Raw genomic sequence first — 57,671 nt, 5'->3', positions numbered from 1 at the left:
CGTGCTCGATGCAGCGACGCACCGTTTCCTGGAGATTCTCCGCTGTGGTTTTCAGTGACCACGGTGCAAAACCGCTGTCTCTGACCGACCGGGGTACTGCTTGCGTGGGATCGATTTCTTCGAGCACCCGGTGTGCCACATCCATGATTTCCGACGGGGTTCGATAGTTCACGGTCAGCTGCGTGAGCTTCCACCGCTTTGCGACGTATGGTTCGAGGATTGTCTGCCATGACGACGTGCCGGCGGGATCACCCGTCTGCGCTGTGTCGCCCACCAACGTCATCCAGCGATTCGGTATGCGGCGCATCAACATTCGCCACGCCATGGCCGACAACTCCTGAGCCTCGTCGACGATTACGTGACCGTACGTCCAGGTTCGATCACCCGCGGCGCGCTCGGCAGTGGTCTGATGCTGGCCCAGGTCGTGACGCTGCGCGAGTTGACTGGCGTCGATCAGGTCGTAGGCCATCAGGATTTCGGGGTCCATCTCGTCTTCGAGATCCTGCGGCGCCGACCCTGTCAGAATATCGAGAGCGCCCTGTGCGTCGGCAATCTGAGCGCGCCATTGTCGTTGTGCCCGTTCGCGTTCCGCGGCGTCGTCAACGCCGAGAATCTCGGCCAGCTCGTCGAGTAGCGGTGCGTCGGCAGCACTGAATCCGGGGCCGACACTCTGCAACAATTCCGAGCGCTGGTTGTCGTCCAATTGTGGAGCGGCTTTTTCCAGTCGTCTCGGTGACGTCCAGAGTTCGGCGAGAATCTGTTGCGGCGACAACTCGGGCCATAGTGAGCCGATTGCGGACATGATGTCGGCGTCTTCGCGCATTTCGTCACGGATGTCGGCGATGTCGTCTCGACTCAGGAGCGAACCGCCGTCCACCAGATTTCCGCCGATGATCTCGGCCATCTGTAGAGCCAGCGCTTCGATGACCGCTGATACGAAGATCGGCCTGGCCAAGTTGTGCGGCCGGCGGGACGAGCGGGCACGGCCACGGGCCTTGGTGACTGTCTTTCGATCCAGTTTCAGGTCGTAAGTGTCGAATCGGAGAACAATCGGCGATGACGGTACTTCCTGGCGATCACGGACAGCGTTCTTGAGTACGTCGAGGATGTCGAGTGAACCCTTGATCTCACCGGCCGCAAGCGAATCGATTCGTGTTGCGCGCACTCCGGGATACAGGTCGCCGATGGTGGAGAGTAGAACGCCGGTTTCACCAAGTGACGGGAGTACCTGACTGATGTAGTCGAGGAATGTTGCGTTGGGGCCGATGATGAGTACTCCGGCCTTCGCCAATTGCTGGCGATAGGTGTAGAGCAGGAACGCCGCACGGTGGAGCGCCACAGCGGTTTTGCCGGTACCGGGGCCACCCTGAACCACGAGCACACTCTTGTGTTCGGATCGGATGATCGAATCCTGCTCGGTCTGGATGGTTTCGACGATGTCGTTCATCTGGCCGGTGCGGGCAGCGTTCAATGCGTCGAGTAGCGCGCTCTCGCCGGCTACGCCACCGGCTTCGGTGACAACGCCGGCAGCGCGAGCTGCGTCGAGGTCGAGGTATTCGTCGTTGATTCCGGTGACCGCGCGGCTACGGCTACGGATGTGGCGTCGACGCTTCACGCCCTCAGGCGCCGCTGGTGTCGCGAGGTAGAACGGGCGGGCCATCGGGGCGCGCCAGTCGAGGAGGAGCGTCTCGTAGTCGTTCTCGGTGTCGAGAATTCCCAGGCGGCCGACGTAGCGATGTTCGTCGTCGAAATCGATTCTGCCGAAGCACAGTCCATTTTCGGCTGCGTCGTACTTGGCTAGATCCTCGGTGTACATCGCGTTGAACGATTCGCGTTCACTGCGTGCCTGCGGGGTTCCACCGCTTTCCAGCAAGACGGTGCTCAGGCGCGATTTGGCATGCTTTCGGAGCTCGTCGAGACGGGAATACAGCATCGTCACGTACTGCTGCTCGAGCTGTTGCTCGGTGTGTGACGGGTCCGCGTCGGGCAAGGGTTCTCCTAGGCTTGGTGAAAGAAGTTCGAGCACCGCAAAAGTGCCAAGACAGTCTAGTTCGCTTAGGTGAATGGGGTGTATCCAACGAGGTCAGGCCACCCGAGGGTGGCCTGACCGGACGTGTGATTGTGTCAGTGCGTCAATTCGTCGCGCTTCTCGCGGGCCTTCGCCAGGGCGATTTCGGCGCGTTTACGAGCTCGCTTGCCGAAGACCTCGGACTGCTCGGATGCAGTCTCCGCCCATTCGTTGCTTTTCTCGAGCGCAAGTTCTGCAAACTCGGCGCTGCGCTTGCCGGCCAACTCCGCCAGTTCGGACCCACGCTCGCGGGCCGTTTCTGCCAGTTCCGCCCCGCGCTTCTGGGCAACCTCGAGAATCTCGGGGCCTCGTTCCTTGGCGATCTCGAGCAATTCGGCACCGTGAACCTTCGCAGCTTCGGCTAGCTCGGTCCCACGCTCCGAAGCAACGGCGAGTGCATGCTCGAGACGTTCGCCTGTGTGATCGTCGTGGTTCGCGGCTGCCAAGGGCAGCGTCGCCGCGATCGAGGCCTGCGCCTTCCTGGCGACGCGGCGACCGCGCCAGCCGAGTGACGGTTTGCCCTCGGTGTCGACGGCGGCGATCATCAGGCCGCCGAGCAGACTGACGTTCTTGATGAAGTTGGTGCGTTGCATCGCACGAAGCGTGGGGTCCGACTCGTTCCAGAAATCATGGCCTGCAACTGTGGTGGGGATCAGGCTTCCCGCCAGTGCCAACGACGCGATGCGTGGAGCCTTTCCGCTTGCCAGCAATGCCCCGCCGCCGATCTGGATTACCGCGTTGAGCTTGATCAGTGTCTCTGGATCTGCGGGCAATTTTTGTGTCACCGCGCCGGGGAGTGTTTCCACTGATTTGTCGATCAGCGGAGTTGCTTTTGCCGCACGTTGCGCAGGATTACGGAGCGCATCGATCCCCCCGGCAATGAAAATGGTGGAAAGAAGTGGACGAGCAATTCGACGTACCAGCATGTTCCAAGCCTCCCGATGTAGGTCCTTTCCACACTAGCGATCAGAACGAAACCTGGGACAGGTTACGTTTTGCCGGCCGCTGGGGGAAGACTGCAAAAGCCGCGTCCATCAGCGAAGAATTAACCGAAACTCGGCTGCGACACACCTTGGGACGACGGCGTGGGAGGTTTGACGATGGATCGCAACGTCGACGTAGTGGTGGTCGGTGGTGGCCCAGCAGGTATGACCGTGGCTGGTGATCTTGCGCGGCTGGGGCGCTCGGTGGCTGTAGTGGAGAAGTGGCCGACGATCAACCCGTCCAGTCGGGCGTTTGCAACGATGGCGCGAACACTGGAGTTGCTCGACGCGCGTGGACTCGCCGACCAGCTACTTGCGACGAGCACGACCACCCCGGGGATCAACCTTTTCAAGGGTGCAAAGCTGGACCTCACCCACCTGAGATCTCGCTACCGGTTCGCCATGATTACTCCGCAGACCAACGTCGACCAAGCCCTCGCGCTCTATGCCAAGGACCAGGGAGCAGACATTCACCGTGGTATCGCGCTTGTCGATCTCGTTCAGGACGACACCGGAGTCACCCTCACTGCTCGCCCCAAAGACGATGACAACTCTTCGTCCACGATGACGTGGCGCGCCAAATACGTCGTTGGGACGGACGGCGCACACAGTACGGTTCGCGGTCTGGTCGGGATGGATTTCCCCGGGAAATCCGTGCTGTCGTCAGTGGTGTTGGCTGACGTGAAACTGACCGCCGGACCGCACGACGGTGGCCTCACGCTGGGGGACACTCCACGTGAGTTCGGGTTCCTTGCGCCCTACGGGAAGGAGGACAGTAGCGGCGCTTGGTATCGCTCGATGACCTGGGATCGACAGCGTCAGGTTCCCGATAGCGATCCGGTGGGAGAGGCCGAGATCGTGGATTCATTGAACCGGGCCATGGGGCGCGATGTGGGCGTCGTCGAAGTTGGCTGGCATTCGCGTTTCCATTGCGACGAGCGTCAGGTTCGCGACTATCGCAGCGGCAGGGTGTTTTTGGTGGGGGACGCCGCGCATGTGCACTCGCCGATGGGCGCACAAGGAATGAACACCGGAATTCAAGATGGAGTGAACCTGGCCTGGAAACTCGCCGCCGTACTGGCAGGTGCCGACGATTCGGTCCTGGACACCTATCACCGCGAGCGGCACCCGGTCGGGAAGCAAGTGCTGCGGCGATCGGGGCTGATGATGCGCGCCGTCACCTTGCATCCGCGCCCAGTCAGGCTCATGCGCGATCGCCTTGCTGCGCATATTCTGTCGATCCCGAAGGTGCGTGACCTCGTCGCCGGCAGTTTTGCAGGCACTGAGCTACGTTATCCCCCGCCGGACGGACAGAGTGATCTGGTCGGGACTCGTGCGACGGAAGTGCCGCTACACGAAGGGCGACTCACGGAACTGCAGCGCCTGCCGGGTTTTGTGCTCATCCGCGAGCGCGCGAACACCTCGACGATGCAGAAACCGGGACCAGATCTTCTCGTCCAAGCGCAACGCGTGGACGACGGACCGTCGCTTCTGGTACGGCCTGACGGTTACGTAGCGTGGGCAGGGAGTTCTACTTCTCGAGAGGGAGAAGAGGGTTGGCCGGCAGCGCTGTCGCGGTGGACCGGAGCGCGATAGTTATCGCCGCGATCCCCAGCGATTGGGGTCGCTCTCCAACGAGGCTCTGTCCCAGCGCCCCGAATCGGCGGCAGCAGCGTAGGTGGTCTGTAGAAACGCAAGCAGTGTCGCGTCCGGGTCGGTGGCCGTCCGGACTGCTTCGTAAGGCAGAAGAAACTGACCGAAATCGTTGCTGTAGAACGCTGCCGACGGTTCGACTCGATAGTCCTCGAACGCCGCAGGTGCGGGGTACGAGTACGAGTAGAACGCGCCTTCCTCGCCGCCGCCGGGCCAGAAGCCGCAGCTGCTCAATTCGTGAGAGTAACCTTCCACCATCACCCAGTCGCCACAGTTGGGGGCTCCCCCTGGATGTGGTGGCGCAGTGCGTCCGGAGAATCGAGTGCAGGCGAGGTCCATTGCGCCCCAGAAGAAGTGGACCGGAGATACCTTTCCGATGAATCCCGCGCGGAACGACGCGATGACGCGGTTCGCCTGAACGAGTTGACGCCAGAACAAGTGGACGGCTTCGGCATGGTAGGAGCAGTGGACGTGATCGTCGGCAAACGGAAGCGCCGGCTCGACTTCATTCGGTGTTGGCTGAATTGCCACTGAAATGCCCAGGGCGCGTAGTGCTTCCATCGTGCGTGCATAGAACGTCGATACCGATTGAGGTTCGAGTGGAATCTCGTGTGACTCCCCAGAACTGGTGCGGATGCGTAGTTGGTGTTCGCAGAAATCGAACTCGATATCGAAAATGCGGTCGCCGTAGGGGATGGACGATGTGGTCAAACCTCGCGGAGTGACGTACAGCGTGACCTGCCACCAGTGGTTGACCAGTGGTGAACATGCGAGTCGGATCTTTCCCACGATCTGCACCCACATGTGCAGGGTGTCGCGCGTGTCGGTCCAGTCGTTCACACGCAGTGCTGGCCAATCCGCCGGCGTGTTGGATGTTGTCATTTGACGTCCTCCGCACTCGATCGGCAATCGGGCCTACTTCGGAGTCTGGCACGGGTGGGTTCGACATGCACGCAACCGATGACGTGACATAGCTCCGCTGAAATCTATTGGTACGTACCTATAGATGACGAATGTGGATCGCAAATTTGGCATTGAGCTGCATATTTCAATTCAGACCGAAAATTCTTTGGTACGCACCTTGACTTGTGAACTGGCTCACGCTTATATCTAAACCTGAACTTAGATTTATATCTGACGCGAAATGACTGCGTCCTGGCTGCCGGCTCGGATTGTCGGTGTGCCACAACCGCTTGCCCTGTTTCATCCCGTCCACCAACTGTCCTGGAGAACGAATGAAGAACAAGCTCAAGGTCCTCGGTCCGACGCTAGTGATCGCACTTGCCATCGCCGGCTGCTCCTCGAAGGCGACCGACAATGCCGACTCGGGAGAATCGGGCGGCGTGAAGGCAGGCGTCGGCGTGACGTCCGATGCCATCACCCTCGGTGCGCTGGTCCCTCTCAGTGGACCGATCGGCGGTCTTGGCCAGGACGGGGTTGCAGGCATCCAACTGTGGTTCGACAAGGTCAATGCCGGCGGTGGAGTCTGCGATCGTGAATTGCGGATCGAATCGCGTGACAACAAGTACAACTCGCAGGAGACGATGACGCAGTACACGTCGCTGCGGACGGATATCGCGGGAATTGTCAATCTGTCGCCGGGAACTGACGCGGTGACGCTCGGGCCCAAGCTCGCTCAGGACGGACTCGCCGTATTGGCAGGTTCGTACGATCCGGTGCTCCTGACCGTGCCGCAGGCCTTCATGCCGGGGGCGCCGTACGACGTCGAAGCTGTCAACGGTGTTGCCTACCTCGTGGAGAAAGGGATCCTCAAGGAGGGCGACACGATCGGTGTCATCGCGTATCCCAACGGCATCGGTGTAGCGGTGACAAACGGGGTGGCCGGTGCAGCGCAACAGTTCGGTCTGAAGGTGGAGAGCACAAAGATCGACAGCACGGCTACCGACGCGACCGCGCAGGTCAACACTTTGCGCCAGGCGGGTGCCAAGGCGATAGTCATGGGCACCGCGAGCGCACAAACCGTTTCGGCTGCTGCTGTCGCGAAGGCCGGCGGATACGACGTCGTGATTCAAGCCACCAACTTGCTGTCAAGTGGCGACCTGGCGGGGCCGGCCCGTGATGCGCTTGTCGATCACGTTGTCCTGACCTCGAACAGTGCACCGTTCAGTTCTGATGCGGCGCCGGTCCAGGAACTTCTCGCCGCCTGGGAGGCCAAGTACGGCGACCGCGCGGCAACCGCACCTGCTGCCGCCGGGTATCTGATGGCGCAACTGCTCGAAAAGGGCCTGAACCAGGCGTGTGAGGACAAGGATCTGACTCCGCAGGGCATCACCACAGCCATGAGCAAAGTGGGAGTAATCGACACCGACGGTCTCGCTGTCGACCTCGATTTCTCCAACCCAGGAACGGCGCCGTCGCTGGAGTCGTTCATTCTCGTGCCGGATCCGAATGCCAAGGGTGGAACCGTGATTGCGCAGACTCCCACCGCCAGCGCCGCTGCAGTGAAGTACGCCGCCGACAAGAGCTACACCAAGTGAGTGTAGGACGAGGAGGGCCACGATGATCGAAGTCGATTCCCTTGCAGTTAGTTACGGTTCTGCGAAGGTATTCCACGACGTGAACCTGCGCGTCGACGAGGGACAGATCGTTGCGCTGATCGGGAATAACGGTGCGGGTAAAACGACACTCCTGCGGGCACTCTCGGGAATTCTCGGTGCCCAAGGCGGACAGGTGGTCGCCGGGACGGTGCGCGGCGAGGGTCTGGACCTCGATCGGAGCAATGCAGACAAGATCGTTCGACACGGCATCGTTCAGGTGCCTGAGGGGCGTCGAATCTTCGCGCAGCTGACGGTCCAGGAGAACCTCATGGCCGGCGCGTTGTCGGTGCGTTCGCGGTCCCGCGTGGCGGCCAGCCTGCGCCGGGTCCGCGAACTGTTTCCGATCCTCGTAGAGAGGGCCGGCCAAACCGCCGGCCTGCTGTCCGGTGGAGAGCAGCAGATGCTCGCAATCGGACGGGCGCTGATGAGTGAGCCGAAGGTATTACTGATGGATGAGCCGTCGTTGGGTCTGGCTCCTCTCGTCGCTCGGCAGATCATGGACACGATTACACAGGTGAATGCGGACGGGACGAGTGTCCTACTGGTTGAACAGAATACGAGGCTTGCACTCTCCGTCGCGCACCATGCGTACGTCCTCAACGGCGGTACCATGGCCGCGCAGGGGCCGGCCGCAGACCTGATCGATTCCGACATGCTCCTCGAGCTCACACTGGGTAAGACCACCGCCCACGGTTCCGCCGTGCTGACCAAGGCAGGGGGCCGGGGTGATGAGTGAAGTAGACGGAAACCTTCTCACGGCCGAGGGACTCACGGTTCGGTTCGGCGGCGTTCTTGCACTCGATGATGTCTCGTTTGCCATCCGGCGGGGCACGATTCATTCGTTGATCGGGCCGAACGGGGCCGGGAAATCGACGTGTTTCAACGCACTCACTGCGCTGTATCCCCTGGCGTCGGGCATGGTTCGTTTCGGTGACGTGCGGCTAGATACAGTGCCACAGCACCAGATCATCACCCACGGAATTGCCCGTACGTTCCAGAATCTGGTGCTCCCGCCGCATCTGACAGTGGCGGACACACTTCGTGTCGGTCGCCACCACCGCACGCGCACTGGGATGTTCGCCGCTGCGCTTGCTCTCCCGTCAGCGCGTCGTGAGAGGACTGAGGACGACGAAGTCGTTCGCACGATGGCGGAGGCGCTGGGAATCGAGAAGTACCTCGACCAGTCCGTGGGTCCGTTGCCCTACGGCATCCGAAAGAAGGTGGAGATCGCCCGCGCTTTGTGTGCGCAGCCGTCGCTGCTGTTACTCGACGAGCCTGTTGCCGGAATGAACGATGCCGAATCGTGGGCCCTGGGTGAGCAGATACTGGAATGCCGCGATCGCTTCGATCTGACCGTGCTTCTCGTCGAGCACGACATGGACTTGGTTCTCGGTCTCTCCGACCACATCACCGTATTGCAGTCCGGCAGGGTAATTGCCGACGCCGCACCTGAAGTGGTGCAACGAGATCCCGCTGTCATCGCCGCATACCTCGGTAGTGAGGCGCCGTTCGAAGTCGAGAGGACTTCTCGTGGATAGTTTCTTGAATGCCTTGGCCGGTGGGGTCTCACTCGGCGCGCTGTATGCCGTGATGGCCCTAGGATTCGTGGTCATCTACCGAGCCACCGGGATCCTCAATTTCGCCCACGGCGGGTTCCTGCTCTCCGGCGTTTTCGTGGCGGCACTCGTCAGCGAATCGCATGGATATCTGGTCGGTGTCCTAGCCGGGTTGGCGGTGGGAGCGCTGGTCGCGATCGTCACCGACGTCGTTTTCATTCGTCAATCACGAACACAGGACCACGTAACTCTGACGATTCTTACTCTCGGCGTGAATTTGCTGATCGTCACCGAAGTCAGCCGTCGTCTCGGAGCGGAAACGTGGCCACTGAATGATCCGGTCGGGGATCGCATCGTCGAGTTCGGGATGATTACGATGCCTGCGTCCCGGCTCATTGCGCTCGGCGTTGCGGTAGCTGCGATCGCGGTGTTTCTGCTCTTGTTCCGCTTTACCAACTGGGGGCTGGCAATGCGGGTGAGCAACCAGGATGCGGAGGTTGCCAAGTTGATGGGCGTGCGTTTGTCGCGTGTCTCGTGGACGAGCTGGGCGATTGGTGGTGCACTGGCCGTTCTCGCAGGGTTGTTCCTTGCGTCCTTCCCGGCTGCAGGTGTTGCACCGTCCTTGGCGGACACAGCATTTCGCGCTTTCCCGGCTGCCGTTATCGGCGGTCTGGGATCGGTCACCGGCGCGCTGGTCGGCGGATTGATGCTCGGCCTGACGGAGGCGTTTGCGGCAACCTACGAGAGTTCTTTGGGCGGGTGGGCGCACAACCTTTCGGGTATCAGCGCCTGGATTCTTCTGCTGGTCGTCCTGCTGGTGCGTTCCGAGGGGCTGTTCAGCACAAAGCAGGTGGCCCGTGTCTAGAGGACGTTTCCTCGTGGTGGGTCTTGTGGTCGCACTGGTCATCGCGCCGTACTTCGTCGGCGAGTTCTGGTTGCAACTAGGCGGTTTGGCGATGGCGGCAGCGATCGCTGCGATGGGTTTGGCGATGCTCGTGGGCGTGGCGGGGCAGATTTCGTTGGCGCATGCGGTCTTCGTCGGTATCGGCGCCTACGGGTACGTCACATTGGCGAGCCCACCCGGTGACAATGTCTGGGGCTTGGGTTTGCCGCCTGCGGTCGCAGCCGTCGGGGCAGTGCTCACCGCGGGGATCGGGGGCCTGCTGCTCAGCCCGTTGTCGAGTCGGGTAACCGGACTCTATCTGGCGGTCGTCACCATCGGGCTTGTGTTCATCTGGGTTCACTTTCTCAACGAGGTCGAACAATTGAGCGGTGGCTACATCGGCAGAGCTGTCCCGGAATTCGAGATCCTCGGCGTGAATTTCGGTGACAGCGAACCGTGGAATGTGCTCGGTGTGCCCTTCGGCGCGGTGGAGAAACTGTGGTTGCTCGGAATCGCACTCGTAGCAGTTGCGTACATTGCGGCTCGCAGAATTGTTCAGGCCAGGCCCGGCCTGGCTCTGTCCATGGTGCGTGAGAGCGAAGTGGCGGCCTCGGCGATGGGTGTCAACGTAGGCCGGAACAAGGCTGCGGCATTCTTCGTCGCCTCCGTATACGCCGGTATTGCGGGTGTCCTTCTTGCAGTGACGATTCAGTTCATCACTCCACAGGCGTTCGGGTTCCTGCTGTCGACCGATTACCTGGTCATCATCATCATCGGTGGTCTCGGCAGCATGCGCGGCGCCATTGCCGGCGCGGTGTTCGTCACCGCACTGCCGCGGGTGCTCGGGCAGTTCGCCGGCAACATTCCCTTTCTCGTGCCAGTAGGACAAGGCGGCATCGACGCAAACGTCATGAGCGTTTTTGTCTACTGCGGTCTACTGATTCTCGTGATCATGTTTGCCCGCGGTGGGCTCGATCGAGTTCTCGGATGGCTGCTCGGACCGACGCACCGCGCGGGCTCCAGACCCGGGCCGAAGCAAGAACTCGCGCCGCCGCCTGAGCCTGACCCGACGCCCGAACCACACCAGGAGAAGGAGACCGTCTGATGTACACCTGGCTGCATGTCCTTGACTGGCGTGCCACATCCGATCCGGACGCGCTGGCCGTGAGCGACGATCGGGAGCAGTTGACCTACCGACAGTTTCGAGCCCGCGTCGAGCGCACTGCTGCGCAGTGGTGGGCACGCGGCATTCGGCCGGACGACGTTGTGGCGGTGATCGCACGCAACAGCGCCGAATTTCTGGTTCAGACATTGGGTCTCATGAGACTCGGAGCGCTGCCGTTGCTCGTGAACTGGCGAATGACTGCGCACGAAATCGATCGTTTGCTCGATACTGCCACGCCCGCAGGTATTTTCGTCGACCAGGCCTATCAGTCCGTCATGGAGAACCGAGACGATCTCGTCCGTGTGGTTTCAGGAGCGAAGAGTGAGGGCTGGACGGGAGCGGATTGCTGCGGCGAACCACCGGCGCCGTATCCACGGGATCGGTTGCGTGCCGATCAGGCGGCGTTCCTCATGCACAGTAGTGGAACCACCGGTCTGCCCAAGATCATCCCGCTCGATCACGGCGCCCTCATCCGGGGGCTCGCGGGGTTCGCGATCGACATCGGCGACCAGCAGCGAGGCAGTCGCCACCTGGTGATGATGCCGCTGTTCCACCTCGCAGGGTTCGCCCAGGCGATGCAGTGCTTCCTCACCGGAGGAACGCTCTTCATTCACGACGGTGTCGACATCGACCGCGTCATCGACGTGATCGGGCGCGAGCGGATCAACTTCTTCACCGCCGCCCCGACTATCGTCGAGATGCTCGTTGACACGATGGAGCGGACCACACAGGACGCAGATCTGTCGAGCCTGCTCGAAGTGCAGTACGGCGCTGCCCCGATCGAATCGGAGCTGCTCGAGAGGGCGCTTCGTGTGATCTGCCGACGGTTCCGACAAATCTACGGCAGCACCGAACTCCAGGGTTTCCTGTCGGTCCTGCGACCGGAGGATCATGTCCCGGGGAGCGCTCGGCTCGCTACCGCGGGCCAGATCTCGCAGGGATGGGAGGCGCGGATCGTCGATCCCGCCGGGAACGCGCAACCGACGGGCGCACCCGGCGAGTTGTGGGTTCGTAGCGAGAATGTCATCCGCGAGTACTGGCGAAATCCCGTCGAGACCGAAGCAGCCTTCACCAGTGACGGCTGGTACCGGACGGGCGACATGGCAGTGCTCGACGAGGACAACTTCCTCCGGATCGTCGGACGTTCGAAAGACATGATCATCAGCGGCGGCGAGAACGTGTACCCCGCCGAAATCGAGCGGGCACTGCTCGACCACCCGGCAGTTGTCGACGTCGCAGTCGTTGCACGGCCGCATCCGAAGTGGGGTGAGACCCCGGTGGCGTTCGTCGTGTGCGCAGCGGGTGTCGTCCCGGATGTCGGCGAACTGGACAGCCATTGCCGAGAACGGCTGGCGGGGTTCAAGTGTCCGTCCTCGATCGAACACATCACAGAGTTGCCGCGCAATGCTCTGGGCAAGGTGCGCAAAGTCGAACTGCGCGAGCGCCTGGTAGCCGGTTCCGCCTGAACGGCCCTTCAGCTGCGCGTACAAGAGGACGAGGAGAACATGGATCATCATTATTCAATCGGACGAATGCTCGAGTACTGGTCACAGGAAAGGCCCGATTCACCTGGTATTGCCGTCGAAGGTGTTGCCGCACATACCTTTGGCGAGTGGTATCGGCACAGCAGTCGGCTCGCCAACGGCTTCGCTGTTTTGGTGCCTGATAGTGCCACCATCCGTGGCGTCGGTTTTGCGGGTAAGAGTGCAGTGTCGTGGGGAGTGGTGCTTGCTGCAGCTTCCTTGGTGAAAGCCACTGCTACGCCACTTAATTGGCGGCTGAGCCGCCGGGAGATGCAAGAGATAGTCGCGGATGCGGACCTGGATGCGATCGTGGTCGAGGCAGAATTTATGCCGCAGTTCGGATATCCGGTACCGGAGGACGGCCGTACCCGCCTACTCGTCCCGGATGCACAGCCACAGGATTTCGAGAATTGGCTGGCGCAGTTTTCCGAGGAGCCTGTGACACCCGCCGCCGGCCCGGACGATATCGCGCTCATGGTTTACACGTCGGGAACATCCGGTCGGCCCAAGGGTGTGCAGCTGTCCAACCGGGCGATCGCTGCCAATCTTGCGTCCAACCCACCCTGGCAGATCCACCCGGGAGACGTTGTCATGGTTCCGGCGCCGAACTTCCATATTTCCGGCACCGGTTGGATCTTCTACTGTCTCGGGCTTGGCGCCGGTTCGCACCACGTTCTCGACGTCCGTCCGGAGTTGGTGCTGCCCGTCCTGGCCGGGGGCGCTGTCAACCACGCTTTGACAGTGCCCGCCGTGGTGCAGATGTTGGTCGAGCACGAGAGTGCGCGCCGCTCGACGTACCCGGAGTTGCGGACCCTGATCTATGGCGGTTCGCCGATGTCGCCCACCGTTGCCTCGGTTGCGCAGGACGTCTTCGGCTGTGACCTCATGCAAGCCTATGGAATGACCGAAACTTGCGGTCCGATAACGATTCTCGATGCAGAGGATCATCGCGGCGGCGGCCTGCTGCTCGCGTCGGCCGGTCGGCCCGTGCGCGGCGTCGAAATGGGTGTCTTCGACCCTGTCACGGGGGAACGGGTATCGGTGGGTGCGACCGGCGAGGTGTGGACACGCAGCGAGATGCTGTTGACGGGATACCACAACCAGCCGGATGAACTAGCCGCAGTGCTCAGTGGCGACGGTTGGTTCCGGACTGGAGACGCGGGCTACCTCGACGAAGACGGGTATCTGTTTCTCTGCGACCGGGTCAAGGACATGATTGTCTCCGGCGGGGAGAACGTGTATCCGGTGGAAGTGGAGAACGTGCTCATGGCGCATCCCGCTGTGCGCGACGCCGCCGTGATCGCAGTGCCGCACGAGCGTTGGGGTGAGACGGTGAAAGCCGTGATTGTGCCCACCCGCGAGGGCCTGGATGTGAGCGACGTGATCTCCTACTGCCGGCAGCATCTGGCGCACTACAAGTGCCCCACGTCGGTTGACATCGTGGCCGAACTACCGCGAAACCCCAGTGGCAAGCTTCTCAAACGTGAGCTGCGCAGGCCCTATTGGGCGCAACATGAGCGGGGGATCGCATGAATCCCCACGACCGGGAGGAAAAGATAAGTGGTAGCTCGGTATGAGGAGGTAGCGCGTTCACTCGCCCGACGGATCGAGGACGGGTCGTATCCGGTGGGCTCGAAGCTGCCGACGGAGATAAGCCTCGCCGACAGCTACGCAGTGTCCCGAGCCACGGTCCGTTCGGCGTTGGGTTCCCTGGAGAGCTTGGGCATGGTGTCGCGGCGACGCAAGATCGGGACAACGGTAGAATCCATCCAGCCCACCGGCGGATATTCGCGCACCGTCACGAACATGAACGATTTGCTGCAGTACTCGGTCGAGACTCGACGGCTGGTGCTGACTCGAGACGGCGTGGTTGCCGATCAGCTGTTGGCTGAGCAGATCGGCGGCCATGCCGGTGATCGGTGGGCGCGCATCCGGATGTTGCGCCTCGGTGATCTCGGTGAAGAGAGCCCGGTGTGCCACACGGACGTGTACCTCGATCCTGACGTCGCCGCTACCGTCGGAGACCGCCTCGAACGCCCGGACGGTCTCATCAACGAGATCGTCGAGCGGTGTACCGGGCGCCTGACCGATCGCGTCGAGCAGCGAATCCGTGCGTGCGCCTTGCCGAACGACCTTGCCGATCTATTGCGTGCCGAGGCGGGTTCGCCCTGCCTCGAAATCACCCGCAGATATGTAGAGAGCTCGGGGGCGGTAGCCCAGGTGACGGTGTCGATACACCCGGGCGATCGATTCGACTTCAACGTGTCGATGCAGCGGCGTCGTTGAGAACAGCTAGCTCAGAACAGCTATGGAGGAAAATTGAGGATCACCGAGATCCGCGAGCTTGATGTGCCGCTGGTCGGCGCCATCTCGAACGCGGTTGTCAGCTTCGATCGGCACAAGGTGTCCCTTGTCGCCGTTGTCACCGACATAATTCGGAACGGGCGTCCGTTGGTGGGTGTTGCCTTCAACTCGATCGGGAGGCACTCGCAGGGCGGTATTCTGCGCGAACGGATGATTCCGCGGGTCCTCGAGGCAGACCCGGACACTCTGCTGTCGCCGACCACCGGGTTGCTGGATCCTGCTCGGGTTCTGAAGGTCGCCCGCACAGACGAGAAGCCAGGAGGTCACGGAGACCGCGCGGCGGCGGCGAGTGCGATCGAACTGGCGGTGTGGGACGTGCTCGCCAAGTACCACGATGAACCGGTTTACCAGACGATCGCGCGAGCATACGGCCGGACGCCGCTGGCTTCGGGTGCGCCGGTCTACGCCGCCGGAGGTTACTACCAGGACATCGACGACCTGGGGAGATTGCGAGCTGAGATCGCCGGTTACCGGGCTGCCGGATACTCGGCCGTCAAGATCAAGATCGGTGGGGTCGAACTCGGCGAGGATCTGCGCCGGATCGATGCTGCCATCGAGGTCACCGGGAGCGGACGACATCTGGCGGTCGATGCAAACGGTCGTTTCGACCGTGACCAAGCCTTGAAATACGCCGAGGCGCTCGCCCCCTATGGTCTGCGCTGGTACGAGGAGGCGGTCGATCCGCTCGATTACGCCCTGTGCAGCGATCTGTGCGAGGTCTACGACGGCGTGATCGCGACTGGCGAGAACCTTTTTTCCACACAAGACGTCGGTAACCTCCTCCGATTCGGTGGTCTACGACCGGATCGCGACATCCTCCAGATGGATGCGGGACTGAGTTACGGCCTGACCGAGTACGCGGAAATGATTGCGCTGATGGAACACCGGGGCTTCGATCGAACGGCCGCAATGCCCCACGGTGGGCACCTGATGAATCTGCATATCGTCGTCGGGTTGGGTTTGGGCGGTTGCGAAGCGTATCCGGGTGTCTTCCAACCGTTCGGCGGTTACAGCGACGATTGTGTCCTGGCCGACGGACTGATTCGACCCGCGGACAACCCCGGGTTCGGGTTGGAGGCGAAGTCGGGTCTGGCCGAGAGAATCGTGGAGTTGGTGACATGAACCAATCTCTGAAGATTGCAGTAGTAGGTTGCGGCGCAATGGGTTCCGTGTACGCAGGCCGCTTGTCTGGGGCCGGCCACGACGTGCTGGTGGTGGACCGCTGGGGAGATCACGTTCAGGCCATCTCAACCTCGGGTCTGCGAATTTCAGGTCCGGACGGGGAACGTGTGGTGCCTGTGCGCGCTTTCCTGACGATCCCGAACGAGTCGGTTGATCTCGTCGTACTCGCTGTCAAGGCCGCCGACGTCGCCGGCGCCGCCGCCTCCCTCGGGATGTTGATCGGTGACGACACCGTGGTGCTCACGATTCAGAACGGATTGGGATCGGCGGACGAGGTCGCTCGGCACGTCGGCGCAGACCGACTGGCTGTGGGCATTGCAAGCGGTTTCGGCGCGTCGCTGATCGCTCCTGGCCGGGTGAATCACAACGCGATGAGGGCGATGCGATTCGGTGCTTACGAAGATCTCTCGTTCGAGGCCGTCGACAGGGTTGCCGGTGCGTGGCGGACAGCGGGATTCGACGCGCTGGCTGTGGCCGACATCGCAGCGATGCAGTGGGAGAAGCTGATCTGCAATGTCGCATACAGTGCGCCGTGTGCGCTCACCGGTCTCACCGTGGGCGATGTGCTCGATCACGAGCACATGGGTCCGGTCAGCCGGGCCGCCGCGACGGAGACCTGGGAGATAGCCAGGGCCCGCGATATCGCGATCGATGTGGCAGACCCGGTCGCTTTCGTACGGGATTTCGGTGCGGCGATGCCCGCAGCAAAACCGTCGGCGCTACTCGATCACGAAGCCGGGCGGGTCAGTGAGATCGGATCGATCAACGGCGCTGTTCCCCGAGAAGCCGCAAAGGTGGGGCGGCTTGCGCCGGTCAATGCGACGCTGACGGCACTGGTCCGAACCCGTGAAGCCGGATTCGGGGTTCGATAGGCAGACGGAGCCGAGTGTTGCGACCGGCTCGGTGGTTAAAACGGCCGGCTCAGTGGTCCCCAGGACCGCTGAGCCGGCCGCGCACTGCCGTCATCGCCGCTACTGCAGGCGATACCAGGTGAGTCCGCGCCCCAGGGCCTTGGCGACCCTCGAAATTCCGATTGGTCGTCGATGCCGAACGTTGTCCGGGACCAAGTGCATCCGGGTTCATGGCAGTGCACATCGAACACCCGGCGGAACGCCACGCAAATCCGGCCTGAGTGAAGATCCGGTCGAGGCCCTCAGCCTCGGCCGCCGCCGCAACGGCTCGTGAACCGGGAACGACGAGGGCCCGGACGCCGGGAGCAACGGTGCGGCCTGTGAGAACCTGGGCTGCCGCACGTAAGTCTTCGAGCCGACCGTTGGTACACGATCCGATGAAAACAGTGTCAATTGTTATGTCGCGCATAGGCGTTCCTGGATCGAGGGCCATGTAGGCAAGGGCGCGTGTCGCCGCTTCGCGCTCGGCGGGATCGCTGTAGTCGTCGGGGGATGGGACAAAGCCGTCCAGCGAGACCGAGTGACTGGGGATGGTGCCCCAGGTGACCGTGGGGGAGACGTCGGAGGCGGACAATTCGTGCGTGTAGTCGAAGAGGGCGCCGTCGTCCGTCTGCAAGGTTTGCCAGTAGGTGAGCGCCTGGTTCCACAAAGCGCCTGTCGGAGCGTGCTTGCGGCCGCGCAGATAAGCAAAGGTCACGTCGTCGGGGGCAACCAGGCCGCCGCGTGCGCCGCATTCGATAGTCATGTTGCACAAGGTCATTCGCTGTTCCATGCTGAGCGAACGAATCGCGCTTCCGTGGTATTCGATGACGCTTCCGGCGCCGCCGTTGGGACCTAGAGTGCGAACGACGTACAGGGCGAGGTCTTTTGCGCTCACGCTGGTGTCGAGATGGCCGTCGACGCATACCTGCATCGAATTCGGCTTCTCCATGCGGAGTGTTTGTGTCGCCATGACGTGCTCGACCTGACTCGTTCCGATCCCGAATGCAAGTGCGCCGAACGCTCCGTGGGTGGAGGTGTGCGAATCGCCGCACACGATTGTCAGGCCGGGCTGCGTCAAGCCCTGCTCGGGTCCGATGACGTGAACGATGCCGTTGCCGGCTGAGTCCATGGGGTTGTGTGGCACACCGAAGGCCGCGCAGTTGCGGCGAACCAACTCCAATTGCAGTCGGCTCATCGGATCCGAGATGGGAGACCCAGCTCCGGTGGTAGGTACGTTGTGGTCCTCCGTCGCCATGGTCAGATCCGGCCGACGGACTGGACGGCCCGCGGCCCGGAGTCCCTCGAAGGCTTGCGGAGACGTCATTTCGTGAAGCAAGTGCAGGTCGACGTAGAGCAGGTCGGGGCCGGTTTCGCCGCGAACCACAACGTGCTCGTCCCAGAGCTTGTCGAACAGGGTACGCGGCGCCACGGCCCGTCCTTCCGGTATTCAGTCAGTGCTGGCTCTAGTCGTTGACGGATACGGGCTTACGGCGGTCCGCTCCAGTTCGCGGAGTGTGTGAGACGTCGTGCGGACCGAAGGCACGCATCCAGCATGCGAACTCGAGGAGTATGCCGTCGGGGTCCTGGAAGTAGAACGAGCGGACGTACACGCCGTCGTGCATCTCGGTCGCGATCTGGGAAGGGCTGTCGTCGTGATTCACGAGAGGGCCTACCCGGACACCTGATTCCTTCAGCTTCTGGCGATAGTCCTGGAACTTCTCCGGTGGGACATCGAACGCGATGTGATTGAGCGAACTCACAGCGCTCGTCCATTCGCCGAAGCCGGGCTTCTCGACCGGCGCGGAAATGCCTGGCACGCCGTCGGGAGCGTCGGTGAACCAGAAGAACGCTAGTGAGTTCCCGTTGCCGACGTCGAAGAAGAAATGTTGTCCGATGCCGTCGGGAAGATCGACGGTCTTTACGAGCGGAAAGCCGAGGATGTTGGTGTAGAAGTCCACCGTCCTTTCCATATCCGAGCAGACGAGCGCGACATGGTTGAAGCCGCGGACTTCGAAACGGGGCGAGTTCATGGGCATCCCTTTCAGAGTGAAAATCTGACTCTAACATCAGATTCATATGCGGACAATGGTCGTGCAGTGAGCAGTGGGCGCAGCCTTAACGTGCTTCTGGTGTAGAAAGACGGCTGGAGATCCAAGGCTGCCGTGAAAGGGTGCGCACATGACTGGTCCTGAGAAGGCGCGACCGACAAAGCGTGGCCGCGAGACGTTGGAAGCGATCGATGCGGCTGCACGAAAGGTGATCGCGAAGAAAGGCTTCCTCAAGATGCGCGTGGCTGACATTCTCGCGGAAGCCGGAAGATCGCCGGCCTCGTTCTACAACTACTACGAATCCAAGGAGGCGTTGCTCGAGAGTTGGGCACGTCAGTTCCAGGTGGATGCGCGTGTGCGTGCGCAGGCCAATCGGAAGCTGGTCGGCCGCGAACCGAGGCAGCGTGTAGAGGCTTCAGCCAGGGCCCACTGGGAGACATACCGAGAGCGACTTGCGGAGATGGTGGGGGTCTTTCAGCTCGCCATGGTCAACGACGACTTCGCTCGGGTCTGGGACGAGCTCTGTGACGAAGCTATTTCCGGTATTGCCGAGGAAGTCGTCATCGCGCAGGAACGGGGATACTGCCCTGGCGTCGATCCACGTCTCACTGCCACGGCGATTGTGGGGATGTTGAACATGTTCAGTTACGAGAAGCTGGCTAACGGGGGCGCCGCAGGCGTAGATGACGAGGCATGCATCGCCACGTTGACCGAGATCTGGTTCCGTGCCGTGTATTGGCGCGAGTGAGAGGTATGGACTTATGGCTCGGCGCCGTGATACTAAATCTGAACCCAGATTTATAAACAAGGAGTCGTAGTGGCCATCGAACGCACCTTTGTCGGACTGCCGAGTCTTAACCTTCCCCGGATGGGCGCGGGTGGACACCCGTGTCAGGGTCTCTACCACCGGCGGGCCGGAACGCGCCCGAAGACGGCGGTCATCGCGACGCACTACCAGATCGACTTTTCCGAGCATTACATGGCGGATTATCTTGCGGAACGGGGGGTCGGCTTCCTCGGCTGGAATACCCGGTTCCGCGGCGACGAGGCGAGATTCATCCTGGATTACGCACTCAGTGATATCGGAGTTGGCGTTCGTTGGCTCCGCGAGGAAGCCGGTGTGGAGAACGTCATCCTGCTTGGCAACTCGGGCGGTGGTTCGCTCATGGCGGCTTACCAGTCTCAGGCGGTGGCACCGAGTATCACACCGTTACCCGGAATGTCCCTGGCAGCAGGTGTCGAAAACCTGCCGGCCGGCGACGCGTACATCTCTACCGCAGCTCACCTGGGTCGGCCTGACGTTCTCACTTCATGGATGGACGGTTCGGTCACTGATGAGAGCGATCCTCTGGCAACCGATTCATCCCTCGACTTGTTCGATCCGGCTAACGGGCCTGCTTACAGTGTCGAGTTCGTCGAGCGCTACCGGGCCGCGCAGGTTGCCAGAAACCATCGCATCACCCGATGGGTGAAGGAGGAATTCGAGCGACTCACGGCCGCGGGCTACCACGACCGGCCGTTTTCGGTGTTCCGGACCTGGGCTGATCCGCGGATGGTCGATCCGACCCTCGAACCCACCAATCGCAAGGCGAACCTCTGCTACGCCGGAGTGCCGGAGCGCGCCAACCGGTCGGTCTTCGGAATTGCCTCGGCCTGCACCTTGCGGACGTGGCTTTCGCTATGGAGTCTCGAGGACTCGCAGACGCGGGCGGTCGCGCATCTGCCCAACATCACCGTTCCCGCACTTGTGGTCAACGGGTTGCAGGATACGGGTGTGTTCCCCAGTGATGCTGACGCGATCCACGGGTTGATTGGCGCGCAGGACAAGGAGTTTCACGCGTTGGAGGCGGATCACTACTTCCTCACCCCCGGTGCCCGTGACGAGCTTGCCGATCTGACAGCAGCGTGGATCGAGAAGCGATTCGGAGTGTCGAGCTAGTCACAGTTTCTTCGAAATCGAATCTTCGACGACGCCCGCTCCGGTATTCGATACTGGAGCGGGCGCCCCCATCTCCAAGTCGCCAACCGCGTTCGCGCCACTCCTGCAAGTGCGGACGCTCGGCGCCGAGTGTCGTGTCCTTGCCGTGGCCGGGGTAGACGATGGCGGAGACGTCGTAGCGTCCGAAGAGCTTGGTCTCGACATCGCTGAGCAGTGAGGTGAATTTCTCAGGATCAGCGGTCTTACCCACTCCGCCTGGGAAGAGCGAGTCGCCGGTGAAAACGTGAACCTGGCCTGACAGTTCGGTGAGTTCGCAATGATCGCCGGCCCCGCAGAAGCGATCGAACTTATCATCGCGGATTCTCGGCTCGACGCGGCAATTCATGATCCCGAGGAAAATCCTCCTTTCTATCACTGAATATCGATTGTCTTCGGATCGGCGGCGAGTTCAAAGTGAAAGTTTGGAAAATCGACAAAATATTTTCAGTTCCGGAACGAACTGGAGGATTGATAACTAGCGCTTCCGGATTTCGTCGAAAAAAAGGGGGATCGGTAGGTTTAGTCACGAAACGGGGATGGTGCCGTAGCAGGGCGGAATCTGCGCCTGGATAGATGAAAAGCGTCGCGGCCGACATTGATCAGCGATTGGAGCGATCAATCGAGTCGCACTACTGCGAGCAGGTTGAGATCAGGTTCGCGCTGCCAGCGCGTCCAGCGCGGCGACCCCTCGGCCCCGCGCCGTTGCCGTGTGTTCCGCACACGACGACTGCATGGCGACCTCCAACGTCAGGGATGTCGAATATGTCGTGACGACTTCCATTGTTAATTCTCCGATCGACAGGTCGTGGAGCGGTTCGAGTCTCAGCGTCTGTCGAGGAGACGGCGTATCCCGTCGATTCGGTCGCTCAGCCTCGGTTGCGTACGTTCCGGATCCATCAGTGCATTTTCAGCGAGCACGTGGTCTTCGCTGTCGACTGTGTTTCGGTCGAATTCACGCAGACTGCGGGCGTCGGAGGACGCAAGTGTGCGAACCGTCGTCAACAGTGAGTGCTCGCGCAACGCGTCGTCGATCTCATTCTCGGTGACGTCGAGGTGCTCGCTGAGCAGTCGGCGCCGCAGTCCGACGATCGAGGCCCGCAACTCGACATCTGAATCGTCGTAGGATTCGACGGCGATGTCACATTCGGTGTCGAAGCCCATCGAACGGTTGTTGAGGTTCGACGACCCGATTCGCAGGAGTCGATCATCCATCACCAGGATCTTTGCGTGCACGTAAATTGGTGCACCAGAAGAGGTCACGGGATAGAACGCACCGAACCGGTCATGGACGTCGGCGGTCCACAACAGATGCAACAGGTCGTGGCGTGCCCCATCCATCGCCTTTTGTTCCAACCACCCGTCGGCATTGCGCGGAATGACCAGAACGATCTCCGGTCCGTCGGCCTCACGCAGGCGTGCGGCGATCGCCTCGGCCAGAGTGCGTGAGGCGAGGTACTGGCTTTCGATGTACAGCGTGTGTTCGGCACCGGCGATGGCCGCGAGATAAAGCGCCTCGATCTCGCGTACCTCAGTGCGTTCGTCGAGTTCCGGCAGAGTTCTGGCGATGGCTACGTCGACAACCCGCAACGTGGGCGCCAGATTGACGGGCCACGGTGTTGCCGTGCTCTGGATCGGTCTCAGATCCTCGCCGGTTGCGGATTTCCAGCGTGCTCGCGCCAATTCGCCGATGGCCGCGGCCGCATCGCCGTCGACCGCTGTGGTCGCGTCATGCCAAGGGCCGTAACGCCTTCCGCTCGGTGTGATCCGGTAGTCGTTGTGATCGGCGTGATCCGAGGTGTCCCAGCGGTCCACCGTCATGTCGATGCCGCCGCAGAACGCCAGAGCATCGTCGATGACGATGATTTTCTGATGGTGCGCGGCGCCCACTGGGTGGGCGCCGTCGATTTCGAATCGAAGGCGTTCGTCGGTCAACCAGTTCGACACGAAGACTGGAGTCATGCCGCGTCCGATTGCGGTGAAGGCCCCTACGTTCCATTTGAGTACGAGGATTTCGAGGTCGGGTTTCTCGCGGACAAGCCAGCGTAGGAACCTGCCCAGCCGATTGGGGCCGTCGAGCGTCTTCTCGCGCGGCTCGAGTTTGATGCGCGTGTCGAAGTCCCAGCCGATCAACATGATTCGTTTTTCAGCTTGCAGCATCGCGGACTTCGCATGATGAAAGTAGTCAGCGGCATCGATAATGCAGGCAAGATTATCTGCCGGCTCGATGCGCCAGCAGGTTTCGCCCGGAGCCAGAATTCTGCTCACACGTCGACCAAATCGGCGTGGGCAGTTTCCGGCACTGCTTCCTTGGATACTTCTCGCGCCACGACGTCGACATGTGTGGCGAGTAACTCCGAAAGCTCTTCCCCAGCAACGGCGCTGGCTACCGACCCGAAGATTGTGACCTCGGATGCTCCGTGGCGGCGGCGCACCGACTCCCGCTCAGTGCGCTTCGCGTTCGACACGGACCGCAATTGCCGACTGTGGAGCGGTGCGGTCATGTGGGCTCCTTGGAAGTGACGGTTCGCGATGATGATACCGCTCAGCTAAAGAAGTCGAGGAGCTGTCCTAGCTCCCCGTTCCAGCTATCGCGGCCGTGAGTGACGGACCCTGGGTAGGTGTTGCGGCCTAGTAGGCTGCGTGGCCGTGGAGCTGGTCCGATTGTCGACAACTTGGAGTCGAAGTCCATTCCGTCTGAGTCGGCTGCTGAGCGATTTCCCGGACTGATCACGTCCGTCGACGGGCGGTCATCCCCAACGCGCGCGGCGGGGCAGCGCTGGGGATGTGCGGTGCAAGGGTCACCAACCGCGTTCGCGCCACTCCTGCAAGTGCGGACGCTCGGCGCCGAGTGTCGTGTCCTTGCCGTGGCCGGGGTAGACGATGGCGGAGTCGTCGTAGCGTCCGAAGAGCTTTGTCTCGACATCGCTGAGCAGTGAGGTGAATTTCTCGGGATCAGCGGTCTTTCCGACTCCGCCTGGAAAGAGCGAGTCACCGGTGAAGATGTGAACCTGGCCGGACGGTTCGGTGAGCACGAGTGCGATGGAGCCGGGGGTGTGGCCGGACAGGTGGATGACATCCAAGCTCAGGTTGCCGACCGTGACGCTGTCGCCGTCCTCGAGCAGAACGTCCGGGGTCACGGGAAGTGCTTCGGCATCGAGGGGGTGCGCAGCGGTTGGCACGTTGGTGGCAGCGTGGACGTCTTTCAGTGCCAGCCAGTGGTCGCCGTGCTGGTGTGTGGTGACGATGGAGTCGAACACCGGAGCTTCCTGCTCGATCAGCGCAACGATTTTCTCGGCTTCGTTGGCCGCGTCGATCAGGAGTGATTTCCCGGTTGCGGAACAGACCACGAGGTAGGTGTTGTTGTCCATGGGGCCGACTGACATCTTCGTGATGGTTGCACTGTCGATGGTGCGTCGTTGAGGCGCAGAATCGGGGGAGAGCTGACCGGTATAGGAGTTGTCGATCACGATGGGCTGATTCGTCATGATTCGCAGGCTACCTTCGAATAGGGGCTGGTAGAACGCTGGGTTCGTGCTTGCAGTCAAAACTTGTCGGTGGCTCGGCCTACCATGGCGTCGTTCGAGGACTCGCTGCGTTTGAGTGCTCGAGATGTCGGTGATGTCGCTGGTGGACAGCCCAGATGAATGACGATGAAGGGAATTGGTGTGTCGGATCGCCTGATCGTGCGGGGTGCGCGAGAGCACAATCTGCGAGGAGTCGACCTGGATCTCCCGCGAGACAGCATGATCGTCTTCACGGGTTTGTCGGGTTCGGGTAAATCCAGCCTTGCGTTCGACACGATCTTCGCCGAAGGACAGCGTCGGTATGTCGAGTCACTCTCGGCGTACGCGCGTCAGTTCCTGGGCCAGATGGACAAACCAGATGTCGATTTCATCGAAGGCTTGTCGCCTGCGGTGTCGATCGATCAGAAGTCGACCAACCGGAACCCCCGGTCAACCGTCGGAACCATTACCGAGGTCTACGACTATCTTCGTCTTCTCTATGCCCGCGCAGGTTCCGCTCACTGCCCGGTGTGTGGGGAGAAGATCGCACGCCAGACCCCTCAACAGATTGTCGATCAGGTCCTCGACATGGAGGAGGGCATCAAGTTCCAGGTCCTCGCTCCGGTGGTGCGCACCCGCAAGGGTGAGTTCGTCGACCTTTTCGAACAGCTCAATACGCAGGGTTACTCACGTGTACGGGTTGATGGTGTCGTCTACCCCTTGACCGATCCGCCGAAGCTGAAGAAGCAGGAAAAGCACGACATCGAAGTTGTCGTCGATCGTCTTCAGGTGAAGGCAAGCTCCAAGCAGCGACTCACGGATTCGATCGAGACCGCTCTCCGCCTTGCCGAGGGCATTGTTGTTCTCGACTTTGTTGACCGTGAAGAAAACGCGCCTGACCGGGAGCGGCGATTCTCCGAAAAGCTGGCGTGCCCCAACGCCCATCCACTCGCGATCGACGATCTCGAGCCGCGTTCGTTCTCGTTCAATTCGCCGTACGGAGCCTGCCCGGAGTGCACGGGTCTGGGTATTCGCAAAGAGGTAGACCCCGAACTTGTTGTACCCGACGCGGAATTGAGCCTCGAGGACGGAGCAATCGCGCCGTGGTCGATGGGGCAGAGTTCCGAGTACTTCGGGCGCTTGTTGTCCGGCCTCGGCGACATCCTCGGCTTCGACATGAAGACGCCGTGGAACAAGCTTCCAGCCAAGGCGCGCAAGGCAATTCTCGAGGGCAGTGAGGAACAGGTCCACGTCCGGTACAAGAACCGGTACGGCCGTACCCGTTCTTACTACGCGGAGTTCGAGGGCGTCATGCCCTTCCTGCATCGCAGGCTCGAGCAGACCGAATCCGATCAGATGAAGGAACGCTACGACGGCTACATGCGCGACACCCCGTGTCCCGCGTGTGGCGGTGCGCGACTGCGTCCGGAAATCCTGTCGGTGACCATTGCCGCCGGAGATTTCGGCAGCAAGTCCATCGCGGAGGTGTGTGAACTCTCGATCTCCGACTGCGCAGATTTCCTGAACAGTCTCACGCTCGGTTCACGCGAAGAAGCCATCGCGGGACAGGTGCTCAAGGAAGTTCAGGCCCGCCTCGGATTCCTCCTCGACGTCGGCCTCGAGTATCTCTCGCTGTCGCGTGCCGCTGGCACCCTGTCCGGTGGTGAGGCCCAGCGAATCCGGCTGGCAACGCAGATCGGTTCGGGTCTTGTCGGTGTGCTCTACGTGCTGGACGAGCCGTCCATCGGTTTGCACCAGCGAGACAACCGTCGCCTGATCGAAACACTGACCAGGCTTCGCGATCTCGGCAATACCCTGATTGTGGTCGAGCACGACGAAGACACGATTCGTACCTCCGACTGGGTGGTCGACATCGGTCCGTATGCCGGAGAGCACGGCGGCCAGGTAGTCCATAGCGGACCCTACGAAGAGCTGCTCACCTGCGACGAGTCGATTACCGGCGCTTATCTGTCCGGGCGAAAGTTCATCGAGGTCCCGGAGATCCGTCGCCCGGTCGATCGTAAGCGTCAGGTCACCGTTGTCGGTGCGCGTGAGCACAACCTCGACGGCATCGATGTGAGCTTCCCATTGGGTGTTCTCACCGCGGTTACCGGTGTTTCCGGTTCGGGCAAGTCGACATTGGTGAACGACATCCTGGCCACCGTCATGGCCAACAAGCTCAACGGCGCGCGTCAGGTGCCTGGCCGCCACACCCGAATCAACGGACTCGACCAACTCGACAAGTTGGTTCAGGTTGATCAGTCGCCGATCGGCCGTACCCCGCGGTCCAACGCGGCTACCTACACCGGTGTGTTCGACAAGATTCGTACGCTGTTCGCTGCCACAACCGAAGCCAAAGTGCGCGGCTATCAGCCGGGGCGTTTCTCGTTCAACGTCAAGGGCGGTCGCTGCGAGGCATGCTCGGGTGACGGCACACTCAAGATCGAGATGAACTTCCTGCCCGACGTGTACGTACCCTGCGAGGTTTGCCACGGGGCTCGGTACAACCGCGAGACACTCGAGGTTCACTACAAGGGCAAGTCCATCGCCGAGGTACTGGACATGCCCATCGAGGAGGCAGCGGAGTTCTTCCAGCCGGTCACCTCGATTCACCGGTACCTGAAGACTCTGGTGGACGTCGGTCTCGGTTACGTGCGACTGGGACAGCCGGCACCGACGCTGTCCGGCGGCGAGGCGCAGCGCGTCAAGCTTGCCGCCGAGCTTCAGAAACGTTCCACCGGACGTACCGTCTACATCCTCGACGAGCCGACAACCGGCCTGCATTTCGAGGACATTCGCAAGTTGCTGATCGTCATCAACGGATTGGTCGACAAGGGCAACAGTGTCATCGTGATCGAGCACAACCTCGATGTCATCAAGACATCGGACTGGGTTGTCGACATGGGTCCCGAAGGTGGATCCGGCGGCGGAACCGTTGTGGCAGAAGGAACTCCGGAAGAAATTGCCGCAGTGCCCGAGAGCTACACCGGCAAGTTCCTCAGCGAGGTACTCAGTGCGCAACAGGCTCCCGTGAAGAAGAAGACTGTGGCGAAGAAGCGCGCCGCGAAGGCTACGGCCCCCAAGAAGGCTGCGCCGCGGAAGAAGTCCGCATCGGTGGCCTGAGAGGGTGAGATAGGCGCGATCGCGATGATGCCGGGACGGTTTGTCGTCCCGGCATCACTGCTGCGTCGCGACGCTATGCGTCTGCTGCGTCGAGAATGGTTTCGGCCAACTCCTTCGGGCGTGACCACATCGGCCAGTGTCCGGTCGGAAGATCGACGTACGTCACCGGCAACTTCGCGAGTTCGACGGCAATGGGAAATCCACCATCAGCCATCTGTTTGATGACGTCGGAGGGATAGCTGCTGCACACCACAGTGGTGGGAACCGAATAGCGTCTCGGATCGGTCAGGACGATCTGATCACGAGCTGCGCCCGCAGGTTCGGGGACAGCGCGGTCACGAAACGCCGTCAAGGCGTCGTCGTCGAGTCCCTCGATGCTGCTCCCGTCTGCTTCCAGTTCGGCCCAAGGCGGTAGTGGAACCTCGATCGCATCCTCGGCGAGATCGGGTCGAAGAGCGGTGCCATCCGGCATCGGACCGCTGTCGACGTAGACGATGCGCGCAATCTGGTCGGGTACGCGATCGGTCGCGGCGTACCCGGACGCTCCGGCGCCGCTGTGCACGACCAGGATCGTGCGTTCGTCCGACCTCGAGACGGCGTCGACGATTGCGCTGACGTGGGAATCGAGAGTCACGGTGTTCCGGGGCGAGTCCACCGACTCGAGTCCCGGAAGTGTTAGTGCGGTTACGTGGGTGTCAGGGCGTTGAAGGTGGGGGAGTACCGCGTCCCACGCCCATGCGCCGAGCCAGAATCCGGGAACCAGAACGATGTGAGTTTTCATGAGCCCATAGTGGCGGGCTATCGGTGACAACTGCGTGTCACCGATTTTGTCACCGTTTGGTATCGAAATTTGGGACAATCGGAAACGTGAATCGAGCGGCCAGATTGCACGCACTCCTCGAGGAGTTGCGTCGTCGTGGCGATCGCGGGTCAAATGCGGCGCAGTTGGCGGCGCAATTCGGTGTCACGCCGCGCACAGTCAAGCGTGACATCGAGACATTGACGGAGTCGGGATCCGCGATCGAAGGTCGCTGCGGACCTGGCGGCGGTTACCGTCTGATTGGGCGCGCGACGCTACCTCCGGTGAATTTCACTGTCCCGCAGGCAGTGTCGATCGCCTTGGCCTTGACTGCTGTCGGAGACGCTCCGTTCGCGGACGACGGACGGGCAGCCCTGGCCAAACTACTCGACGTCATGGACGCCGACAGTCGGGCCAGAGTTGAGGAACTCAGCGGGCGCGTCTGGGTTCGGCATGACGAAGAATCTGATGACGAATCAGGAGTGAACCGGCGCGCGATCGAGCAGGCTTTGGAACGTAAGTGTGTTGTGTCGTTGCGGTACATCGACGGAGACGGTGCCGAATCGACGCGTGCGGTCGAGCCACATCTGCTGGCTCACGCCCGAGATCGGTGGTTCGTGATCGGTTGGTGCCGAACGAGGGACGCGGTTCGGTGGTTCCGTCTCGATCGGATCCAGAAAGCGACGCTGACCAAGGAGCTTTTTGTTCCTCGAGAGACTGCGCTGTTCGGAGAGCCGCCGCCGACGGCTCGCTCGGCAGCTGACGCGAGTTGACGGCTCAGGAATTCATGTTCAGGGCCGCCGCAACGGATTCCGTGACAAGTTCTTCCAAGACTGAGCGATCGATGTCACTGAGCCGTTTGACATAGAGGCAGCCTTTGCCGATCTTGTGCTTGCCCAGGCGGCCGAGCGTCGCGGCGTGCTCGTCGAAGTTCAGTGACAAATAGAGGGTCAGTGCGGTCGCTCGAGGTGAGAACCCGATCAGTGCGGTGTCACCTTCGTGTCCGCTTGCATAGCGATAGTGGCGGGCACCGAATCCGATGATGCTGGTTCCCCACATCACCGGCGGTTCGCCGGTCGCAGCCGACAGTACGGAAATCAGTTCCGCACTGTCGGCGCGTTTGACCGGGTCGGCAATTCGATCGACAAAGGCACCGACGTCGTCTGGAGTCGGCTGCGTTTTGTTCGCGGTTGCCATGTGCGTGGTCGCCGTTCGTGACTCAGTAGACCGGTCCGGTGAACTTCTCGCCTGGGCCCTTGCCCGGCTCGTCGGGGTGCGACGACGCTTCGCGGAACGCACGCTGGAGGGCCTGCAGGCCTTCGCGAATGGGACCCGCGTGGGGGCCGAGGTATTCGACGGATGCGGTGACCAGTCCGGCGAGCGCGGTGATGACCCGGCGCGCTTCGTCCAGGTCCAGGTAGGGGCTGGCCGACGGGTCTGCGTCGGACAGTCCGAGCTTCTCTGCTGCGGAGCTCATCAGCATCACGGCGGCGCGGCTGATGACCTCGACTGCGGGAACCTCGGAGAGTTCGCGGACATCAGGGTTCGCGTCGGTGTTCTGATCTGCTTCGAAGTTCTCACTCATGTCTGCAAGGATTCCATCACGGTCCGGAGCAGTTCAATCTGCCCTTGTCTTGTGCAGGCACGATTAGATTCATCGCCGCCGGCCTGATACTCTTGTCCCAACGACCGCCTCCGACATGTTCGGGGGCAGCAAGTGGAGCCCGACTCCCACCTCTGCGCGGCAGGTGAAACTGCAGTTCAGTGGTTCCGGTCACCTGACGAAGAATCTATTCTTCATCAGGTTCCTCGTTTAGTCGAGGAGATTGTTCCTGGCGTGAGCTGGGTTTGATCTGATCGGTCGACATCGGGCCCCGCGGAGAAATATCACCGCGGGGTTTTTTGTTGGGGTTTGGGTAGAACTAGCTGCGTGCGGTCACAAGACCGCACCGTTCAACCTAGGAGGCCCCATCAGCACTGAGACCCGCATCAACGATCGAATCCGCGTTCCCGAGGTCCGTTTGGTCGGACCTGGCGGTGAACAGGTAGGCATCGTGCGTGTTGAAGATGCACTCCGCTTGGCTCTGGAAGCCGACCTCGACCTTGTCGAGGTAGCTCCTGATGCCCGTCCGCCGGTCTGCAAGATCATGGACTACGGCAAGTTCAAGTACGAAGCTGCACAGAAAGCCCGTGAGTCTCGCAAGAACCAGACTCTTACGGTCATCAAGGAGCAGAAGCTTCGCCCCAAGATCGACGCCCACGACTACGAGACCAAGAAGCGCAACGTTGTTCGCTTCCTCGAAGCTGGTTCCAAGGTCAAGGTCACGATCATGTTCCGCGGTCGTGAGCAGTCACGCCCCGAACTCGGCTACCGCCTTCTGCAGCGTCTGGGAGCAGACGTCGCAGACCTCGGTTTCGTCGAGACCTCGGCTAAGCAAGACGGTCGCAACATGACGATGGTTCTGGCGCCGCACAAGGGTGCCAAGACCCGCGTCAAGGCTCAGGAAAGCGCTCAGGCGCCCGTCGCTCAGGCGGCTCCGAAGCCGGCTCCCGAAGCTCCGGCGGCTCCGGCAGCCCCGGCAGCCGAAGAAGCGGCTCCCGAAGCTCCGACCAGCTAGTCGATTCCCCAAGCACCATCACGTAACAAAGAACTGAGGACTCCATGCCCAAGATGAAGACCCACAGCGGCGCCTCGAAGCGATTCAAGGTTTCCGGTTCCGGCAAGCTCCTGCGCCAGAAGGCCGGCCGTCGCCACCTTCTCGAGCACAAGGCCAGCAAGGTCACCCGTCGTCTCGACGGTGTCGCTGTCGTCAGCCCTGATGACGCACCGCGCATCAAGCGCATGCTCGGCATCTGAGTCGTCCCCCTTACTGACCACCCGGGGCCGAATCTCAGCCCCTAGATTGACAGGATTTTCACGTGGCACGCGTAAAGAGGGCGGTCAACGCCCAGAAGAAGCGTCGTTCAATTCTTGCTGCATCCAGCGGCTACCGTGGACAGCGTTCGCGTCTGTACACCAAGGCCAAGGAGCAGCAGCTCCACTCGATGGTTTACGCATACCGCGACCGTCGTGCACGCAAGGGTGAGTTCCGGAAGCTGTGGATCACGCGTATCAACGCTGCAGCTCGGGCCAACGACATCACGTACAACCGCCTGATCCAGGGCCTGCGCCTGGCTGAGGTCGACGTCGACCGCAAGATCCTCGCCGAGCTCGCCGTCTCCGATGCAGAGGCCTTTGCCGGCCTCGTTGCACTCGCGAAGGCCGCTCTGCCGGCTGACGTGAATGCGCCTGCCGGAGAAGCAGCCTGATCGACGCATCACAGCAACGGCCCGTGGATCCGCTCACCGAGCGGACTCCGCGGGTCGTTTCTGCTGTCAAGCTCCTGCGCACAGCAGAACGACGTAAAGCAGGACGATTCCTGGTCGAGGGCGAAAACTCCGTCACAGAAGTCTTGAAGGCCAACGGCTCAACCGCCACCGTGGTCCGTGATCTCTTCTACACAGAGGCCGCTGCCGATCGGTATCAACACGTCATCGATCTGGCGTTGAGCTCCGGAGTTCGCGCTGCTCTCGTCACCGACCGCGCAGCTAAGGCACTGAGCGACACCGTGACTCCGCCCGGCCTGGTTGCCGTGTGTGATCTCCTCGATGTTCCTCTGTCGGACGCGATCCGCCCGGATACCAAGCTCCTTGCCGTTCCGGTCGAGGTCAACGAACCGGGCAACGCGGGCACGGTAATTCGGATTGCCGACGCAGTTGGCGCTGATGCCGCGATCCTGGCCGGAGACAGCGTGGACCCGCACAACGGCAAAGTGGTTCGATCGTCGGCGGGCAGCCTGTTCCACCTACCGGTTGTTCGTGAACGCGATACCGATTCGGTGATCGAACAGATCCGCGCCGCCGGTATTCAGATCCTGGCGACTGCTGCCGACGGAGAGATCGACCTCGACAACGCGGACGAGTTGTTGAGCAAGCCGACGGCCTGGCTGTTCGGAAACGAAGCGCACGGTCTTGATCCGGCCATAGCGGCCCGTGCTGATTACCGTGTCCGTATTCCGATCCACGGGCGCGCCGAGAGCCTTAATCTGGCGACTGCAGCCGCTATCTGCCTCTATGCGAGTGCGCGGGTGCAAAATCGCGACACCGATCAGGGCTGACGAACAAGACGGAAGTGACCTCTCGGAATTCCATTTGCGGAAGCCTGAGAGAATGCAAGAGCGTAACAATGCTCGACACAATGCTCGACCGCAGTAGAGAAGCAAACCGAGAAGCGACAGGAGTGTCACAGCCGTGGCCAAAAATGAGGGCGCGACCCCGCCGGACGTCGATGCGAGTGCGCTCACCGAAGAGGCGCTGATCGCGGCCGCGGAGAACGCAGAGAAGGCGCTCGCGGAGGCAGCGGACCTGGATGCACTGGCTCAGGTCAAGGTTGAGCACATGGGGGACAAGTCCCCGATCGCCCTCGCTCGCCGTGGTCTCGGCAGCCTTCCCGGTAAGGAAAAGGCCGAAGCGGGCAAGCGTGTCAACATCTTCCGTACGCGCATCAGCTCTGCGTACGACGCGCGTCGCGAGGTTCTCCTTGCCGAACGAGACGCCGCGGTGCTGGTCGCCGAGGCAATCGACGTCACGCTGCCATCCGATCGTTATCCAGTGGGTGCCCGTCATCCCATCAGCTTGATCTCCGAGCAGGTCGCCGACGTGTTTGTCGCGATGGGCTGGGAGGTCGCCGAGGGACCGGAGGTCGAGACCGAGCACTTCAACTTCGACGCTCTGAACTTCCTGCCGGATCATCCCGCGCGGACCATGCAGGACACATTCCATCTGGCGCCGGAGAACTCGCGTCAGGTGCTGCGTACGCACACCTCGCCGGTGCAGGTGCGCACGATGCTCACGCGTGAGGTTCCGATCTACGTCGTCTGCCCCGGTCGCACCTTCCGTACCGACGAACTCGATGCGACGCACACGCCGGTGTTCTCGCAGGTCGAGGGTCTTGCTGTCGACAAGGGTCTGACGATGGCCAATCTTCGCGGAACTCTGGACGCATTCGCACGTGCATTGTTCGGTCCCGAGACTCGGACGCGTATGCGCCCCAACTACTTCCCGTTCACGGAACCGTCGGCTGAGGTCGACGTGTGGTTCGCGAACAAGAAGGGTGGCGCAGGGTGGGTCGAATGGGGCGGCTGCGGCATGGTCAACCCGAACGTGCTGCGTGCCAGTGGAATTGATCCGGACGAGTACTCGGGATTTGCGTTCGGTATGGGCCTCGAGCGGACTCTGCAGTTCCGCAACGGCATCCCGGACATGCGTGACATCGTCGAAGGCGACGTGCGTTTCACGCTGCCATTCGGCGTTGCCGGCTGACCGTCCGGTATCCGGACCTTTTCGACCAACAGACTTATCGAGAAAACGAGAGAGCTGAGCTGACGTGCGAGTAGCGCAATCCTGGCTGACCGAGATCCTGCAGCGGGCAACTCCGGAGTGGGAAGTCACTCCCGAAGAGTTGGACGCTGGGTTCGTCCGGGTAGGACTCGAAGTCGAGGAACTCGACACACTCGAGGCAATCGACGGCCCCCTGGTGGTCGGCAAGGTCCTCGAGATCACCGAACTCACCGAGTTCAAGAAGCCGATCCGTTTCTGCCAGGTCGAGGTCGGCGAAGCAGAGCCGCGCGGCATCGTCTGTGGTGCCCGCAATTTTGCCGAGGGTGACCTCGTCGTTGTTGCGTTGCCCGGCGCTGTCCTACCTGGCGGCTTTGCCATCGCGTCTCGTGAGACGTACGGCAAGATCTCCGACGGAATGATCTGCTCTGTCGCGGAACTCGGAATCGGCAAGGATCACTCGGGCATCCTCGTGCTCGAACCCGGCACTGCTGAGCCCGGCGCAGACGGCAACGAGTTGCTCGGGCTCGGTGACACGATCATCGAACTGAACATCACCCCTGACCGTGGCTACTGCTTCTCGGTACGCGGCCTTACTCGTGAACTCGCGTGCGGCTTCGATCTCGAATTTGCCGATCCTGCTTCGGTTCCCGCCCACCCCGCTGAGGGGCAGGCGTGGCCGGTACAGCTCGAACCGGAGTCCAAGGCGACGCGCTTCGTGATGCGTAAGGTCACCGGCATCGATCCCAAGGCGGTCAGCCCGTGGTGGATGCAGCGACGCTTGCTGCTCTCGGGTGTTCGCCCGATCTCTCCTGCTGTGGACGTCACCAACTACGTGATGCTCGAACTGGGTCAGCCGCTGCACGCATTCGATGCAAACGCAGTGAAGGGCGACCTGGTGATTCGCCGCGCGAAAGCCGGCGAGAAGCTCACCACACTCGACGAGGTCGAGCGCACCCTCGATCCCGAGGATGTGGTGATCGTCGACGATTCCGGCGTCATCTCGTTGGCTGCAGTCATGGGCGGCGCGACTACCGAGGTCGGGTCCGAGACCACGGACATCTTGCTCGAGGCAGCTACCTGGGATCCGCTTGCAGTCTTCAAGACTGCGCGTCGGCACAAGCTGTCCAGCGAGGCCAGCAAGCGTTTCGAGCGCGTTGTGGACCCGGCGATCCCGGTTGCCGCAGTTGACCGCGCGGCAGCACTGCTCGTCGAGATCGCCGGTGGCCGTATCGAACCCGTCCTCACCGATGTCGGTGCGGTTGCGCCGCGTGAAGCGATTCGGATGGACATCGACCTTCCCGATCGCGTTGCCGGCGTCAGCTACCCCAACGGCACGGCTGCGCGTCGTCTCACCCAGGTCGGTTGCACTGTCGAGGTCGGAGTCAGCGACGGAGGGCACGGCCAGTTGGTCGCAACCCCGCCGTCGTGGCGACCGGACCTGGTTCAGCCTGCTGATCTGGTCGAAGAGGTCTTGCGTCTCGAAGGACTCGAGCAGATTCCGTCGGTTCTCCCGGCTGCACCCGCCGGACGTGGATTGACGCCGAAGCAGCGTCGCAAGCGCACGGTGTCCAAGGCGATTGCACATGCCGGATTCGTCGAGGTTCTGCCGCCGGTGTTCCTGCCCACCAACATCTTCGATGTCTGGGGACTGGACAGCGACGATCCGCGTCGCAATACCAGCAAGGTGCTCAACCCGCTCGAGGCGGATCGCCCCGAACTTGCTACGACGCTCCTGCCCGGCTTGTTGGAGGTATTGGCTCGCAACACTTCTCGTGGCCAGCGGGATCTTGCGCTGTACGGCATTGCCCAGGTTGTGCTTCCGGGGCCCGACACCAAGCCTGTCGATGCATTGCCGGTCGACCGTCGTCCGACGGACGATCAGATCGCAAACCTGATTGCGTCACTGCCCGAGCAGCCGGTACACGTCGCCGCTGTGCTCAGTGGTTTGCGTGAGCTCAACGGCCCGTGGGGCCCCGGCCGTGCGGCAGAGGCATCGGACGCGTTTGCTGCAGTGCGCGTCATCGCAGCGGCAGCCGGCGTCGAGGTTGAACTGCGTGCGGCGCAGTATCTGCCGTGGCATCCGGGTCGTTGCGCCGAGGTTCTTGTCGACGGCAACGTTGTCGGGCATGCCGGCGAATTGCATCCGGCTGTTCTCGAGCGTGCTGGACTGCCCGCTCGCACCTGCGCACTGGAAATCGATCTGGACGCGCTGCCGTTGGTCGAGAACCTGCCCGCTCCGCGTGTGTCGCCGTTCCCGGCTGTTCTGCAGGACGTGGCCGTCGTTGTCGACCGCAACGTTCCGGCCGCCGAGGTTCAGGAAGCTCTACGCGTCGGCGGCGGCGAGCTTCTCGAAGACATTCGTCTGTTCGACGTGTTCGAGGGCGAGCAAGTTGGTGAGGGCCGCAAGTCGCTGGCGTTTGCACTTCGCTTCCGCGGCGTGGATCGCACCCTGACCGAGGACGAGGCCAGTGCCGCGCGTGACGCAGCAGTAGAGGCAGCGTCCAAGGCTGTAGGCGCGCAGATGCGCGGCTAGCAGCACGAGTTGTCAAGGGACCCGAGGCCACAGCGCCTCGGGTCCCTTTCTCGTTCAGTCGGATTCGAGAATGTTCAGGCTTCTCGGGGAAGCCAGACATCCGGCGCGATGGTGCCCGTCCGGCGACCCTGCTGGTCGAGTACGTGACCGAGCAGTTTGCGGAGGTAGAGGACGATCGAGCGTTCCCCGATATGCAATTCGGGGCACTCCCTGCGTATTCGGATCTCGAAGGCATCGAGTTCTGCGGGCGAATGCAGCCACAATTGCACCACCAGATTCTCGCTACCCACGACGGCAAAACAATTCCGCACCTCGGGTGCTCGGCTCAGGAGCCGACCAACCATGTCCAGATGCTCGGCGTCGACACGGCACCACAGGGTTGCGAGTATCGGTAGTCCCGCGACGGGCCGGGCGAATTCGCACCGCAATGCCACCAAACCCGATGAGGTCAGACGGTCGATTTGCCGTTTGCAGGCGGCGGGGCTGATTCCGATCGAATCGGCAAGTTCCCGCATCGGTGTCCGCCCGTCGTGAGCGAGCGTGGTCAGAAGTGTGCGGTCTTGTTCCGACACGGCGGCTACTCGCGAAGGTGACCGTCGCCCACGCGATTCGCCGGCAGCAAGGAAGCCGCGCTCGGATGGGGCAAGCGCGTTGAGTCGCCACCGGCCGCCCTCGGTGAACCAGCGCGTGATGATCGACGTTCGCAAGCCCTGCACGCCGTCGATCGTGGCGATCTGTTGGGAGATGAATTGCGACATCGAGGCCAGATCCGGTGTTCCGGCAGTGACCAGGAGATCGGCTCTGCCCGTAGAGATTTCGATGGTCACCGCGTGGGCCAACGTCGTCAGGCGATCGGCGACGGCGTCGAGTTGTGCCGGTGCGCAGTCGATTTCGACAGCAGCTGTCACGATGGCGTCGAGGACGCGAGGTCCAGGGGTAACTGTCACCCAGGCCAACGCGGAGTCGGAGAGCCGGTTCCACCGTCGGGCGATTGTCGCAGCATCCAGTTCGAGTGGCCCGGCCAGTGAGAGCCATGTGGAGCGCGGGGCGAGTTGCAGCGCATTGATTATCCTCAAGTCGATTTCATCGATATACAGACCTTTGTCGGCATAATCAGCACTCATTCCGTCATTATCCGGCATATCGGCGTTAATTTCGGACTATCTGCCACTCTCGAGCGACAGGAAGAATCTGCGTCGAGCAGGCCGGGTGGACGGAAACAACGGATGAGCACAGAGAACAAGTACGCGGTGATCGGTGCGGGACCGTCGGGTTTGGCCGGGGCTCGTAACCTTGATCGGGCCGGTATCGAGTTCGACGGTTTCGAGAGCCACGATGATGTCGGTGGTCTCTGGGACATCGACAACCCGCACAGCACCGTGTACGAATCGGCCCACCTCATCTCGTCGAAAAGCACTACTGCGTTCACGGAATTTCCGATGGCGGATTCGGTGGCCGACTATCCCAGCCATGTGGAACTCGCCGAGTATTTCCGCGACTATGCCGATGTCCACGACCTCCGAAAACACTTCAGCTTCGGAACCACCGTCGTCGAGGTCACGCCGACGGACTCGCTGTGGCAGGTGACTTCCCGCGGGCGAGACGGGGAGATCACGTCCGCGAAGTATCGGGGCGTGATCATCGCCAACGGAACGTTGTCCAAGCCGAATATGCCCACGTTTCGCGGGCAGTTCAGCGGAGAACTCCTGCATACGAGCGAATATCGGAGCGCAGAGATTTTCCGCGGCAAGAGGGTACTGATCATCGGGGCGGGAAACAGTGGGTGCGATATCGCCGTCGACGCGGTTCACTACGCAGATTCCGTGGATCTGAGTGTCCGGCGCGGATACTACTTTGTACCGAAGTACCTGTTCGGGCGTCCGTCGGACACGCTGAACCAGGGAAAGCCGTTGCCGCCGTGGATCAAACAACGACTCGACACGCTGGTACTCAAACAGTTCACCGGCGATCCGGTGCACTTCGGGTTTCCGGCGCCCGACTACAAGATCTACGAGTCTCATCCGGTGGTGAACTCGCTGATCTTGCATCACGTGGGACACGGCGACGTGCAGGTTCGCGCTGACATTGACGGGTTCGACGGGGACAGTGTCCATTTTGTCGATGGATCGGTGTCGGATTACGACCTCGTGATGTGTGCGACCGGCTACCACCTCGACTACCCGTTCATTGCCCGCAAGCATCTGGATTGGGCAGGGGCAGCACCGGATCTGTTTCTCAACGTCGCAAGCCGACGTCACGAGAATCTGTTTGTTCTCGGGATGGTCGAAGCATCGGGCCTGGGGTGGCAGGGCCGCTTCGAGCAGGCCGAGATGGTCGCGAAACTGATCAAAGCGCGAACCGACGCTCCCGCGGCAGCCCGAGAATTCGACGCGGCCGCAGCTGGTCCGCCGCCCGATTTGTCCGGGGGATATCGATATCTGACGTTGGGCCGGATGGCCTACTACGTGAACAAGGATGCCTACCGCGCGGCGATCAAGCGTCATATCGGTCTGCTCGACACAGCATTGACGGAAGGCGGGCAGTGATGCCGATCGACGAGGTGGTTCTCAACTTCAATCCTGGGTCCTTGATGATTCTCAACGTGGTTCTGGCCGCGATCATGCTCGGGATCGCACTCGACACGTCGGTCGACGACTTCCGTCGTGCGTTGACCAAACCCAAGGCGATGGCGGTGGGCATCGCGGCGCAATTCGTATTGCTACCCGCCGTGACATTTGTTCTGACACTGGTTCTTTCGCCGGCTCCGTCGGTTGCGCTCGGCATGATATTGGTGGCGTGCTGCCCACCAGGCAACATCTCGAACGTCCTGACCCACCGCGCCGGCGGCGACGTCGCACTGTCGGTGTCGATGACGGCTGTGTCGAACGTGCTCGCGATCTTCCTGATGCCGCTCAACTTTGCCTTCTGGGGGAGTAGGCGCCCGGAGACCGACGCGCTGCTGGCGTCGGTGAACCTGAACGCCCTCGAGATGGTCGTGCAGATCGCGCTGATCATCGGGGTGCCGTTTGTCATCGGAATCTGGGCTGCCCGGAAGTTTCCGGAACTGGCCGCGAAGGCCCAACCCTGGGTGAAGAACGGCGCACTGATTGCACTGCTGATTTTCATCGTGGCAGGAGTGGCGGGCAACGCGTCGTACTTCGTCGACTACATCGGTGTGGTGCTGATCGCGGTGTTCCTGCACGATGCTGTTGCGCTCGGCCTGGGATACGTGTGCGGTGTCGCGACCGGGTTGAACGAATACAGCCGTCGCGCAGTCTCGTTCGAAGTCGGTATCCGTAACGCAGGGCTCGGGCTTGGGTTGGTGTTCACCTTCTTCGACGGCCTCGGCGGCATGGCAATTGTTGCCGGCTGGTGGGGGATCTGGGACATCATCGCAGGATTGGCGCTCGCAACTTTGTGGTCGAAACGGCGAATCCGAACGGAGGTAGCAGCGTGACCACTGCACTGATTACAGGTGGAAACGGTTTCCTCGGTACTGCAGTCGTCGAGGCGTTGACGGCGCAAGGCGTCACAGTCGTCAGCGCGGATCTATCTGTGCCCGAGGTGGCCGCAGACCACGTGCGCCGAGTGCACGCGGACGTCCGCAAGGCTACGGAGTTGGCCGAAGTGTTTGCCGAGCACCGGCCGGACGTCGTGGTTCACCTTGCGTCCATCGTCAATCCGGGCAAGCACACCACCGCGGAACAGGAGTATCGCGTCGACGTCGACGGGACGCGGAATGTGCTTGCTGCCTGCGTCGAATTCGGCGTGCGACGAGTGGTTGTGTCGTCGTCCGGTGCGGCCTACGGCTATCACGCCGATAATCCTCCGTGGATCACCGAGGATGTCGCGGTCAGGGGCAACGACGAATTCACCTACAGCCGCCACAAGCGACTCGTCGAGGAAATGCTGGCCGAATACCGAATTGTGCACCCGGAACTCGAGCAGGTGATCTTCCGTATCGGCACGATCCTCGGGGAGACGGTGAACAACCAGATCACCGCACTGTTCGATCGCCCTCGGCTTCTCAAGGTCGCCGGTAGTGACAGCCCATTCGTATTTGTCTGGCACACCGATGTGGCGGGTGCCTTTGCCGAAGCGGTGACGGGCGATCAGGTCGGCATTTTCAACGTTGCCGGTGACGGAGCGTTGACGGTCGACGATCTGGCAGCACAGATGGGAAAGGGAACTCTGACACTGCCGGCGTGGTTGTTGCGCGGCGTTCTGCGCGTCGGACGGCGTCTCGGTGTGACGGAGCACGGTCCGGAACGGGTCGGTTTTCTCCAGTACCGGCCGGTTCTCGACAATCGGCGACTCAAGGAGCAGTTCGGTTACGTTCCCGCGTATTCGAGCCAGGAGGCGTTTACCGCGTATCTCGCGTCACGCTGACGCTCCTGGCGGCCGCCGTGGAAGGATCGAGGTTGTCCGTCGGCGTTTTCGAGAAGGGACTGACGATGACCGAGCACGGTGGTTCTGTACACGGTGGTTCTGTGCACGATGTGGTTGAAGCTGCGCACGCACTCGACGACAAGGATTTCCTGGCCGTTATTCGTGCGGTCGCGGAACGTCGCCCCAGTTTGTCGGTCCTCCTCTCCGTCGTTGATGCGGCTGCTGCGAGTATCGACCAGAGTCGAGCAGTAGCCGATTCAACGGCCGCCGACGCCGAGGTGGTGGAACTTCCCGACACCGTGGTGGAAGTTGACGAGATCATCGATGTCCCGGTGGTGGCCGTGAGCGGCGCAATAATCCCTGAAGCCGATTACATCCAGCCGGATTACACCGAAGCGGGAGTTCCCACCTTCGATCGTGTGCGGGAGAAGATCGAAGGACGATTCGGTACGTCGATCGGTTCGGCGGAGTTGGCGCACGAAAGTCCGGCGGGCAAGACCGTCGACGAGCAGTGGGACGAGCGTCAGAAGGCTGCGAAGGCCAAACTGGAGGAGATTCGGCGCTCGATGGGTAAATAACAACCGGGATAAGTAATTATGCATTCCCTTGCACGATGATGCATAATGATGTGTATGACTGAGGAGATACGCAAGCCGATCAGAGTCGCCGTCGCCGGTGCCAGTGGGTATGCCGGTGGTGAGGTTCTGCGTCTGCTTCTCGGACACCCCTCGTACGCCGACGGCAGCCTGGTGATCGGTTCGCTGACTGCCGGTGGAAACGCGGGTTCGACGCTCGGCGAGCATCACCCCCACCTTCTTCCGCTGTCGGCTCGGGTTCTGGAAGAGACCACGGTTGACATCCTGGCCGGGCATGACGTGGTGTTCCTGGGCCTTCCGCACGGAAACTCCGCGCAGTACGCCAAGGCGTTGCCCGAGTCGACGGTCATCATCGACTGCGGCGCGGACTTCCGGCTTCAGGACGGCGCTTTGTGGGAAAAGTTCTACAAGAGCCCCCATGCCGGAACGTGGCCGTACGGTCTTCCCGAATTGCCCGGCAACCGTGAGAAGTTGATGGGCGCAACGCGTATCGCCGTACCGGGTTGCTACCCGACGGCCGCAAGCCTTGCCTTGGCACCCGCAGTTGCGGCCGGAATTGTCGGCTCGCACGTCAATGTTGTTGCTGTGAGCGGCACTTCAGGTGCCGGCCGGGCTCCCAAGGCTGATTTGCTCGGCTCCGAGGTGATGGGTTCGGCCCGTGCATACGGTGTCGGCGGCGTACATCGCCACACTCCCGAGATCATCCAGAATCTGAAAGCCGCAGGCGGACAGGATATCAGCGTGTCGTTCACGCCCGTCCTTGCTCCCATGCCTCGCGGCATCCTCGCAACCTGCACTGCCGCCACCACGGCCAGCGAAGCGCAGGCGCGGGAAGTATACGAAAACGCCTACAAGGACGAGCCGTTCATCCATGTGCTGCCTGCCGGGGTCTTCCCGCAGACCGGCGCAGTGATCGGGTCCAACGCAGTACAGATCGGTATCGCCGTTGACAGCGACGCCGGTCAGCTCGTTGTGATTTCAGCAATCGACAATCTCACCAAGGGCACGGCCGGTGGCGCAGTGCAATCGATGAACCTTGCCCTTGGTCTACCCGAGACCGCAGGTCTCTCTACCGTGGGAGTAGCTCCGTGAGCACCGACAATCCGCAGCAGATCGACGACGCAACCGAATCCGACGTCAAGCACGTCGCCGGGGGCCGCCTGCTGCGCACTCAGGGTGTGACGGCACCTGCCGGATTCCGCGGCGCCGGAATTGCCGCCGGTATCAAGAAGAGTGGCAAGTCGGACCTCGCGCTGGTGCTGAACGAAGGACCTGATCTTGCGGCCGCGGGCGTGTTCACCCTCAACAAGGTGAAGGCTGCGCCGGTTTTGTGGTCGCAGCAGGTGCTCACGACGGGCAAGCTGCGCGCAGTTGTGCTCAACTCCGGCGGTGCCAATGCATGCACCGGTGCCGGTGGATTTCAGGATGCGCACAAGACCGCCGAGGAAGTGGCGTCGGCGCTGAGCAACTGGGGAACCGAGACGGGCGCGATCGAGGTTGCCGTGTGTTCCACCGGACTCATCGGTGACCGGTTGCCGATGGACAAACTGCTTCCCGGTGTCACCGAGGTAGTGCACGAACTTGCGGGCGGTATTTCCGGTGGTACGGACGCGGCGTACGCGATCATGACCACCGATACCGTGCCGAAGCAGGCGTCGCTGCACCACGCAAACAAGTGGAATGTCGGCGGCATGGCCAAGGGTGCAGGCATGCTCGCGCCCGCATTGGCGACGATGCTGTGTGTCGTCACGACCGATGCCGTTGCGACCGCTGAGCAGCTCGACACCGCGTTGCGCGCCGCAACCCACCTGAGTTTCGATCGCCTCGATGTCGACGGTGCCACGTCGACCAACGACACCGTGCTGTTGCTCGCGTCCGGTGCCAGTGGTGTTGCCCCCAGCCAGGACGAATTGAACGCTGCCGTGTTGGCAGTGTGCGACGACCTCGCCGATCAGATGATGGCCGACGCCGAGGGCGTCACCAAGCGTGTGAAGGTGACGGTTCGCGGTGCGGCCTCCGAGTCCGACGCGTTGATCGGTGCCCGGACCATCGCGCGTGACAGCCTGGTCAAGACCGCACTGTTCGGTTCCGATCCCAACTGGGGCCGCGTGCTTGCGGCCGTCGGTATCGCGCCCATCGAACTCGATCCCGATCGAATCAGCGTGTCCTTCAACGGAAGTCCCGTCTGCATTGACGGCGTCGGTGCACCGGGCGCGCGCGATGTCGATCTCAGTGGCATCGACATCGAACTCGATATCAACCTCGGGATCGGCGACGAGTCCGTGACGATTCGTACGACGGACCTGTCGCACGCGTACGTCGAAGAGAACTCGGCGTACTCGTCATGACCGATCTGTTGAGTTCGATCAGCGAACATCAGAAGGCACACGTCCTGGCCGGAGCGTTGCCGTGGCTACAGCGTTTCCGCGACAAGATCGTTGTCGTCAAATACGGCGGCAATGCGATGGTCGACGACGAGCTCAAGACCGCGTTTGCCGCGGACATGGCGTTTCTGCGTACCGTCGGCATTCACCCCGTTGTGGTTCACGGCGGTGGACCGCAAATCAATGCCATGCTGGCCCGCCTGGGCATGAAGGGCGAGTTTCGTGGTGGATTCCGGGTCACGACACCGGAAGTCATGGACGTCGTCCGGATGGTGCTCTTCGGTCAGGTTGGCCGTGAGCTCGTCGGACTGATCAACGCGCACGGACCGTACGCTGTCGGAATTTCCGGCGAAGACGCCCACCTGTTCACAGCGACGCGTCGAACCGTTGCAGTGGAAGGCGAGCAGACCGATATCGGCCTGGTTGGCGACGTCACCACGGTCAACCCCGACGCGGTGCTTGATCTCATTGCGGCAGGACGTATTCCGGTGGTGTCGACAATCGCTCCCGACGTGGACGGCGTTGTTCACAACATCAATGCGGATACGGCTGCAGCGGCCTTGGCCGAAGCGATCGGTGCGGAGAAGCTGGTTGTTCTGACCGATGTCGAAGGGCTGTACACGGATTGGCCGGACCGTTCCTCGCTCGCGAGCGAAATCGACACCGACGCATTGGCACAGCTTCTGCCGAGTCTCGACGCGGGCATGGTGCCGAAGATGGAGGCCTGCCTGCGCGCTGTGCGAGGCGGAGTTCCGTCGGCGCACGTGATCGACGGACGGCTTGCGCATTCCGTTCTACTCGAACTTTTCACAGGTGAGGGCATCGGCACGATGGTTGTGCCCGGAGCCGACATCACCGAGCAGGGAGTCAACTCATGAGCACGATCGAATTGCAGCAGCGGTGGTCCGCTTCGCTGATGAACAACTACGGTGTACCTCGGGTAGCTCTCGTACGCGGCGAAGGCGCCGTTCTCACCGATGCCGACGGTAAGCAGTACGTCGATTTCCTCGCCGGCATTGCCGTCAACATTCTCGGTCATGCGCATCCCGCAATCATCGAGGCTGTGACGGATCAGCTGTCGACCCTCGGGCACGTCTCCAACCTCTATGCGAGCGAGCCTGTCATCGAATTGGCAGAGCAGTTGCTCGGACATCTGGGCAATGTGTCCGGTCGGGCGTTTTTCTGCAACTCGGGTACCGAGGCCAACGAAGCCGCCTTCAAGCTCGCCCGCGCCACGGGACGCAAGAAGATCATCTCCGCCGAGAACTCCTTCCATGGCCGGACGATGGGTGCCTTGGCACTGACCGGTCAGCCGGCCAAGCGGGCGCCGTTTGAACCGATGCCTGCCGGCGTCGAATTCGTTCCCTACGGCGATATCGAGGCTCTCGACCGGGCTGTCGATTCCGATACCGCAGCAGTGTTCCTCGAACCGATCATGGGTGAAAGCGGCGTTGTCGTGCCGCCAGAGGGATACCTGGTCGAAGCTCGCCGGATCACGGCGGAGCGGGGCGCTCTGCTGGTATTGGACGAGGTGCAGACCGGTATCGGCCGGACCGGCTGGTTCTACGCTCATCAGGCTGTCGGCATCGTTCCGGACGTCATCACACTCGCGAAGGGGCTCGGCGGCGGAATGCCGATCGGCGCCTGCATTGCGACCGGCGCTGCGGCAGAGCTGTTCGGTCCCGGAAAACACGGGACGACGTTCGGTGGCAACCCGGTGTGCGCTGCGGCGGCACTTGCCGTGCTGAAGACCGTTGCGGACGAAGACCTGATCTCGCGCGCAGACAGCCTGGGCAAGTCCATCACCGCAGGCATCGAAGAACTGGGCCATCCGCTGGTCGACTACGTCCGCGGTTCCGGACTTCTGCTCGGTGTGGTGCTGACGCAGGACGTTGCGCCCGCAGTGGAAAATGCAGCACGTGAAGCCGGGTATCTTGTGAATGCAGCGAATCCCGGAGTCATCCGGTTGGCACCGCCGCTGATCCTCACCGACGAGCAGGCCGAGGCGTTTGTGGCGGCACTACCTGCCATTTTCGATCACGCATTATCGGCTGATCAGCCGGGGGAGAAGTGACTACCATGGTGAAACACTTTCTCAGGGACGACGATCTGACTCCTGCGCAGCAGGCCGAGGTCCTCGCCCTGGCTGCCGAGCTCAAGAAGAATCCGTTTTCGCGTCGCCCACTCGAGGGGCCGCGCGGTGTCGGAGTGATCTTCGAGAAGAACTCGACCCGCACGAGGTTCTCCTTCGAGATGGGCATCGCACAGATGGGCGGCCATGCCGTTGTCGTCGACGGTCGGAGCACGCAGCTCGGTCGCGAGGAGACATTGGCCGACACGGGACGCGTCCTCTCCCGTTACGTCGACGCCGTGGTGTGGCGCACGTTCGGCCAGAAGCGCTTGGAGCAGATGGCAACGGGCGCAACGATTCCCATCGTCAACGCACTCTCCGACGAGTTCCATCCGTGTCAGGTCCTTGCGGATCTGCAGACACTGGCCGAGCACAAGGGTGATTTGAAGGGGCTGAACCTCACCTACCTCGGTGACGGTGCAAACAACATGGCGCACTCGTTGATGCTCGGCGGCGTCACGGCAGGCATCAACGTCACGATCTGCGGTCCGGAGGGCTTCGAACCGGCACAGTGGATTCTCGACGCGGCACGTAAGCGGGCCGAGGAAACCGGCGCCACGATCACGGTTACCCGGGATCCGCAGAAAGCTGCCGCTGGTGCAGATGCACTCGTCACCGACGCGTGGACGTCGATGGGTCAGGAAAACGACGGTCTCGACCGGGTCGGTCCCTTCCGTCCGTACCAGATCAATGCCGACCTGCTGGCACTCGCCGACCCCAAGGCCGTTGTCCTGCACTGCCTTCCTGCCCATCGAGGGGAAGAGGTCACCGACGAGGTGCTCGACGGCCCACAGAGTGTTGTGTGGGACGAGGCCGAGAACCGCTTGCATGCGCAGAAGGCCCTTTTGGTCTGGCTGCTCGAGCAGAGAACCGCAGGCGCGGCGTGAGCATCGCTCCTACTCGGGCCGGTCGCCAGTCGCGCATCATCGCGCTGCTGGCGGCGCACCCGGTTCGCAGTCAGACGGAACTTGCGACGCTGCTGGGAGAAGAAGGCATCGAGGCGACACAAGCAACGCTCTCGCGTGACCTCGAAGAGCTGGGAGCGGTGAAACTCCGGGCAGCGGACGGCGGCGCCGGTGTGTATGTGGTGCCCGAGGACGGTAACCCCGTACGCGGTGTGTCAGGTGGCACTGATCGACTGTCGCGACTGCTCGGAGAGCTGTTGGTGTCCACGGACTCCAGCGGAAACATGGCGGTACTCCGGACACCACCGGGGGCTGCGCACTACCTGGCGAGTGCACTTGATCGTGCCTCGCTGACCGATATCGTGGGGACTATCGCGGGGGATGACACCATCTTCGTGATGGCCCGGGAACCGCTTTCCGGAGCGGAACTCAGCGCCATGATCGAATCCCTCGCCTGACCCCTTATTCTTGATAGAAGATTTTCAACCGAAGGAGCACACACACCATGGCCGATCGCGTCGTACTCGCCTACTCAGGCGGGCTGGACACCTCTGTTGCCATCAGTTGGATCGGTAAGGAGACAGGCGCTGAAGTTGTCGCCGTCGCCATCGATCTGGGACAGGGCGGCGAGGACATGGAGGTCGTGCGCCAGCGCGCACTCGACTGCGGCGCAGTCGAATCCGTTGTCGTCGACGCTCGTGACGAGTTCGCGGACGAGTACTGCCTGCCCACCATCCAGGCCAACGCCCTGTACATGGATCGCTACCCGCTCGTGTCCGCGATCAGCCGTCCGCTGATCGTCAAGCACATCGTCGAGGCCGCACGCTCGCACGGCGGAACCATCGTCTCGCACGGTTGCACCGGCAAGGGCAACGACCAGGTTCGCTTCGAGGTCGGCTTCGGCGCCCTCGCGCCCGACCTCTCGGTCATCGCACCGGTTCGTGACTACGCGTGGACCCGCGAAAAGGCAATCGCCTTCGCGGAAGAGAACAACATCCCGATCAACGTGTCCAAGAAGTCGCCGTTCTCGATCGACCAGAACGTCTGGGGCCGCGCCGTCGAAACCGGATTCCTCGAGGATCTGTGGAACGCGCCCACCAAGGACGTCTACGACTACACCGAGGATCCGACGGCCAACTGGAACGCACCCGACGAGCTGATCATCAGCTTCGACAAGGGTCGCCCGGTTGCCATCGACGGCCGTCCGGTCTCCGTCCTCGAAGCCATCCAGGAACTGAACCGCCGCGCCGGCGCTCAGGGAGTCGGCCGTCTCGACGTCGTCGAGGACCGCCTCGTGGGCATCAAGAGCCGCGAGATCTACGAAGCTCCCGGAGCGATGGTCCTCATCACCGCTCACCAGGAACTCGAGCACGTCACCCTCGAACGCGAACTCGGTCGCTACAAGCGTCAGATGGAGCAGCGTTGGTCCGAGCTAGTCTACGACGGCCTGTGGTTCTCCCCGCTCAAGGATGCTCTCGACACGTTTGTCGAGAAGACGCAGGAACGCGTCACCGGCGACATCCGTCTCTTCTTGCACGGTGGAGCCATCACGGTCAACGGCCGTCGTAGCCCCGAGTCGCTGTACGACTTCAACCTCGCAACGTACGACGAGGGCGACAGCTTCGACCAGTCCGCATCGAAGGGCTTCGTCGAGATCCACGGTCTGTCGTCGAAGGTCGCCGCGAAGCGCGATCTGGGTCTGTAAAGAATGACTGCGCACGGTGTCGGAGACGCCCAAAAACACGGCACTAATGAAGGCGCGTTGTGGGGCGGGCGGTTCGAATCCGGACCGGCCGCCGCCATGGCGGCCCTGAGTAAGTCGACTCACTTCGACTGGGTTCTGGCTCCGTACGACGTGCGGGCGTCGCAGGCTCATGCTCGCGTGCTGAACAAGGCCGGTCTCCTCAGCGAAGCCGACCTTGCCACCATGCTCGACGGTTTGGAGCGCCTCGCCGCTGACGTCGCAAGTGGTGTCTTCGGGCCCAGCGAGTCCGACGAGGACGTGCACGGCGCACTCGAGCGCGGCTTGATCGAACGAGTCGGTCCCGAGGTCGGTGGGCGTCTGCGTGCCGGCCGTTCGCGCAACGACCAGGTGGCGACGCTGTTCCGTATGTGGCTCCGTGATGCGGTGCGCCGCGTTGCGGACGGAGTGCTCGATGTCGTCGACGCTCTTGCCACTCAAGCGGCTGCACATCCGGACGCAGTCATGCCGGGTAAGACGCACCTGCAGGCCGCTCAGCCCGTGTTGCTCGCGCATCACCTCCTGGCACATGCACATCCGTTGTTGCGTGACGTTGCGCGTCTGCGTGACTTCGACGTGCGAGCTGCGGTGTCCCCGTACGGTTCCGGCGCGCTCGCCGGTTCCTCGCTCGGGCTCGACCCCGAAGCCATTGCGGCAGAACTGAAGTTCGACAGCTCGGCGGAGAACTCGATCGATGCCACGGCGTCGCGCGACTTCGCTGCTGAGGCTGCGTTCGTGTTGGCGATGATCGGCGTCGACCTGTCGAGGATGGCCGAAGAGGTCATCATCTGGAGCACACCGGAATTCGGCTACATCACGCTCGCCGACGCGTGGTCGACCGGATCGTCGATCATGCCGCAGAAAAAGAACCCGGATGTTTCCGAGCTCACGCGCGGTAAGTCGGGTCGTCTGATCGGCAACCTCACGGGATTGTTGGCGACGCTGAAGGCGCAGCCCTTGGCGTATAACCGCGATCTGCAAGAGGACAAGGAACCGGTCTTCGATTCGGTTGCGCAACTCGAAATGTTGCTCCCGGCCATCACCGGCCTGGTGCAGACCCTCGAGTTCCACACCGAGCGCATGGCGGAGTTGGCTCCGGCCGGCTTCACACTGGCCACCGACATCGCGGAATGGATGGTCCGTCAGGGCGTTCCGTTCCGTGTCGCACATGAGGCCGCGGGCGCGTGTGTGCGTGTCGCCGAGGCTCGCGGCGTTGGACTCGAGGATCTGACCGACGAGGAACTGGCCGGAGTCGACGCGTCGTTGACGCCTGCTGTTCGGGAAGTGCTGACCGTCGAGGGCTCCATCGCCTCACGCAACGCACGTGGCGGAACCGCAGGTGTCCGGGTGGCCGAGCAACTGAACGGCGTACGCACGCTGGCTCAGTCGCTGCGAGAGTGGCCCCTCTAAATCAGTCATCGGTTGTCGGTGTTGTCGTACGCGGTCAGAGAGGATTTTTCCTCACTGGCCGCGTACGTGTTCTCGGGGGCAGTAGGCTTGTTTAGCTCGACACGAATGCGACAGAGTTTTTGACGCGAGTTACTTGGGAGTGAAATGGTGGGATTGAATTCCAAGTCGGTGCTGGGTCCGCTTCGGCGGGCGGTCGCGACAGCGCAGAACGGCCTGGAGGTTGTTCGTCTGGGTGGACTCGAGACGGATCTGACAACCTCGCCGTTCGAGATCGTCGAACGTGCGCCGATGTACCGTCTGCGGCGGTATTTTCCCGACACCGATCCAGGGGAGACCGGTCCGCCGATCGTATTGGTCCCGCCGATGATGATGTCGGCCGGTGTGTACGACGTGACGCGCGATCAGGGGGCAGTCGGCATCCTGCACGAGATGGGACTTGATCCGTGGGTGGTCGACTTCGGTGAACCTGACGCACAGGACGGCGGCTGGGGCCGTAATCTTGCAGACCACATCATCGCGCTCAGTGAGATCGTCGATCACGTTCATCGGCATACCGGCAAAGACGTTCATCTGTCCGGGTATTCGCAGGGCGGAATGTTCGCCTACCAAGCTGCGGCATATCGGCAGAGCCGAAACATCGCCAGTCTCATCACTTTCGGAAGTCCCGTCGACACACTTGCGGCGCTCCCATTCGGTATTCCGGCCGGGATAGCCACGTGGGGAGCAGACTTCCTCGCGGATCACGTCTTCAACAGGCTGGCGGTCACGGGGTGGATGGCCCGGACAGGCTTCCAATTGCTCGATCCCGTCAAGACGCTCAAGTCGCGTGTCGACTTCCTACTGCAACTTCACGATCGTGAGGCACTCCTGCCGCGCGAACAGCAACGACGCTTCCTGGCGACGGAGGGATGGGTCGGCTGGTCCGGGCCCGCTGTTGCCGAACTACTCAAGCAGTTCGTCGTGCACAACCGGATGATGTCCGGCGGGTTTGTCATCAAGGATCAAGCGGTGACGCTTGCATCGATCACCTGTCCCGTTCTGGCATTTGTCGGCGAGGTCGACGACATCGGGCAACCCCAAGCGGTCCGCGGGATCACGCAGGCAGCGCCGCGAGCTGACGTGTACGAATCAACCTTGCGCGCTGGGCATTTCGGCCTGGTCGTTGGTTCCGTCGCTGCAAATCACACGTGGCCGACAACAGGCGAATTCGTGCAGTGGATCGAGCAGGGCGGAACACGGCCGGCACGCGTCGAGCGCATGCCGCAGGGCCCGTACCCCGAGGACGAGACCGGGGTGTCGATGAGCAATCGGATCATTCACACCGTGGCCTCGGTAGCCGAGGTCGGCGTCGGCGTGACCAAGGGCATCAGCGATCTGGCCAGTGGAGCATTGCGCGGGACTTTCGAATTGTCCGGCGAGGCTGCTCGGGCGCTTCCCAGGTTGGCCAGGCTCAATCAGATTCAGCCGCACACCAAGATTTCGCTCAGTGCGCTCTTGGCCGAGCAGCGCCGTAAGGCTCCGGCAGGGGAGTGCTTCCTCTTCGACAACCGGGTCCATACCTACGAAGCCGTCAACATCCGCATCGACAACGTTGTTCGCGGTTTGATTTCGGTTGGAGTGCGCCCGGCAGCGCACGTCGGCATTCTCATGGAGACCCGGCCGAGTGCACTCGCTGCTATCGCCGCGCTGTCGCGACTCGGAGCTGTTGCAGTCATGCTCCCACCGGGCGGCGACATTGCGACGGCGGTGAAACTCGGAAATGTCGATCGGATCATCACCGATCCGGAAAACGTTCAGGAAGTGCTCGCAGCGGGGCGTCCGGTACTGGTACTCGGCGGCGGTGACGCGCGTGGGTTGAGCGTGGATTCCGCGCACGACGTCATCGATCTCGAGCAGATCGACCCGACGACGGTCAGTCTGCCGGGTTGGTACAGGCCTGATCCGGGGATTGCGCGCGAACTTGCCTTCATCATCTTCGCGGAATCCGGTGGCCGACTCGAAGCCAAGCAGATTACCAACTACCGGTGGGCGTTGTCGGCATTCGGTACGGCCTCGGCTGCCGACCTCGACCGGGGCGATACCGTGTATTGCCTTGCGCCGCTCCATCATTCGTCAAGTTTGCTGGCGACAATCGGCGGCGCAATGGCAGGTGGCAGCCGGATCGCGCTGTCGAGGGGGCTGGACCCGGCTCGATTTGTCGAGGAGATCCATCGCTACGGCGTCACCGTGGTGAGTTACACGTGGTCGATGATGCGCCAGATTCTCGACGAGGATCTTCTCCTGCTCGACGGTACTCATCCCGTTCGGTTGTTCATCGGATCCGGAATGCCGCCGGGGCTGTGGAAGCGCACCACCGAGGCGTTCGATCCTGCTCAGATCCTCGAGTTCTACGCCTCAACCGAAGGTGACGTGATCCTCGCGAATGTGGCCGGATCGAAGATCGGGTGCAAAGGACGTCCGTTGCCCGGTAGTGCGCGGGTGCGACTTGCGGCGTACGACCCGCTCAGCGGCCGAATCCTCGAGAACGAGGACGGGTTTGTCCGCGAGTGCGCCGACGACGAGGTCGGGTTGTTGCTGGGTCGTGCAGGATTCAATGCCGATCTGTCCGGTGGTGCCATGCGCGGACTCTTCGAGGCCGGAGATTCCTGGATACCCACTGAAAACCTGTTCCGCCGTGATTCCGACGGCGACTACTGGCTGGTCGACCACAAGAACACGGTGATCTCGACTGTGCGTGGACCCGTCTTCACCGCTCCGATCGTCGACGCACTGTCGAGTGTCTCGCGGGTGGACCTTGCGGTGGCGTACGCGGTAGGTGAGGCACCGTTCCAGTTGGCTGTCGCCGCGGTGACCTGTTTGCCCGGCCGCAATTTCCGTGCCGCAGAGCTCGCCGAGACGTTGGACCACCTCGACTTCGATGCGCGTCCGGACATCGTGCACGTGGTCGACGAGATCGCCGTTGGATCGTCGTTCCGGCCCAATCCCGCCGTGCTCGCAGCGGCCGGGCTTCCGGCTCCGGGACCGCGGACCTGGTATCTCGACTCCGAAACCCAGTCGTACAAGCGGCTGACCAAGGCAGTTGCGGCGCAATTGATGCCAACCAGGATGGGTACGGGTTCGCGGTGAGTATCGGCTCAGCAGGTAGCCTGAACCTGATCGGTTCGTGTTCGGTTCGAGAGGATAAACGTGGCTATTGATTCGACGTTGCTCAGCATTTTGGCCTGCCCGCAAGACAAGGGTCCACTGCTGTTGGTCGGGGACGAGCTGCTCTACAACCCTCGTCTGCGACGCGCATACCCGATCGAAAACGGTATCCCGGTATTGCTGATCGACGAAGCGCGCGATGTTGCAGACGACGAGCACGAGAAGTTGCTCGCCAAGGCAGAAGGTTAGATCGGTAGTTCGCCGGTAAGGTACCGCTGGAGGTTCGGAGCTACCAGCGGTACCAACGCGTCGACGCTCAGCGATTTCAGCGGTTCAAGCTCGAGAATGTAGCGAGTGACCAGGAGTCCAGCGATCTGCGACGCCACCAATTCGGCTCGAATAATTCCTGTCCCGGCCGGTGAATCCACCCGCGGGATGATGTCCCGCAGGACGATGTTCAGAAGGAAGCTCTGAATCAGTCGGGTTCCTTCGCCGGAAATGGCCGAGCGAAATGCGGCGAGAATGGCGGCCTGATGCTCCGATTCCCAGACACCGAGGACGGCAGTCAACAGACTCGTACCCAGTTGGTCGCTTGTAGACGAATGAACCGGGGCTAAAACTTTCTTCGGATCCAGCGGTAGGGCGATTGCGGCGGTGAACAGTTGCTCCTTGCTGCCGAAGTAGTGATGTATCAGGGCCGGATCGACTTGGGCTTCGGTTGCGATGGCGCGGACCGTGGTTCGTGCAAATCCGTTTTGCGAGAATGCGCGTCTGGCGCTCTCGAGGATCTGCGTCCGGGTCTCGGACTTTCCCGGCCGCCGCCCCGGCCGCAACGGTATGTTGTTGCTGCTCATGGGGTTCGGCGGTCCAGCGTTGCAGCGGCTAGTGTGAGGGCGGCCGCGGCAAAGAGAGCCATCACCGCGAGGTCGCGCCACATTTGGCCGGTGGCATCGGCGTGTATCGATACCTGCTGAAGTGCGTCGACGGCGTAACTCAGCGGTAAGACGTTGCTGATCCATTCGAGCCAAGTCGGTAGCTGGTCGCGCGGAACCAGGAGTCCGCAGAGGAACAGCTGTGGAACCACGACCACCGGCATGAATTGAACGGCTTGGAACTCGGTCTTTGCGAAAGCGCTGGCCAACAGACCGAGCGCCACTCCGAGGATTGCGCCCAGTACGGCGATGACTATCACCCAGCCGAGGCTTCCGGCGATAGTGAGACCCAGAAACCCGAAGGCAACGGCACACGCGAGGGCCGCCTGGGCTGCAGCCGACAACGAAAACGCCGCGGCATATCCAGCGAGAAGGTCAAGTTTGCCCATCGGGGTGGTGAGTAGTCGCTCGAGGGTTCCGGAACTGCGCTCACGCTGCATTGCTATGGAAGTGACCAGGAACATCACGACAAAAGGCAAGATCCCGAGCATAGTGATGGCGACCCGTTGAAACAGCGGTACTGCGCCTGGCGCTGTCGGGACGTCGACGTAGAGGAAGTAGAGCAGGATCATCAACAGTGACGGAACCAACAAGATCATGGCAACTGTGCGGCGGTCCTGACGCAGTTGCATGACAATGCGAACTGTCGTTGCTCCGAAGATGGTGACACTCATGATATTTCGCCTCCCACCGGCGAGGTCCGGATGAGCTCCAGGAACGCGTCTTCGAGGCGTTCGCACCTGGTCTTCGCGCGAAGTTCGTCGGGCGTGAGTTGCGCAAGGAGGAAGCCGTCGCGCATCAGTATCAGTTCGGCGCAATGATCTGCTTCGTCCATGACGTGACTGGAGATCAACAGGGTAGTTCCGCCCTTGGCGAGATCAGCGAATCGCTCCCAGAGTTCAACTCGAAGGACGGGGTCGAGTCCGACGGTGGGCTCGTCGAGAACCAGCAGATCGGGATCGGCAACCAAAGCACAGGCCAGGGACACGCGTCCGATCTGTCCACCGGACAGGTCTGCGCTGATCTGGTCCGCGTAGCGAGTGAGCCCGACCGCGTCGATTGCGGCCCGAACATCGGCACCGGACTTTCCGTACAGCGATCCGAAGTACTGGACGTTGCGGCTGACAGTCAGGTCGCCGTAGACGCTGGGGGATTGGGTGACGTAGCCGACGCGTCGACGCAGTGCCGGTGTTCCGGCTTGATCACCGAGAACTCGTACGTCGCCGCTCTTGACGATCTGAGTTCCGACTATCGCTCGCATCAGTGTTGTCTTGCCGCAACCAGACGGGCCTAGTAGTCCGGTGACGGATCCGGCGGATACTTGCAGATCAATGGAGTGGAGAACCTCATGCTTTCCACGGATGACGGTGAGTCCTCGGATGTCGATGGCAGGTGCTGTGGTCACGGTGAACCTCGATTCCGTTAATTCATCACATGTTGAATTGTGAAACCGGACGCGCCCCAGCGTCAAGGGGAAGGCACAATCGAATGGTGAGCATCAAGCAGTTGGCGAGCGTGACTTCTCCGCTGGAGGCGGGACTGATCATTCTCGGTTCGACACTGTCAGTAGACGACGTCAGCCTTCGGATCGTCGAGGTGGAGGCATACGGCGGGGAGAAGGACGGACCGTGGCCGGACCCGGCAGCACATTCCTATCGGGGGCAGACGCCGCGTAATCGGGTGATGTTCGAGCGCGCAGGTTTGCTGTACGTGTACCGCAGCTACGGGATGCATTTCTGCATGAACATTTCGTACGGTCCGACCGGAGTGGCCGGTGGAGTACTCCTCCGCGCAGCAGAGGTCGAAGCCGGCCACGATGTTGTCTCCGGCCGTCGTTCACCGGATCGTCCGCCCCGCGATTGGGCGCGCGGACCGGGAAATCTCGGGTCCGCAGCAGGAATTACGTTGGCGGACAACGGGGCTGATGTCTTCGATCGGGATTCACGAATTCGACTGGACCTGAGCGAGTCGGACAACTGGGTAGCGGGGCCCCGGGTCGGTGTCAGCTCGGCAGCGGAGATCCCGTGGCGGCTGTGGATTCCTGATTCGCCGGCGGTGTCGGCCTACCGTCGAAGCCCGCGAGCGCCCGCCCTTTCGTGAGGGTGGGATGATCTAGCCCGTGACTGAGAATATTCTCGACGAACTGACCTGGCGTGGGCTCATCGCCCAATCAACTGATCTCGACGCTCTGCGTAAGGATCTCGAGGCCGGACCGGTCACGCTCTATGCGGGGTTCGACCCCACAGGGCCGAGCCTGCACGCCGGACATTTGGTTCCTCTTCTTGCACTCAAGCGTTTTCAGCGTGCCGGTAACCGCCCGATCGTTCTTGCCGGTGGCGCAACCGGTCTGATCGGCGACCCCCGCGACGTCGGGGAACGCACGATGAACTCGGCCGATACCGTCGCTGACTGGGCTGGACGAATCCGCAGCCAACTCGAACGATTTGTGGACTTCGACGATTCTCCGACGAGCGCCGTCATCGAGAACAACATGAACTGGACCGGCAAGATGTCGGCCATCGACTTCTTGCGCGACGTAGGCAAACACTTCTCGGTGAATGTCATGCTCGCGCGTGACACCGTCAAGCGTCGCCTCGAATCCGACGGGATGTCGTACACCGAGTTCAGTTACATGCTGCTTCAGGCAAACGACTACCTTCACCTCCGACGCGACCTTGGTTGCACCTTGCAGGTGGGTGGTTCGGATCAGTGGGGCAACATCATCGCCGGCGTCGAACTCAACCGTCGCGTGGATGGCGAAAGTGTCCATGCGATGACCGTCCCGCTGGTGACCTCGGCAGACGGAAAGAAGTTCGGTAAGTCGACCGGCGGCGGCAGCCTGTGGCTCGATCCGGAAATGACCAGCCCGTACGCCTGGTACCAGTACTTCGTGAACACCGGCGACGCCGATGTCATCAAGTACTTGCGTTGGTTCACGTTCCTGAGTGCAGAGGAATTGGCAGAACTCGAGACTGCTACCGCAGAACGCCCGCATGCTCGAGAGGCACAGAAGCGTCTTGCGGCGGAGATGACGACATTGGTTCACGGCGAGCACAACACACGGTCAGTGGAGTTGGCCAGCCAGGCACTGTTCGGAAAAGCCGAGCTGACGGAGCTCGACGAATCCACTCTGGCCGCTGCGTTGAAGGAAGCCTCGGTCAGTGAACTGGCACCGGGGGAGCCGCGGACGATCGTCGACCTTCTTGTCGCAAGCGGATTATGCGAAAGCAAGGGCGCTGCCCGGCGCGCTGTGAAGGAGGGTGGCGCATCGGTGAACAACCAGAAGGTGTCAGCTGAGGACTGGGAGCCGGTCGTCACGGATCTCCTGCACGGCAGCTGGTTGGTTGTGCGACGCGGAAAGCGCAACTTTGCCGGCGTGAAAGTACTGGCGAACTGACGTGTGTGGGGTCACAGTTGCCTAAAGTGACTCCTGAGCCCGCTGGTGGCTCGCCTGCAAGCGAGCTACCAGCGGATTTAACACAAAGATCATCCGCGACCTGGGAGTTTGACGCTCCGTTTTCCGTCGCGTAACTTTATCCAAGTCAGAGCGACACGGACACCAACCCCGACCGAGAGGCCGGGGACACGCGGTAGGACGAAGTCGGAGACAAGCACTTGCATCGGGAACTTGCTTCCCGGTGGTGCATAAGCTAAGATTGTAACCCTTGCCCCGGAGCATTCGACACTGGTTGATGCGAAGGTGTGCACGTGTTCTTTGAGAACTCAACAGTGTGTCGATGAATGTCAGTGCCAAATTATTTTGGTACTTCGCATGTCGAATGATGTTCCGGGCCTTCGGGTTTCGGTTCTGATGTTCGGGGTGTGAGTATTTTTCGTCGGTGATTGTT

General features: G+C 61.9%; 52 protein-coding genes and 1 pseudogene (1 of these 53 running past the window's edge). 37 read left to right on the top strand and 16 right to left on the bottom strand.

Annotated features, from left to right (window positions below; genetic code table 11):
• Together C7T36_RS00265 and C7T36_RS00260 are read right to left on the bottom strand one after the other, a co-directional pair.
• A protein-coding gene (locus C7T36_RS00265; protein WP_045070031.1) for a 3'-5' exonuclease crosses the window boundary here: on the bottom strand, positions 1 to 1,990 show its 5' portion. It extends 293 nt beyond the left edge of the window; 1,990 of the gene's 2,283 nt are visible here — the first part of the coding sequence; its start codon is at positions 1,988 to 1,990; its stop codon lies off the left edge, out of view.
• A gap of 134 nt (positions 1,991 to 2,124) precedes the next feature.
• Positions 2,125 to 2,994, bottom strand: a complete 870-nt coding sequence (locus C7T36_RS00260; RefSeq protein WP_045070028.1) for a DoxX family protein — start codon at positions 2,992 to 2,994, stop codon at positions 2,125 to 2,127.
• Between the two features lie 174 nt (positions 2,995 to 3,168).
• On the opposite strand from C7T36_RS00260, the gene C7T36_RS00255 reads away from it, so the two are divergent.
• Positions 3,169 to 4,647, top strand: a complete 1,479-nt coding sequence (locus C7T36_RS00255; RefSeq protein WP_045070026.1) for an FAD-dependent monooxygenase — start codon at positions 3,169 to 3,171, stop codon at positions 4,645 to 4,647.
• Here C7T36_RS00255 and C7T36_RS00250 read toward each other — a convergent pair whose 3' ends face one another.
• Positions 4,648 to 5,586 (bottom strand): DUF5996 family protein, encoded by a 939-nt coding sequence (locus C7T36_RS00250; RefSeq protein WP_045070023.1) that lies wholly within the window; start codon positions 5,584 to 5,586, stop codon positions 4,648 to 4,650.
• Positions 5,587 to 5,939: 353 nt separating this feature from the next.
• Here C7T36_RS00250 and C7T36_RS00245 point away from each other — a divergent pair, with 353 nt between their 5' ends.
• Genes C7T36_RS00245 through C7T36_RS00200 form a run of 10 tightly spaced genes read left to right on the top strand, consistent with a single transcriptional unit; the run spans position 5,940 to position 16,807 of the window.
• Positions 5,940 to 7,202, top strand: coding sequence for an ABC transporter substrate-binding protein (locus C7T36_RS00245; RefSeq protein ID WP_045070021.1), 1,263 nt, complete (start codon positions 5,940 to 5,942; stop codon positions 7,200 to 7,202).
• Between the two features lie 22 nt (positions 7,203 to 7,224).
• A complete protein-coding gene (locus C7T36_RS00240) occupies positions 7,225 to 7,998 on the top strand; it encodes an ABC transporter ATP-binding protein (protein WP_033230813.1) in 774 nt (257 codons plus the stop codon).
• On the top strand, positions 7,991 to 8,800 hold the full coding sequence (locus tag C7T36_RS00235) for an ABC transporter ATP-binding protein (protein WP_033230812.1): 810 nt from the start codon (positions 7,991 to 7,993) through the stop codon (positions 8,798 to 8,800). The genes C7T36_RS00240 and C7T36_RS00235 overlap by 8 nt, the downstream gene beginning before the upstream one ends.
• Positions 8,793 to 9,683 (top strand): branched-chain amino acid ABC transporter permease, encoded by an 891-nt coding sequence (locus C7T36_RS00230; RefSeq protein WP_033230811.1) that lies wholly within the window; start codon positions 8,793 to 8,795, stop codon positions 9,681 to 9,683. Before C7T36_RS00235 ends, C7T36_RS00230 begins: the two co-directional genes overlap by 8 nt.
• A complete protein-coding gene (locus C7T36_RS00225) occupies positions 9,676 to 10,806 on the top strand; it encodes a branched-chain amino acid ABC transporter permease (RefSeq protein WP_045070018.1) in 1,131 nt (376 codons plus the stop codon). The genes C7T36_RS00230 and C7T36_RS00225 overlap by 8 nt, the downstream gene beginning before the upstream one ends.
• Positions 10,806 to 12,332, top strand: a complete 1,527-nt coding sequence (locus C7T36_RS00220; RefSeq protein WP_045070016.1) for a class I adenylate-forming enzyme family protein — start codon at positions 10,806 to 10,808, stop codon at positions 12,330 to 12,332. The genes C7T36_RS00225 and C7T36_RS00220 overlap by 1 nt, the downstream gene beginning before the upstream one ends.
• A 39-nt stretch (positions 12,333 to 12,371) precedes the next feature.
• Complete coding sequence (locus C7T36_RS00215; RefSeq protein WP_045070014.1) at positions 12,372 to 13,922, top strand: AMP-binding protein; 1,551 nt, start codon at positions 12,372 to 12,374, stop codon at positions 13,920 to 13,922.
• A 27-nt stretch (positions 13,923 to 13,949) separates the two neighbouring features.
• Positions 13,950 to 14,675 carry a GntR family transcriptional regulator gene (locus C7T36_RS00210; protein WP_033230807.1) on the top strand — a complete coding sequence of 242 codons (726 nt, stop codon included), beginning with the start codon at positions 13,950 to 13,952 and terminating at the stop codon, positions 14,673 to 14,675.
• A 33-nt stretch (positions 14,676 to 14,708) separates the two neighbouring features.
• Positions 14,709 to 15,875, top strand: a complete 1,167-nt coding sequence (locus tag C7T36_RS00205) for an enolase C-terminal domain-like protein (protein ID WP_033230806.1) — start codon at positions 14,709 to 14,711, stop codon at positions 15,873 to 15,875.
• Positions 15,876 to 15,883: 8 nt separating this feature from the next.
• Positions 15,884 to 16,807, top strand: a complete 924-nt coding sequence (locus C7T36_RS00200) for a ketopantoate reductase family protein (RefSeq protein WP_045071022.1) — start codon at positions 15,884 to 15,886, stop codon at positions 16,805 to 16,807.
• A gap of 49 nt (positions 16,808 to 16,856) precedes the next feature.
• On the opposite strand, the gene leuC is transcribed toward C7T36_RS00200, so the two are convergent.
• A complete protein-coding gene (gene leuC / locus C7T36_RS00195) occupies positions 16,857 to 18,275 on the bottom strand; it encodes a 3-isopropylmalate dehydratase large subunit (protein ID WP_084702997.1) in 1,419 nt (472 codons plus the stop codon).
• Between the two features lie 16 nt (positions 18,276 to 18,291).
• Positions 18,292 to 18,858 carry a VOC family protein gene (locus tag C7T36_RS00190; protein WP_371851300.1) on the bottom strand — a complete coding sequence of 189 codons (567 nt, stop codon included), beginning with the start codon at positions 18,856 to 18,858 and terminating at the stop codon, positions 18,292 to 18,294.
• 148 nt (positions 18,859 to 19,006) lie between these two features.
• Here C7T36_RS00190 and C7T36_RS00185 point away from each other — a divergent pair, with 148 nt between their 5' ends.
• Positions 19,007 to 19,624: a TetR/AcrR family transcriptional regulator gene (locus C7T36_RS00185; protein WP_033230803.1), complete on the top strand. Its 618-nt coding sequence runs from the start codon at positions 19,007 to 19,009 to the stop codon at positions 19,622 to 19,624.
• A 69-nt stretch (positions 19,625 to 19,693) separates the two neighbouring features.
• Positions 19,694 to 20,815 carry an alpha/beta hydrolase gene (locus C7T36_RS00180; RefSeq protein WP_045070009.1) on the top strand — a complete coding sequence of 374 codons (1,122 nt, stop codon included), beginning with the start codon at positions 19,694 to 19,696 and terminating at the stop codon, positions 20,813 to 20,815.
• A gap of 82 nt (positions 20,816 to 20,897) precedes the next feature.
• Here the strand turns inward: C7T36_RS00180 and C7T36_RS30415 are convergent.
• From C7T36_RS30415 to C7T36_RS00160, 4 genes and pseudogenes are all read right to left on the bottom strand, one after another.
• A pseudogene (locus C7T36_RS30415) lies at positions 20,898 to 21,125 on the bottom strand (MBL fold metallo-hydrolase); the annotation flags it as partial.
• A gap of 551 nt (positions 21,126 to 21,676) precedes the next feature.
• Entirely contained in the window at positions 21,677 to 23,119 is a 1,443-nt protein-coding gene (locus C7T36_RS00170) for a phospholipase D-like domain-containing protein (RefSeq protein ID WP_045070004.1), read from the bottom strand.
• Positions 23,116 to 23,355: a hypothetical protein gene (locus C7T36_RS00165; RefSeq protein ID WP_045070002.1), complete on the bottom strand. Its 240-nt coding sequence runs from the start codon at positions 23,353 to 23,355 to the stop codon at positions 23,116 to 23,118. Before C7T36_RS00165 ends, C7T36_RS00170 begins: the two co-directional genes overlap by 4 nt.
• 297 nt (positions 23,356 to 23,652) lie before the next feature.
• Positions 23,653 to 24,339, bottom strand: coding sequence for an MBL fold metallo-hydrolase (locus tag C7T36_RS00160; RefSeq protein ID WP_045070000.1), 687 nt, complete (start codon positions 24,337 to 24,339; stop codon positions 23,653 to 23,655).
• 180 nt (positions 24,340 to 24,519) lie between these two features.
• Here C7T36_RS00160 and uvrA point away from each other — a divergent pair, with 180 nt between their 5' ends.
• Entirely contained in the window at positions 24,520 to 27,480 is a 2,961-nt protein-coding gene (uvrA, locus tag C7T36_RS00155) for an excinuclease ABC subunit UvrA (protein WP_181317478.1), read from the top strand.
• 73 nt (positions 27,481 to 27,553) lie between these two features.
• Here the strand turns inward: uvrA and C7T36_RS00150 are convergent, their stop codons facing one another.
• On the bottom strand, positions 27,554 to 28,261 hold the full coding sequence (locus tag C7T36_RS00150; protein ID WP_033230799.1) for an alpha/beta fold hydrolase: 708 nt from the start codon (positions 28,259 to 28,261) through the stop codon (positions 27,554 to 27,556).
• An 86-nt stretch (positions 28,262 to 28,347) separates the two neighbouring features.
• Between C7T36_RS00150 and C7T36_RS00145 the strand changes: the two genes are divergently transcribed.
• Entirely contained in the window at positions 28,348 to 29,052 is a 705-nt protein-coding gene (locus tag C7T36_RS00145) for a YafY family protein (RefSeq protein ID WP_033230798.1), read from the top strand.
• A 4-nt stretch (positions 29,053 to 29,056) separates the two neighbouring features.
• Here C7T36_RS00145 and C7T36_RS00140 read toward each other — a convergent pair whose 3' ends face one another.
• Positions 29,057 to 29,476: a DUF1801 domain-containing protein gene (locus tag C7T36_RS00140; protein WP_045069997.1), complete on the bottom strand. Its 420-nt coding sequence runs from the start codon at positions 29,474 to 29,476 to the stop codon at positions 29,057 to 29,059.
• A gap of 22 nt (positions 29,477 to 29,498) precedes the next feature.
• Positions 29,499 to 29,864 (bottom strand): DUF1844 domain-containing protein, encoded by a 366-nt coding sequence (locus tag C7T36_RS00135; protein WP_033230796.1) that lies wholly within the window; start codon positions 29,862 to 29,864, stop codon positions 29,499 to 29,501.
• Positions 29,865 to 30,249: 385 nt separating this feature from the next.
• Here C7T36_RS00135 and infC point away from each other — a divergent pair, with 385 nt between their 5' ends.
• From infC to pheT, 6 genes are all read left to right on the top strand, one after another.
• Positions 30,250 to 30,897 (top strand): translation initiation factor IF-3, encoded by a 648-nt coding sequence (gene infC / locus C7T36_RS00130; RefSeq protein WP_165826367.1) that lies wholly within the window; start codon positions 30,250 to 30,252, stop codon positions 30,895 to 30,897.
• 44 nt (positions 30,898 to 30,941) lie between these two features.
• Positions 30,942 to 31,136, top strand: coding sequence for a 50S ribosomal protein L35 (gene rpmI, locus C7T36_RS00125; protein WP_033230795.1), 195 nt, complete (start codon positions 30,942 to 30,944; stop codon positions 31,134 to 31,136).
• A gap of 62 nt (positions 31,137 to 31,198) precedes the next feature.
• Complete coding sequence (gene rplT, locus C7T36_RS00120) at positions 31,199 to 31,588, top strand: 50S ribosomal protein L20 (protein ID WP_033230794.1); 390 nt, start codon at positions 31,199 to 31,201, stop codon at positions 31,586 to 31,588.
• A 23-nt stretch (positions 31,589 to 31,611) separates the two neighbouring features.
• A complete protein-coding gene (locus C7T36_RS00115) occupies positions 31,612 to 32,436 on the top strand; it encodes an RNA methyltransferase (protein WP_045069994.1) in 825 nt (274 codons plus the stop codon).
• A 133-nt stretch (positions 32,437 to 32,569) separates the two neighbouring features.
• Entirely contained in the window at positions 32,570 to 33,640 is a 1,071-nt protein-coding gene (gene pheS / locus C7T36_RS00110) for a phenylalanine--tRNA ligase subunit alpha (protein WP_045069992.1), read from the top strand.
• Between the two features lie 64 nt (positions 33,641 to 33,704).
• Entirely contained in the window at positions 33,705 to 36,191 is a 2,487-nt protein-coding gene (gene pheT, locus C7T36_RS00105; RefSeq protein WP_045069989.1) for a phenylalanine--tRNA ligase subunit beta, read from the top strand.
• A 74-nt stretch (positions 36,192 to 36,265) separates the two neighbouring features.
• On the opposite strand, the gene C7T36_RS00100 is transcribed toward pheT, so the two are convergent.
• Positions 36,266 to 37,315, bottom strand: coding sequence for an Lrp/AsnC family transcriptional regulator (locus tag C7T36_RS00100; protein WP_045071018.1), 1,050 nt, complete (start codon positions 37,313 to 37,315; stop codon positions 36,266 to 36,268).
• A gap of 102 nt (positions 37,316 to 37,417) precedes the next feature.
• Between C7T36_RS00100 and C7T36_RS00095 the strand changes: the two genes are divergently transcribed.
• From C7T36_RS00095 to C7T36_RS00030, 14 genes are all read left to right on the top strand, one after another.
• Complete coding sequence (locus C7T36_RS00095; RefSeq protein ID WP_045069987.1) at positions 37,418 to 38,737, top strand: NAD(P)/FAD-dependent oxidoreductase; 1,320 nt, start codon at positions 37,418 to 37,420, stop codon at positions 38,735 to 38,737.
• The gene (locus C7T36_RS00090) at positions 38,737 to 39,648 is read left to right on the top strand and encodes a bile acid:sodium symporter family protein (protein ID WP_033230789.1); all 912 of its coding nucleotides are present in this window, start codon (positions 38,737 to 38,739) and stop codon (positions 39,646 to 39,648) included. The genes C7T36_RS00095 and C7T36_RS00090 overlap by 1 nt, the downstream gene beginning before the upstream one ends.
• Positions 39,645 to 40,580 carry an SDR family oxidoreductase gene (locus tag C7T36_RS00085; RefSeq protein WP_045069984.1) on the top strand — a complete coding sequence of 312 codons (936 nt, stop codon included), beginning with the start codon at positions 39,645 to 39,647 and terminating at the stop codon, positions 40,578 to 40,580. The genes C7T36_RS00090 and C7T36_RS00085 overlap by 4 nt, the downstream gene beginning before the upstream one ends.
• Before the next feature lie 65 nt (positions 40,581 to 40,645).
• Entirely contained in the window at positions 40,646 to 41,158 is a 513-nt protein-coding gene (locus tag C7T36_RS00080) for a hypothetical protein (RefSeq protein ID WP_179300813.1), read from the top strand.
• A 54-nt stretch (positions 41,159 to 41,212) separates the two neighbouring features.
• Positions 41,213 to 42,268, top strand: coding sequence for an N-acetyl-gamma-glutamyl-phosphate reductase (gene argC / locus C7T36_RS00075; protein ID WP_033230787.1), 1,056 nt, complete (start codon positions 41,213 to 41,215; stop codon positions 42,266 to 42,268).
• Positions 42,265 to 43,524 carry a bifunctional glutamate N-acetyltransferase/amino-acid acetyltransferase ArgJ gene (gene argJ, locus C7T36_RS00070; RefSeq protein WP_045069982.1) on the top strand — a complete coding sequence of 420 codons (1,260 nt, stop codon included), beginning with the start codon at positions 42,265 to 42,267 and terminating at the stop codon, positions 43,522 to 43,524. Before argC ends, argJ begins: the two co-directional genes overlap by 4 nt.
• Positions 43,521 to 44,438, top strand: a complete 918-nt coding sequence (gene argB, locus C7T36_RS00065) for an acetylglutamate kinase (RefSeq protein WP_033230785.1) — start codon at positions 43,521 to 43,523, stop codon at positions 44,436 to 44,438. Before argJ ends, argB begins: the two co-directional genes overlap by 4 nt.
• Entirely contained in the window at positions 44,435 to 45,634 is a 1,200-nt protein-coding gene (locus C7T36_RS00060; protein WP_033230784.1) for an acetylornithine transaminase, read from the top strand. The genes argB and C7T36_RS00060 overlap by 4 nt, the downstream gene beginning before the upstream one ends.
• A gap of 5 nt (positions 45,635 to 45,639) precedes the next feature.
• Positions 45,640 to 46,578 carry an ornithine carbamoyltransferase gene (gene argF / locus C7T36_RS00055; RefSeq protein ID WP_033230783.1) on the top strand — a complete coding sequence of 313 codons (939 nt, stop codon included), beginning with the start codon at positions 45,640 to 45,642 and terminating at the stop codon, positions 46,576 to 46,578.
• Entirely contained in the window at positions 46,575 to 47,054 is a 480-nt protein-coding gene (locus C7T36_RS00050; protein WP_084702995.1) for an arginine repressor, read from the top strand. The genes argF and C7T36_RS00050 overlap by 4 nt, the downstream gene beginning before the upstream one ends.
• Positions 47,055 to 47,101: 47 nt before the next feature.
• Entirely contained in the window at positions 47,102 to 48,301 is a 1,200-nt protein-coding gene (locus tag C7T36_RS00045; RefSeq protein ID WP_033230781.1) for an argininosuccinate synthase, read from the top strand.
• Between the two features lie 3 nt (positions 48,302 to 48,304).
• Entirely contained in the window at positions 48,305 to 49,747 is a 1,443-nt protein-coding gene (argH, locus tag C7T36_RS00040) for an argininosuccinate lyase (RefSeq protein WP_045069978.1), read from the top strand.
• Between the two features lie 144 nt (positions 49,748 to 49,891).
• Positions 49,892 to 52,873, top strand: a complete 2,982-nt coding sequence (locus C7T36_RS00035) for an acyl-CoA synthetase (protein WP_045069976.1) — start codon at positions 49,892 to 49,894, stop codon at positions 52,871 to 52,873.
• A 60-nt stretch (positions 52,874 to 52,933) separates the two neighbouring features.
• On the top strand, positions 52,934 to 53,140 hold the full coding sequence (locus C7T36_RS00030; RefSeq protein ID WP_033230778.1) for a Trm112 family protein: 207 nt from the start codon (positions 52,934 to 52,936) through the stop codon (positions 53,138 to 53,140).
• Here C7T36_RS00030 and C7T36_RS00025 read toward each other — a convergent pair.
• The 3 genes from C7T36_RS00025 to C7T36_RS00015 are packed head-to-tail and all read right to left on the bottom strand — an operon-like array spanning position 53,137 to position 55,228.
• On the bottom strand, positions 53,137 to 53,745 hold the full coding sequence (locus C7T36_RS00025; RefSeq protein WP_033230777.1) for a TetR family transcriptional regulator: 609 nt from the start codon (positions 53,743 to 53,745) through the stop codon (positions 53,137 to 53,139). The two genes, C7T36_RS00030 and C7T36_RS00025, sit on opposite strands and share 4 nt — an antisense overlap.
• Positions 53,742 to 54,497, bottom strand: a complete 756-nt coding sequence (locus C7T36_RS00020; protein WP_045069971.1) for an ABC transporter permease — start codon at positions 54,495 to 54,497, stop codon at positions 53,742 to 53,744. The genes C7T36_RS00025 and C7T36_RS00020 overlap by 4 nt, the downstream gene beginning before the upstream one ends.
• Positions 54,494 to 55,228: an ABC transporter ATP-binding protein gene (locus C7T36_RS00015; protein ID WP_045069969.1), complete on the bottom strand. Its 735-nt coding sequence runs from the start codon at positions 55,226 to 55,228 to the stop codon at positions 54,494 to 54,496. Before C7T36_RS00015 ends, C7T36_RS00020 begins: the two co-directional genes overlap by 4 nt.
• Before the next feature lie 83 nt (positions 55,229 to 55,311).
• Between C7T36_RS00015 and C7T36_RS00010 the strand changes: the two genes are divergently transcribed.
• Together C7T36_RS00010 and tyrS are read left to right on the top strand one after the other, a co-directional pair.
• Positions 55,312 to 55,923 carry a DNA-3-methyladenine glycosylase gene (locus C7T36_RS00010; RefSeq protein WP_172936203.1) on the top strand — a complete coding sequence of 204 codons (612 nt, stop codon included), beginning with the start codon at positions 55,312 to 55,314 and terminating at the stop codon, positions 55,921 to 55,923.
• Between the two features lie 19 nt (positions 55,924 to 55,942).
• Complete coding sequence (gene tyrS / locus C7T36_RS00005) at positions 55,943 to 57,220, top strand: tyrosine--tRNA ligase (protein ID WP_045069967.1); 1,278 nt, start codon at positions 55,943 to 55,945, stop codon at positions 57,218 to 57,220.
• The last annotated feature ends 451 nt before the right edge of the window (positions 57,221 to 57,671 follow it).

This window comes from Rhodococcus sp. AD45-ID (assembly GCF_003023755.1).
Lineage (GTDB): Bacteria > Actinomycetota > Actinomycetes > Mycobacteriales > Mycobacteriaceae > Rhodococcus_F > Rhodococcus_F globerula.
The sequence above is the reverse complement of the archived record's forward strand: the minus strand, read 5'-3'. Positions and strand labels throughout refer to the sequence as shown.

Excerpts from the sequence above, each read along its gene's own strand:
- C7T36_RS00260 (WP_045070028.1), bottom strand. The coding sequence starts at position 2,994 with ATGCTGGTACGTCGAATTGCTCGTCCACTTCTTTCCACCATTTTCATT.
- C7T36_RS00255 (WP_045070026.1), top strand. The coding sequence starts at position 3,169 with ATGGATCGCAACGTCGACGTAGTGGTGGTCGGTGGTGGCCCAGCAGGT.
- C7T36_RS00250 (WP_045070023.1), bottom strand. The coding sequence starts at position 5,586 with ATGACAACATCCAACACGCCGGCGGATTGGCCAGCACTGCGTGTGAAC.
- C7T36_RS00245 (WP_045070021.1), top strand. The coding sequence starts at position 5,940 with ATGAAGAACAAGCTCAAGGTCCTCGGTCCGACGCTAGTGATCGCACTT.
- C7T36_RS00240 (WP_033230813.1), top strand. The coding sequence starts at position 7,225 with ATGATCGAAGTCGATTCCCTTGCAGTTAGTTACGGTTCTGCGAAGGTA.
- C7T36_RS00235 (WP_033230812.1), top strand. The coding sequence starts at position 7,991 with ATGAGTGAAGTAGACGGAAACCTTCTCACGGCCGAGGGACTCACGGTT.
- C7T36_RS00220 (WP_045070016.1), top strand. The coding sequence starts at position 10,806 with ATGTACACCTGGCTGCATGTCCTTGACTGGCGTGCCACATCCGATCCG.
- C7T36_RS00215 (WP_045070014.1), top strand. The coding sequence starts at position 12,372 with ATGGATCATCATTATTCAATCGGACGAATGCTCGAGTACTGGTCACAG.
- C7T36_RS00190 (WP_371851300.1), bottom strand. The coding sequence starts at position 18,858 with ATGAACTCGCCCCGTTTCGAAGTCCGCGGCTTCAACCATGTCGCGCTC.
- C7T36_RS00185 (WP_033230803.1), top strand. The coding sequence starts at position 19,007 with ATGACTGGTCCTGAGAAGGCGCGACCGACAAAGCGTGGCCGCGAGACG.
- C7T36_RS00165 (WP_045070002.1), bottom strand. The coding sequence starts at position 23,355 with ATGACCGCACCGCTCCACAGTCGGCAATTGCGGTCCGTGTCGAACGCG.
- C7T36_RS00160 (WP_045070000.1), bottom strand. The coding sequence starts at position 24,339 with ATGACGAATCAGCCCATCGTGATCGACAACTCCTATACCGGTCAGCTC.
- C7T36_RS00150 (WP_033230799.1), bottom strand. The coding sequence starts at position 28,261 with ATGAAAACTCACATCGTTCTGGTTCCCGGATTCTGGCTCGGCGCATGG.
- C7T36_RS00140 (WP_045069997.1), bottom strand. The coding sequence starts at position 29,476 with ATGGCAACCGCGAACAAAACGCAGCCGACTCCAGACGACGTCGGTGCC.
- C7T36_RS00135 (WP_033230796.1), bottom strand. The coding sequence starts at position 29,864 with ATGAGTGAGAACTTCGAAGCAGATCAGAACACCGACGCGAACCCTGAT.
- rpmI (WP_033230795.1), top strand. The coding sequence starts at position 30,942 with ATGCCCAAGATGAAGACCCACAGCGGCGCCTCGAAGCGATTCAAGGTT.
- C7T36_RS00100 (WP_045071018.1), bottom strand. The coding sequence starts at position 37,315 with ATGAGTGCTGATTATGCCGACAAAGGTCTGTATATCGATGAAATCGAC.
- C7T36_RS00095 (WP_045069987.1), top strand. The coding sequence starts at position 37,418 with ATGAGCACAGAGAACAAGTACGCGGTGATCGGTGCGGGACCGTCGGGT.
- C7T36_RS00090 (WP_033230789.1), top strand. The coding sequence starts at position 38,737 with ATGCCGATCGACGAGGTGGTTCTCAACTTCAATCCTGGGTCCTTGATG.
- C7T36_RS00080 (WP_179300813.1), top strand. The coding sequence starts at position 40,646 with ATGACCGAGCACGGTGGTTCTGTACACGGTGGTTCTGTGCACGATGTG.
- argC (WP_033230787.1), top strand. The coding sequence starts at position 41,213 with ATGACTGAGGAGATACGCAAGCCGATCAGAGTCGCCGTCGCCGGTGCC.
- argB (WP_033230785.1), top strand. The coding sequence starts at position 43,521 with ATGACCGATCTGTTGAGTTCGATCAGCGAACATCAGAAGGCACACGTC.
- C7T36_RS00060 (WP_033230784.1), top strand. The coding sequence starts at position 44,435 with ATGAGCACGATCGAATTGCAGCAGCGGTGGTCCGCTTCGCTGATGAAC.
- argF (WP_033230783.1), top strand. The coding sequence starts at position 45,640 with ATGGTGAAACACTTTCTCAGGGACGACGATCTGACTCCTGCGCAGCAG.
- C7T36_RS00045 (WP_033230781.1), top strand. The coding sequence starts at position 47,102 with ATGGCCGATCGCGTCGTACTCGCCTACTCAGGCGGGCTGGACACCTCT.
- argH (WP_045069978.1), top strand. The coding sequence starts at position 48,305 with ATGACTGCGCACGGTGTCGGAGACGCCCAAAAACACGGCACTAATGAA.
- C7T36_RS00035 (WP_045069976.1), top strand. The coding sequence starts at position 49,892 with ATGGTGGGATTGAATTCCAAGTCGGTGCTGGGTCCGCTTCGGCGGGCG.
- C7T36_RS00025 (WP_033230777.1), bottom strand. The coding sequence starts at position 53,745 with ATGAGCAGCAACAACATACCGTTGCGGCCGGGGCGGCGGCCGGGAAAG.
- C7T36_RS00020 (WP_045069971.1), bottom strand. The coding sequence starts at position 54,497 with ATGAGTGTCACCATCTTCGGAGCAACGACAGTTCGCATTGTCATGCAA.
- C7T36_RS00010 (WP_172936203.1), top strand. The coding sequence starts at position 55,312 with ATGGTGAGCATCAAGCAGTTGGCGAGCGTGACTTCTCCGCTGGAGGCG.